53 protein-coding genes, 1 pseudogene and 1 other annotated feature (2 of these 55 cut by a window edge) are annotated in these 57,307 nt (G+C 51.2%); of the genes and pseudogenes, 12 read left to right on the forward strand and 42 right to left on the reverse strand.

Annotated elements, in window-relative coordinates:
- A protein-coding gene (locus SACSAC_RS16820; protein ID WP_037288477.1) for a TIGR04053 family radical SAM/SPASM domain-containing protein crosses the window boundary here: on the reverse strand, positions 1-309 show its 5' portion. It extends 876 nt beyond the left edge of the window; the window shows 309 of its 1,185 coding nt (coding positions 1-309); it begins with the start codon at positions 307-309; the stop codon falls past the left edge of the window.
- Positions 310-323: 14 nt separating this feature from the next.
- Positions 324-1,043 (reverse strand): YwiC-like family protein, encoded by a 720-nt coding sequence (locus SACSAC_RS16825; protein ID WP_037288479.1) that lies wholly within the window; start codon positions 1,041-1,043, stop codon positions 324-326.
- Positions 1,044-1,227: 184 nt separating this feature from the next.
- Between SACSAC_RS16825 and SACSAC_RS16830 the strand changes: the two genes are divergently transcribed.
- Together SACSAC_RS16830 and SACSAC_RS16835 are read left to right on the forward strand one after the other, a co-directional pair.
- The gene (locus SACSAC_RS16830; RefSeq protein ID WP_037288481.1) at positions 1,228-1,653 is read left to right on the forward strand and encodes a hemerythrin domain-containing protein; all 426 of its coding nucleotides are present in this window, start codon (positions 1,228-1,230) and stop codon (positions 1,651-1,653) included.
- Positions 1,650-3,554: a tetratricopeptide repeat protein gene (locus SACSAC_RS16835; protein ID WP_037288483.1), complete on the forward strand. Its 1,905-nt coding sequence runs from the start codon at positions 1,650-1,652 to the stop codon at positions 3,552-3,554. The genes SACSAC_RS16830 and SACSAC_RS16835 overlap by 4 nt, the downstream gene beginning before the upstream one ends.
- A gap of 326 nt (positions 3,555-3,880) precedes the next feature.
- Here SACSAC_RS16835 and SACSAC_RS16840 read toward each other — a convergent pair whose 3' ends face one another.
- A complete protein-coding gene (locus SACSAC_RS16840) occupies positions 3,881-4,336 on the reverse strand; it encodes a V4R domain-containing protein (RefSeq protein WP_037288486.1) in 456 nt (151 codons plus the stop codon).
- Between the two features lie 232 nt (positions 4,337-4,568).
- Here SACSAC_RS16840 and SACSAC_RS16845 point away from each other — a divergent pair, with 232 nt between their 5' ends.
- Entirely contained in the window at positions 4,569-5,621 is a 1,053-nt protein-coding gene (locus SACSAC_RS16845; RefSeq protein ID WP_037288489.1) for an NAD(P)/FAD-dependent oxidoreductase, read from the forward strand.
- A gap of 271 nt (positions 5,622-5,892) precedes the next feature.
- Positions 5,893-7,125 (forward strand): aminopeptidase, encoded by a 1,233-nt coding sequence (locus SACSAC_RS16850; protein ID WP_037288491.1) that lies wholly within the window; start codon positions 5,893-5,895, stop codon positions 7,123-7,125.
- Between the two features lie 94 nt (positions 7,126-7,219).
- On the opposite strand, the gene SACSAC_RS16855 is transcribed toward SACSAC_RS16850, so the two are convergent.
- Positions 7,220-8,362, reverse strand: coding sequence for a zinc-dependent alcohol dehydrogenase (locus tag SACSAC_RS16855; protein WP_037288494.1), 1,143 nt, complete (start codon positions 8,360-8,362; stop codon positions 7,220-7,222).
- A gap of 254 nt (positions 8,363-8,616) precedes the next feature.
- Between SACSAC_RS16855 and SACSAC_RS16860 the strand changes: the two genes are divergently transcribed.
- The 3 genes from SACSAC_RS16860 to SACSAC_RS16870 all read left to right on the forward strand — a co-directional run bounded on the left by SACSAC_RS16860 (position 8,617) and on the right by SACSAC_RS16870 (position 11,090).
- Positions 8,617-9,420, forward strand: coding sequence for a TraR/DksA C4-type zinc finger protein (locus SACSAC_RS16860; protein ID WP_037293057.1), 804 nt, complete (start codon positions 8,617-8,619; stop codon positions 9,418-9,420).
- 271 nt (positions 9,421-9,691) lie between these two features.
- Positions 9,692-10,279, forward strand: a complete 588-nt coding sequence (locus SACSAC_RS16865) for an RNA polymerase sigma factor (RefSeq protein ID WP_037288496.1) — start codon at positions 9,692-9,694, stop codon at positions 10,277-10,279.
- Positions 10,260-11,090, forward strand: coding sequence for a hypothetical protein (locus SACSAC_RS16870; RefSeq protein ID WP_037288499.1), 831 nt, complete (start codon positions 10,260-10,262; stop codon positions 11,088-11,090). Before SACSAC_RS16865 ends, SACSAC_RS16870 begins: the two co-directional genes overlap by 20 nt.
- 97 nt (positions 11,091-11,187) lie before the next feature.
- Here SACSAC_RS16870 and SACSAC_RS16875 read toward each other — a convergent pair whose 3' ends face one another.
- From SACSAC_RS16875 to SACSAC_RS16905, 7 genes are all read right to left on the reverse strand, one after another.
- A complete protein-coding gene (locus tag SACSAC_RS16875) occupies positions 11,188-11,832 on the reverse strand; it encodes a hypothetical protein (protein ID WP_169833785.1) in 645 nt (214 codons plus the stop codon).
- 35 nt (positions 11,833-11,867) lie between these two features.
- Entirely contained in the window at positions 11,868-13,595 is a 1,728-nt protein-coding gene (locus SACSAC_RS16880; protein ID WP_037288505.1) for a PH domain-containing protein, read from the reverse strand.
- The gene (locus SACSAC_RS16885; RefSeq protein ID WP_051507199.1) at positions 13,592-14,101 is read right to left on the reverse strand and encodes a PH domain-containing protein; all 510 of its coding nucleotides are present in this window, start codon (positions 14,099-14,101) and stop codon (positions 13,592-13,594) included. Before SACSAC_RS16885 ends, SACSAC_RS16880 begins: the two co-directional genes overlap by 4 nt.
- A 210-nt stretch (positions 14,102-14,311) precedes the next feature.
- Positions 14,312-15,700, reverse strand: a complete 1,389-nt coding sequence (locus SACSAC_RS16890; RefSeq protein ID WP_051507200.1) for a hemolysin family protein — start codon at positions 15,698-15,700, stop codon at positions 14,312-14,314.
- Positions 15,701-16,095: 395 nt separating this feature from the next.
- Positions 16,096-16,887 carry a class I SAM-dependent methyltransferase gene (locus SACSAC_RS16895; RefSeq protein ID WP_037288511.1) on the reverse strand — a complete coding sequence of 264 codons (792 nt, stop codon included), beginning with the start codon at positions 16,885-16,887 and terminating at the stop codon, positions 16,096-16,098.
- A 45-nt stretch (positions 16,888-16,932) separates the two neighbouring features.
- On the reverse strand, positions 16,933-18,402 hold the full coding sequence (locus tag SACSAC_RS27245; protein WP_051507201.1) for a DUF6892 domain-containing protein: 1,470 nt from the start codon (positions 18,400-18,402) through the stop codon (positions 16,933-16,935).
- A 359-nt stretch (positions 18,403-18,761) separates the two neighbouring features.
- Entirely contained in the window at positions 18,762-20,207 is a 1,446-nt protein-coding gene (locus tag SACSAC_RS16905) for an alpha-L-fucosidase (protein WP_037288513.1), read from the reverse strand.
- 135 nt (positions 20,208-20,342) lie between these two features.
- Here SACSAC_RS16905 and SACSAC_RS16910 point away from each other — a divergent pair, with 135 nt between their 5' ends.
- Positions 20,343-21,788, forward strand: a complete 1,446-nt coding sequence (locus SACSAC_RS16910; RefSeq protein ID WP_051507202.1) for a glycoside hydrolase — start codon at positions 20,343-20,345, stop codon at positions 21,786-21,788.
- A gap of 122 nt (positions 21,789-21,910) precedes the next feature.
- On the opposite strand, the gene SACSAC_RS28260 is transcribed toward SACSAC_RS16910, so the two are convergent.
- The 6 genes from SACSAC_RS28260 to SACSAC_RS16945 form a co-directional block, all read right to left on the reverse strand.
- Positions 21,911-22,315: a spore coat protein GerQ gene (locus SACSAC_RS28260; protein WP_051507203.1), complete on the reverse strand. Its 405-nt coding sequence runs from the start codon at positions 22,313-22,315 to the stop codon at positions 21,911-21,913.
- Positions 22,316-22,788: 473 nt separating this feature from the next.
- Entirely contained in the window at positions 22,789-23,535 is a 747-nt protein-coding gene (locus tag SACSAC_RS16925; protein WP_037288518.1) for an SDR family NAD(P)-dependent oxidoreductase, read from the reverse strand.
- 189 nt (positions 23,536-23,724) lie between these two features.
- Positions 23,725-23,907 carry a hypothetical protein gene (locus SACSAC_RS16930; protein WP_037288521.1) on the reverse strand — a complete coding sequence of 61 codons (183 nt, stop codon included), beginning with the start codon at positions 23,905-23,907 and terminating at the stop codon, positions 23,725-23,727.
- 746 nt (positions 23,908-24,653) lie between these two features.
- On the reverse strand, positions 24,654-25,943 hold the full coding sequence (locus tag SACSAC_RS16935; RefSeq protein WP_037288523.1) for a VPS10 domain-containing protein: 1,290 nt from the start codon (positions 25,941-25,943) through the stop codon (positions 24,654-24,656).
- Positions 25,944-26,041: 98 nt separating this feature from the next.
- Positions 26,042-26,728, reverse strand: a complete 687-nt coding sequence (locus tag SACSAC_RS16940) for an LrgB family protein (RefSeq protein WP_037288526.1) — start codon at positions 26,726-26,728, stop codon at positions 26,042-26,044.
- On the reverse strand, positions 26,709-27,077 hold the full coding sequence (locus tag SACSAC_RS16945; protein WP_037288529.1) for a CidA/LrgA family protein: 369 nt from the start codon (positions 27,075-27,077) through the stop codon (positions 26,709-26,711). Before SACSAC_RS16945 ends, SACSAC_RS16940 begins: the two co-directional genes overlap by 20 nt.
- 214 nt (positions 27,078-27,291) lie before the next feature.
- On the opposite strand from SACSAC_RS16945, the gene SACSAC_RS16950 reads away from it, so the two are divergent.
- Positions 27,292-28,221 carry an L-lactate dehydrogenase gene (locus SACSAC_RS16950; protein ID WP_037288531.1) on the forward strand — a complete coding sequence of 310 codons (930 nt, stop codon included), beginning with the start codon at positions 27,292-27,294 and terminating at the stop codon, positions 28,219-28,221.
- Positions 28,222-28,309: 88 nt separating this feature from the next.
- Here the strand turns inward: SACSAC_RS16950 and SACSAC_RS16955 are convergent, their stop codons facing one another.
- From SACSAC_RS16955 to SACSAC_RS16970, 4 genes are all read right to left on the reverse strand, one after another.
- Positions 28,310-29,401 carry a hypothetical protein gene (locus tag SACSAC_RS16955; RefSeq protein ID WP_037288533.1) on the reverse strand — a complete coding sequence of 364 codons (1,092 nt, stop codon included), beginning with the start codon at positions 29,399-29,401 and terminating at the stop codon, positions 28,310-28,312.
- Between the two features lie 21 nt (positions 29,402-29,422).
- Complete coding sequence (locus SACSAC_RS16960) at positions 29,423-30,517, reverse strand: DUF3900 domain-containing protein (protein WP_037288535.1); 1,095 nt, start codon at positions 30,515-30,517, stop codon at positions 29,423-29,425.
- Positions 30,518-30,739: 222 nt separating this feature from the next.
- On the reverse strand, positions 30,740-31,084 hold the full coding sequence (locus SACSAC_RS16965; RefSeq protein ID WP_037288537.1) for a hypothetical protein: 345 nt from the start codon (positions 31,082-31,084) through the stop codon (positions 30,740-30,742).
- Between the two features lie 27 nt (positions 31,085-31,111).
- Positions 31,112-32,062, reverse strand: coding sequence for a tyrosine-type recombinase/integrase (locus SACSAC_RS16970; protein ID WP_084778145.1), 951 nt, complete (start codon positions 32,060-32,062; stop codon positions 31,112-31,114).
- Between the two features lie 325 nt (positions 32,063-32,387).
- Between SACSAC_RS16970 and SACSAC_RS16975 the strand changes: the two genes are divergently transcribed.
- Together SACSAC_RS16975 and SACSAC_RS16980 are read left to right on the forward strand one after the other, a co-directional pair.
- Positions 32,388-33,707 carry an outer membrane protein assembly factor BamB family protein gene (locus tag SACSAC_RS16975; protein WP_037288541.1) on the forward strand — a complete coding sequence of 440 codons (1,320 nt, stop codon included), beginning with the start codon at positions 32,388-32,390 and terminating at the stop codon, positions 33,705-33,707.
- Between the two features lie 178 nt (positions 33,708-33,885).
- A complete protein-coding gene (locus SACSAC_RS16980; RefSeq protein WP_037288543.1) occupies positions 33,886-34,833 on the forward strand; it encodes an alpha/beta hydrolase in 948 nt (315 codons plus the stop codon).
- 571 nt (positions 34,834-35,404) lie between these two features.
- On the opposite strand, the gene trpS is transcribed toward SACSAC_RS16980, so the two are convergent.
- The 5 genes from trpS to SACSAC_RS17005 form a co-directional block, all read right to left on the reverse strand.
- A complete protein-coding gene (trpS, locus tag SACSAC_RS16985; protein WP_037288545.1) occupies positions 35,405-36,400 on the reverse strand; it encodes a tryptophan--tRNA ligase in 996 nt (331 codons plus the stop codon).
- Positions 36,401-36,471: 71 nt separating this feature from the next.
- Positions 36,472-36,736 (reverse strand) — a binding site (T-box leader).
- Between the two features lie 75 nt (positions 36,737-36,811).
- Complete coding sequence (locus SACSAC_RS16990; protein WP_037288548.1) at positions 36,812-37,336, reverse strand: hypothetical protein; 525 nt, start codon at positions 37,334-37,336, stop codon at positions 36,812-36,814.
- Positions 37,329-39,110 (reverse strand): sensor histidine kinase, encoded by a 1,782-nt coding sequence (locus SACSAC_RS16995; RefSeq protein WP_051507533.1) that lies wholly within the window; start codon positions 39,108-39,110, stop codon positions 37,329-37,331. Before SACSAC_RS16995 ends, SACSAC_RS16990 begins: the two co-directional genes overlap by 8 nt.
- A gap of 6 nt (positions 39,111-39,116) precedes the next feature.
- Complete coding sequence (locus SACSAC_RS17000; protein ID WP_037288554.1) at positions 39,117-39,803, reverse strand: response regulator transcription factor; 687 nt, start codon at positions 39,801-39,803, stop codon at positions 39,117-39,119.
- Between the two features lie 84 nt (positions 39,804-39,887).
- The gene (locus tag SACSAC_RS17005; protein ID WP_037288558.1) at positions 39,888-40,364 is read right to left on the reverse strand and encodes a hypothetical protein; all 477 of its coding nucleotides are present in this window, start codon (positions 40,362-40,364) and stop codon (positions 39,888-39,890) included.
- Positions 40,365-40,485: 121 nt separating this feature from the next.
- On the opposite strand from SACSAC_RS17005, the pseudogene SACSAC_RS17010 reads away from it, so the two are divergent.
- A pseudogene (locus tag SACSAC_RS17010) lies at positions 40,486-40,830 on the forward strand (dihydrofolate reductase family protein); the annotation flags it as partial.
- A gap of 214 nt (positions 40,831-41,044) precedes the next feature.
- Here the strand turns inward: SACSAC_RS17010 and SACSAC_RS17015 are convergent.
- From SACSAC_RS17015 to SACSAC_RS17090, 16 genes are all read right to left on the reverse strand, one after another.
- Positions 41,045-41,533, reverse strand: coding sequence for a hypothetical protein (locus tag SACSAC_RS17015; protein WP_037288560.1), 489 nt, complete (start codon positions 41,531-41,533; stop codon positions 41,045-41,047).
- A gap of 1 nt (position 41,534) precedes the next feature.
- The gene (locus SACSAC_RS17020; protein ID WP_037288562.1) at positions 41,535-41,855 is read right to left on the reverse strand and encodes a hypothetical protein; all 321 of its coding nucleotides are present in this window, start codon (positions 41,853-41,855) and stop codon (positions 41,535-41,537) included.
- A gap of 20 nt (positions 41,856-41,875) precedes the next feature.
- Positions 41,876-42,682 (reverse strand): uroporphyrinogen-III synthase, encoded by an 807-nt coding sequence (locus tag SACSAC_RS17025; protein WP_037288564.1) that lies wholly within the window; start codon positions 42,680-42,682, stop codon positions 41,876-41,878.
- Complete coding sequence (locus SACSAC_RS17030) at positions 42,675-43,040, reverse strand: nitrite reductase (NAD(P)H) small subunit (protein ID WP_037288566.1); 366 nt, start codon at positions 43,038-43,040, stop codon at positions 42,675-42,677. Before SACSAC_RS17030 ends, SACSAC_RS17025 begins: the two co-directional genes overlap by 8 nt.
- Before the next feature lie 11 nt (positions 43,041-43,051).
- On the reverse strand, positions 43,052-45,499 hold the full coding sequence (gene nirB / locus SACSAC_RS17035; protein ID WP_037288568.1) for a nitrite reductase large subunit NirB: 2,448 nt from the start codon (positions 45,497-45,499) through the stop codon (positions 43,052-43,054).
- A gap of 261 nt (positions 45,500-45,760) precedes the next feature.
- Positions 45,761-46,660, reverse strand: coding sequence for a 3-hydroxyacyl-CoA dehydrogenase (locus SACSAC_RS17040; protein ID WP_037288570.1), 900 nt, complete (start codon positions 46,658-46,660; stop codon positions 45,761-45,763).
- Positions 46,661-46,765: 105 nt separating this feature from the next.
- Entirely contained in the window at positions 46,766-48,262 is a 1,497-nt protein-coding gene (locus SACSAC_RS27255; protein WP_051507204.1) for a DUF1963 domain-containing protein, read from the reverse strand.
- A gap of 60 nt (positions 48,263-48,322) precedes the next feature.
- Positions 48,323-49,291, reverse strand: a complete 969-nt coding sequence (locus tag SACSAC_RS17050; protein ID WP_037288573.1) for a phosphotransferase family protein — start codon at positions 49,289-49,291, stop codon at positions 48,323-48,325.
- Complete coding sequence (locus tag SACSAC_RS17055) at positions 49,288-50,256, reverse strand: hypothetical protein (RefSeq protein WP_037288576.1); 969 nt, start codon at positions 50,254-50,256, stop codon at positions 49,288-49,290. Before SACSAC_RS17055 ends, SACSAC_RS17050 begins: the two co-directional genes overlap by 4 nt.
- Positions 50,257-50,457: 201 nt before the next feature.
- Complete coding sequence (locus SACSAC_RS17060; RefSeq protein WP_037288579.1) at positions 50,458-51,870, reverse strand: extracellular solute-binding protein; 1,413 nt, start codon at positions 51,868-51,870, stop codon at positions 50,458-50,460.
- Between the two features lie 59 nt (positions 51,871-51,929).
- Entirely contained in the window at positions 51,930-52,781 is an 852-nt protein-coding gene (locus tag SACSAC_RS17065) for a carbohydrate ABC transporter permease (RefSeq protein ID WP_037288582.1), read from the reverse strand.
- An 18-nt stretch (positions 52,782-52,799) separates the two neighbouring features.
- Entirely contained in the window at positions 52,800-53,708 is a 909-nt protein-coding gene (locus tag SACSAC_RS17070; protein ID WP_037288584.1) for a carbohydrate ABC transporter permease, read from the reverse strand.
- 73 nt (positions 53,709-53,781) lie between these two features.
- Positions 53,782-54,804 (reverse strand): LacI family DNA-binding transcriptional regulator, encoded by a 1,023-nt coding sequence (locus SACSAC_RS17075; RefSeq protein WP_037288587.1) that lies wholly within the window; start codon positions 54,802-54,804, stop codon positions 53,782-53,784.
- Positions 54,805-55,340: 536 nt separating this feature from the next.
- The gene (locus tag SACSAC_RS17080; protein WP_037288590.1) at positions 55,341-55,985 is read right to left on the reverse strand and encodes an HAD-IA family hydrolase; all 645 of its coding nucleotides are present in this window, start codon (positions 55,983-55,985) and stop codon (positions 55,341-55,343) included.
- Between the two features lie 296 nt (positions 55,986-56,281).
- Positions 56,282-56,953 carry a pyridoxine/pyridoxamine 5'-phosphate oxidase gene (locus tag SACSAC_RS17085; protein WP_037288592.1) on the reverse strand — a complete coding sequence of 224 codons (672 nt, stop codon included), beginning with the start codon at positions 56,951-56,953 and terminating at the stop codon, positions 56,282-56,284.
- Between the two features lie 4 nt (positions 56,954-56,957).
- Positions 56,958-57,307 carry the 3' portion of an aldo/keto reductase gene (locus SACSAC_RS17090; RefSeq protein ID WP_037288595.1) on the reverse strand. Its footprint extends 520 nt past the window's final position, so the window shows 350 of its 870 coding nt (coding positions 521-870); its start codon lies beyond the right edge, outside the window — the gene reads right to left on this strand; it ends in the stop codon at positions 56,958-56,960.

Genomic DNA, 57,307 nt, shown 5'->3' on the forward strand with positions numbered 1-57,307 from the left:
GGTCACGCGCGGCGTGGCGCTGGGAGTCATGGACACGGACAATCCCTTTTCTTCAATCGCGTAGCGGGCAAGCTCGAACAGATCGGGACGCATCAGCGGATCACCGCCCGTGAACACCAATAACGGGTTATTCATTAGCGCGATTCGATCAATCAGCGCGCGGCCTTCTTCATGCGAGAGTTGATTGGGATCGGCCCGGTATTGAGCTTCCGCCCGGCAGTGCAGACATTTAAGCGCGCAGGCGCGGGTCACTTCCCAGATGACGATAAAAGGATCGACGGCATAATCGCGCGGGGCCGGCATATTCATGGGGCAAGACTCCTTTACAGATAGACGATCAATACGGAAACGTACAACATCACGGCAAAAACAAGTTCGGCGATTCCCGTTTGTTTGACCTTCAGCTTCTGCTTGGGCAGCACGATCGCGCGCGCCAGCAGAATCGCAAACGGAATCGCAAGCGGAAGGCTTAACCAGGCTGCAAAAGGAATCAACAGCGAGTGGTAAGCGATCGACAGACGGTAATAACGAGGGTTCTTTTTCTCGCGAATAATCGTCTTGACATACAGCGCGGTACCGATGAAATACAGACCCAGCATCATGAACAGCAGCGTGGTCTTCGTCCAATCTGCTTCATGGCCCGCCGACACGTACACGACTGGGTAAATGAAGGAGCAAAACAACAGGATCGCCACGATATCATTGAGCAGCGCGCGTTCATTTTTGGATTTGGCATAATAGGCGGGGATCGCGAAGGTCACCAGCAACAGTACGCCATAGCCAATCAACTTGGGTTCGGATAGCACAACAATGATCGTAAGCGGAATCAAGATCAGACCGTACACTAGCGACGGCTTCAGGTAACGATCCTTTTTCCCTGTTTTGATCCATTGAAGCACGGGAAAGCTAAACAAATACATAGACAGCCAACACAGAAACAACGGAAGATGCAACAATGTGGCTCCGGCAACGGACATTCCAAGCAAAAACGGAAGCATCAGCATGGCCCATGCGCCGTGCTGATTCGGAATATAGCGGTTGATAACATTCCCCTCCTTACGGGTTTATTGTATAAAACGTTACCGAAGGCGACCAATCAGGGACTTCCCTTTTTCGCTCCGGGAAATGCCTAACCGAACCGCCGCACGCGTCCGTGCATGCTATACTGGACGCGTTGAAACAAGTGCGTTGACCACGCTAAAAGAATTCGGAAAGGTGGAGCTAAATATGGGAGGACCCTCACTACGCCAACACCATGCCCATCATGCGATTCATGAAGGAGCACTAAGCGGCGCGATTGATAAAACGGAAGAACTGGAAGAACTGATTCAGACAGAAGGTATAGAAAATGCGCGTCAAGCTGCGGATCAGCTGCTCGGTTATTGGGTGACGCGGGTGCTCAGCCATGCGGATGCGGAAGAAGAAGGGTTTTATGAAGAAATGGCCGGAGAAGATCCCGATCTGAAACTGGCTGTTGTAAAACTGACGCGCGATCACGATATTTTGCGCATGATCGTCGCGGATCTTGTGACCCAGCTGCCCAAGAGCGGCCCGACTCCAGAAATGATGCGTTTGTTCTACTCATTGATTACGGTAAATGCGATTCACAGTCGTGAAGAAGAACGGCTATTGTTCGAGGAGCGCTCGAAATGAATCTGCTCTCTCCTGTCGTTTCCGTAGGACGAAATGATCCCTGTCCGTGCGGCAGCGGATTCAAATATAAGAAATGCTGCGCGCAGCGCGACGAAGTTTCTCGCAGCCTGGCAACCCGGCAAGCGGCGCTGGAATCGGTACTCCGGCAATTCTTCACGGCTCATCCCCGCCCGTCCGAGCAGAAGGCATTATCGGCTTGGAAAAATGAATTGGCCCCTCGTCTTAAAGCCGCTTATGGTGCGGAAAAAACGGACGCGGTCGTCGGGGATACGTTTTTCTTCAGCGAAGCTGTAGACATCTGGAATGCGTTTGTACGCGAGCAATCGGCAGATCCCGCCCATGCGGCAATTGCCGATGCTTTAAAAAGCTGGGTCGATCCGCAATTCGCGGTGCTGCGTGTTCTGGGACAAGACTCGATGTCAGCAGGAACGACCACAAGTATGAGCGTTCGCGCCGTGGAAGTATTGAGCGGTGAAGCCCTTAAGTTGCGTACAGATGATTCCTTCCGTCCTGCCGCCGGTACAATCGTCCTCGGTTTTTGGCTTCCGGGGGCCGGTCTTGAAGCTCCGAAAGTTGCGTTGAACAGTCTTGTGTTGGTCGAAGAACCTGACGATGATGCGGTGCTGCGTTTGGAGCAACTAAGGCGCGACCCGAAGGCTCTTGATCTTAAGACCTTTTACCGTTCGAATATCGCTTCGGTGTACGAAGCCTTCGGCGAAGCGATAGCGTCAAACGATTCGTCTTCTTCCGAAGAAGAGCTGCACGAATCGATAACGGAAGCGATTCGCAGGCTGGACGCATTCCTGATCCGACACGACGTGAAGCATGATCGTCTGATGGATACCACCTTTCGATTCCTGAAACGCAAACGCCACAAACCGGATGCCGGTACAGCGGCGGCAGCGGCGATTCGTTTTGCCCTGGATCAAGACTGGCTGACGAATGACTGGGATGCAGAACGGCTGACGGAAAAATTCGGCGCAAACCCTGAAGAAACCGTACGTTTGGCACAAGAAATGGCGAATTTCGAGCAAAAAACTTCGGCTTACCGCGAAGAAGAAGAAATCATCGGTTTCCGGGTCGGAACCGATCCGATGCTCGACGAGTTCCGCCAATGGCGACTCTACATGCACATTAAGGATTTGGACATTCAAGGCGAAGCTGCGCTGCGCCGTCAGATGGACTACTTCTCGGGAATTCCCTACTCTCCTGCCACGGCCGGCGAGGAAGCGCAGCTGCGTGCCTATGAAGCTTATCTGGCAAAAGAAACTGAATTACGTTTTAAAAAAATGTCCGAGGCTCGTCAACTGGACCCCGATAATGCAGATGCGTTGCTGTTGGCTGCCGGATTCGAGACCGATGTTGTTGAACGCCAAGTTCTGCTGCAACACGCGGAGCAATCGGCTCTTCAATCGTTCGAGGCGGATATCCAACCGGTCTGGCTGCATATTCCCAACCGCCCTTATTTGCGCGCTTTGATGCAAGCAGCTCTGGAAGATTGGGAGCAAGCCCGATGGAATGAAGCGTTTGAACGGTTCTACCGGCTGCTTCGCTTGAACCCTGCCGATCATCAGGGAGCACGCTACCCTGCGTTATCCGCATTAATTGCCCGAGGCGATCTTCAAGCTGCCCAAGGATTGTTGGCCCATTATGCCGAGGGTGCCGGGGACAATGCGATCTATCGCTGGTTCGACTGGGCGATTCATTATCGACAGGATCGCTTGGAAAAAGCTGCCGAGGAACTTTATCAAACGGCAGTCGAAGCTAATCCTTATGTAGAAAAGCGGGTTCGCAATCGGCCTGAAGCCGAGCCTTATCCGCAATCCGCGGTGATGACGCCAAGATCGCCGGAGGAAGCTGAATTCATATGGACGATGATTCGTCCGGGGCTTTTTCATTAAGAATGTCTTGTTTGGCTGGGCGTGCTGAGGCGCTGCGGGAGAAATTCGGTCAAGACGCTGTCTCACTCGGAAACATGGATGAAGATTCGAGAAGTAGCTTTCCGCGTTCAAAGGCGTCTTGACCTGAATTTCTCCCTCCGCTTAGCATGCTCGCTCAAAAAAGATTCTTAAAGAAAAGAGCTTGGGGTTAGGTTTTAGGGTAAGGCAAAGATAGATCACATAGATAAAGAAAATGGTTTCTGACGGCGTGATGCCGTTGGGAACTTTTTTATTTAAGTACATCGTGCGTAGTAAAAGTTAATTAAAATGCTTGAGGGGCTGCTTTTTTACACGCCGTAGCGTACTTCGTACTCGCAGCGGTCGTCGCCGGAGACGTTGCATTTGACTTCGCGGACGCGGGCGGCGCGGCCGGTGACGCGGTGCAGGGCGCCTTCGAGGATTGCGCCTTCCAGGTCGCAGACCATTTTGCCTTCGAGCACGGGGAGTCCTTCGCAGAAGCAGTCGTCTACGGCGATGCGCATGCCCTTCTCGTCTTGATGCACGATGCTTGGGATTCCGATTTTCAGTTCTTCGAACATCCTCAGGATGTCTTCAACCGAGGATACGGGCAAAGATTCGCCGATCTTGCGGCCGATGGTTGCGGTTGTGCTTTTTCCGCCCATCGGGAGAGCTTGATACATGCCGATCAAGCGAATGGTGCGAAATAATTCCAACGGGACCTGATCCCCCAGTTTATCGCGTGCGATGGATTTCATATCTGCAAATTCGAATGTGTCTTTCATGGTCAGACCACCTTCTTTGGATTTGCGACGGGCCGGATTGCCTTGCGCTTGCCCTTCGTATCGAAAGTGTAGCCGACTTGCCGAGCGGGTCGAGTGATTGCGGTCACGTCTTTTTTTGAGGCCTTTTCGGAAATGGTGTTGTCTTTTTCTTGAAACTGTTGGTATACTTACTTTTGATATTGAGAATCATTATCTTTTGAGATATACATATATTAAGGGAGGCCATATCAGGATGGAAAACCATGAAGTCTATGACGTAACGATTATCGGCGGAGGGCCGGCCGGGCTCTTTTCCGCTTTCTATAGCGGTCTGCGCGAGATGAAGACGAAGATTATCGAGTATCAACCGTTCTTGGGCGGCAAGGTTCACGTATACCCCGAGAAAATGATCTGGGACGTCGGCGGCTTGACGCCGATGCCGGCCGCCAAGCTGATCGAACAAATGGTAGCGCAAGGCCAAACGTTCAAGCCGGACGTCGTGCTGAACGAGAAAGTGACGTCGATCGCGCGCTCGGAAGACGGCGAACATTTCGTGCTGCATACTTTGTCCGGCGATCAACATCATTCGAAAACGATCATTTTGGCCGTCGGCGGAGGCATTCTTAATCCGACCAAACTCGACATTGAGGGCGCGGAGCGCTTCGAAGTGACGAACCTTCACTACACCGTCAAATCGATCGCTCGTTTCAAAGACAAGACGGTTCTGATTTCCGGAGGAGGCCATTCGGCGGTGGACTGGGCCAACGAGCTTGCGCCTTTCGCGAAAAAAGTGTACCTGACCTACCGCAAGGAAGAACTTAAAGGGCACGAAGCCGATATTACCCGAATGAAAGCCAACGGCGTGGAGCTGCTGCTTAACGCTACCATCAAAACGCTTGTCGCCAACGAAGACCATTCAGCGATCGGCACCGTATTGATGGAGAAAAACGATTCGCAAGAAGATTTCGAACTCACCGTGGACGACGTGATTATCAGCCACGGATACGAGCGGGATACCGAACTGCTCAAAAAGAGCGAGATCAAAATCGAGATGAACGAATACCAAATCCTTGCTTCTTCTTCAAGCGAGACGTCCGTGCCGGGCATCTTCGCCGCCGGAGACGTCGTTCATTACGACGGAAAAGTGCATCTGATCGCAGGCGCGTTCCATGATGCGGCGAATGCCGTCAACAAAGCGAAACAGTTCGTCACGCCCGATGCGCGCGGTTACGGCATGGTCTCTTCCCACAATGATCTGTTCAAAGAGAAAAATCGCGAGATCATGAAAGAACTTTACAGCAACTAGCAGCTTGCCTTTAGCGTTGAAAAGGTAATAGTCTTTGCGAAATCGACGAATCCCCGGCTGCCAGCATGCGGCTTGGGGATTTTTGCGTTCAGCGATTCGAAAGCTGCATCCGCCCTCCCCTTTTCCCTCGAAATCAGCCGTTTCCCGCAACTTTTCCTGCATTCTCGCCGCCTAATTAACCAATGTTAGATTTCCTTTCTCCGCGCGATCTTGTACAATGAAAGACATAGCGTTTATTTTAATGAAGCAAGTATCGAAACGGAGGCCTATCATGTCGGATTTTCAAACAAACCTTAACAAATACGCCGAACTCGCGGTAAAAGTCGGTGTGAACGTACAGCCTGGACAAATTCTGATGATCGATGCAGGCGTGGAATCGCTCGAATACGTGCGTCTGGTCGTTAAACATGCCTACGCGGCCGGTGCTAAGCTGGTCAAAGTGAATCTCGCAGACGAAGCCATCACTCGCATGCGTTACGATCTTGCGCCGGACGATTCGTTCGAGATTGCACCGAAGTGGACGGCGGCGGAACGCGAAGAATTGGCGGAAAACGGCGGAGCGATGCTGGCTGTCATCTCCAACAATCCCGATCTGCTGAACGGAGTCGATCCGAACCGTATCTCTACTCTGCAAAAAGTATCCGGTGAAGCGCTCAGCAAATATCGCCAATACGTGCAGTCCGATAAGCTGGCTTGGTCGATCGTAGCCGTTCCTTCGGCAGCTTGGGCGGCTAAAGTCTTCCCTCACCTGCCTGAAAACGAGCAAATCCCGGCCATGTGGGAAGCCATCTTCAAGGCCGTTCGCGTGGATCAACCTGATCCGGTCGCGGCTTGGCAGCAGCATATCGCCACGCTGAACGACAAATCGACCTATCTGAACAGTAAAAAATACAAAGCTCTCCATTACACGGCGCCGGGAACGGATCTTACGATCGAGCTTCCACCGACGCATCTGTGGGTAGCTGCGGATAGCGAAAGCGAGCGCGGAACGGCATTCGTGGCCAACATGCCTACGGAAGAAGTATTCACCGCCGCACTCAAAACCGGCGTAAGCGGAACCGTATCGAGCACGAAGCCTTTGAGCTACGGCGGTAACATCATCGACAACTTCACGCTGACGTTCGAAAACGGACGCATCGTGGACGTGAAAGCCGAGCAAGGCGAAGAAACGTTGAAACGTCTCGTCGAGATGGACGAAGGCTCGCATTACATCGGCGAAGTGGCACTCGTGCCGCATAAATCCCCGATCTCCGAGTCCGGCATTCTTTACTACAATACGCTGTTCGACGAGAACGCTTCGAACCACCTGGCGATCGGCAGCGCGTATGCGTTCAACATTGAAGGCGGCAAAGCGATGTCTCGCGAAGAGCTCGCCGAAGCCGGAATCAACCAAAGTCTTGCGCATGTCGACTTCATGATCGGTTCTGCCGAAATGAACATTGACGGGATTACGCAAGACGGCACGGCCGAGCCTGTTTTCCGCGGCGGAAACTGGGCGTTTTAATCGATTGACGGCATAATGAAAGCCCTCCATTCCCTTTTCGGGAAGTCGGAGGGCTTTTTCTTTGCTTGAAAATGACGAAGGCGACTTTATTTCATTACGGTTTAAGCACGACCTTGATGCAATCTTCCTTCTTGCTATCGAAAATGTCGTAGGCATGCTCCGCTTCGTCCAGCGACAGGCGGTGCGTAATGATGTCGGTCGGATCGAGCTGTCCCGTTTTGATTTGGTTGAAAAGCTCCGGCATATAATGGATGACCGGCGCTTGTCCCGTCTTGATCGTCACGTTGCGCTCGAAGATATGACCGAACGGGAAATTGTTGTAGCGCAATCCGTAGACGCCCGTTACTTGAATCGTGCCGAATTTGCGAACGACGTTGGAAGCCATATGGAACGCGCCCAACCCTCCGCCTTGGAGCTTAAGCTTCGTTTCGACCTTTTCCATAAACGTTTTCTCGGAATCCAGGCCTACGCAGTCGATGACCACGTCCGCTCCGCCGCTCGTGATTTCAAGCAAATGCTTGTCCAGATCGTCGTTTTCCATGAAGTTGAACGTCTCGACGCGATTGGTACGGCGCGCGTGTTCCAAGCGATACTCCACGTGATCGACCGCGATCACGCGTTTTGCCCCTTTTTGCCACGCGAATTTTTGTACCATCAGCCCGATCGGCCCGCAGCCTAGCACGATGACCGTATCGCCTTTTTTGACGCCCGCGTTATCCACGCTCCAGTACGCGGTCGGGATCACGTCGGACAGCAGCAGCACCTGCTCGTCCGTTACTTCCGCGTCCGGCGGAATCACGAGCGGGCCGAAATTGCCGTAAGGCACTCTGAGCAGCTCGGCTTGGCCACCTGCGAAACCGCCGTACGTATGCGAATAGCCGAGCATCGCGCCCGTGTCTTTGGCCGGATTTTCGTTGGCGTTGTCGCACTGGCTTTCCATCTGATTTTGACAGAAGAAACATTGTCCGCAGGATACGTTAAAAGGAATGATGACGCGGTCGCCTTTTTTGACATGCGTCACGTCGCTTCCGATTTCTTCGACGATGCCCATCGGTTCGTGCCCGATGATGTAGTCGTCGGTCATGCCCGGGATTTCGCCGTTGAACAAATGCAGGTCAGAGCCGCAAATCGAAGTCGAAGTGACCCGAATCAGAATATCGTCGCGTTTTTCGAGCTTTGGCGTCGCTACGTCTTTCACTTTCACCTTGCGTTTGCCTTGATAAGTGAGTGCTTTCATATCGCCCATCGCTCCTTTTGACTGAACAGTATGTGTTTGAAAGGCTTTCCTCCCCTCATTAAACGAAATCGCCCATGAGTTAACATTATTTTTCCAGTCTCTTCATTCAGGCAGGTTTTCGATCCTTCCCGGTTCGTCAAAGATTGGTTCGCCTGCCGTACGGGTATAAAAGAGAAAGAAAGCGACGGTGCAAGCCCGCTCTTGCAGCTTGCAACCGGATCGCTAGGAACCGACTACGAATGGAGGCTTACATCATGAAACACTTAAACGACTCCCAGATCGACACGCTTAAAAATCTTTTGCTGGAACAAAAAAGCGAGCTGGAGCAGCATTTTGGCAATTCGGAGGATACGACTGAAGGCTTCGAGACGTCCCTGCGCGATTCCACGGGCGAATTATCTTCCGTCGATAACCATCCGGCCGATCTGGGCACCGAAGAATTTGAGCGCAGCCGGGACATGGCGATCGACAGCGACCTTTCCGATCGCCTCGACGAGGTCAATGCCGCGCTTCAACGTATTGAAGACGGCAGTTACGGCGTCGACGCGAAGACCGGCAAAGAGATTCCGTTCGAGCGTCTTGAAGCCGTTCCGTATACCGCCTATAACGTCGATACGACGCCGGAAAATAATCCGATCACGGATTACCGTCCGGTCGAAGAAGACGTCATGACGCCTCCTCCTTCGGGTGCCGGAGAAAACCGTCAGGCCCATGCAGGCAAATTCGACGACTCGGATGCTTGGCAGGCGGTCGAGAGCTACGGAAATGCCGACTCGCCCGCCATGTCCACCAAACGCGACGTTGAAAGCTACGATCAGCTGTCGAGCGACAACAACGAAGGCGAAGGCGCGGTTGAATCCTATGAGAACTTCACGGCGAACGATATGACCGGAGGGAATCGCAGCGTAGAAATGACCCGCGCCGAGCGCGAATATGTCGAAGCCGGCGAAGGCGAAGCAGTTGCCGAAATCGACGAATCAGTCGACACCGAAGCCGCGCTGGAACAGGCGATCGAACGCGACGGCGTGAAATCCGGAAAAAGAAGCAGCGACGAATAAAGAGTTTACGGAACAACGTAATCAAGCCGAGCCTCGGATATACATCCGGGGCTTTTTTATATGCTAATTTTTTGAATAGTTGTGCAAAAGGTAATTAAATATCCAAAAACGATTCATTATATAATAAGAAAAAGCCCACCTTCTTCCTTCTTTCATGTAGAATAGGAGAATATTAAATTAATTTCTTCCGTTTCGACGAGTAGGCTTACATAAACGAATAGAATCGTAAGCAGCCGGATTCGTTCGGAACGCAACCGGGAAAGGAGCAAATATGGCTCAGCATCTTCAGATGCTCCTCAGCCATGAATTCGACGAACTTGACGAAGGCATGCAGGAGCTGATATATAACGAATACTATGATCTGGCCTACGGGGCCGTATTTTACATTGTGCGGGATCATGCGGCGGCCGAAGACGTCATTCAAGAAGCTTTCTTGAAATTGATCAGACGAAGACCGGAATTCGAAAACGAATCCAAGTTTTTCGCTTGGCTCAAGGTCGTAACGCGGAATAGCGCAATCAATGATTTAAGAAAAAATAAAAGACACCGTAACCATGTGGAAGCGGACAGCGTTCTTAATCATATAGAGGCTAAGCAGGATGCCGGAGCTTCGACCGAGAAAACGGTCGAGGTACGAATGATGGAGGAAGCGATCCTGCGGCATCTCGAAGACATGAAGCCGGAATACCGCGCGATCATTCTATATCGCTGGAAATACGGCATGTCGTACAAGGAAATCGCCGATTCGCTTGGCACCAGCGAAGACATTATCAGGCAAAGGCTCTTTAGGGCGAGGGAAAATATGCGCAAGGTGCTGCGCAAAGAATGGGAGGGCAGCGATGAAAGACGAAAAATTTGACGAGCTGTTCGACGAAGCGTTTGAACGCGCCGCAAACTCCGCATCGCCGGTTGACCCGAAATCCCGCCGGGCATCCTGGCAGCGCGTGCAGCAGCACCGCATGCAGCATACCTCAAGAAGACGGCGCAAGCGCATGGTCAGGTTGACCGGAGCCGCAGCCGGACTGATCCTGCTCGGATCCGTCGTATTCTCGGAACCGGTACGGACGGGAGCACTGACGCCGATTTATCAGACGTTGTATACATGGAGTACAGGCGAAGTCGCGCTGACGACCGGAGAAAAAAAGCCGCTCCAAACCGAAGGCGCGCTGACCCCTCCTCCTCCGGAAGGCGTTCAAGCACCGATCTCGACTTCGGAAACCGGCGATTTCGAAGAACCCGTCATCACGGATTTCGTGACGACCGAGAGCCAACCGGCCACTTTGGAAGAAGTTCGCGAAAAACTGCCTTATACGATGCCCGAGTTTCCTCGGATTCCGGCTGATCTCAAGTTGGACAAGGTATACTTATCCGTTCCAGATGACGGTTCGACGCCGGAAGGGTATACTCTTTTGTATCGGGGAGAAGGAAATCGCGAAGCCATGCTCAGTGTCCAACTATTGGAAGAAGAAGAAAATGGCACGTACGGTTTCGGGCCTGGAGAGCTGAAGGAAGTTATATTGGATAACGGACTGGAAGCCCAATATGTCGGCAGGGAATACAATAGCTTGGTCCACACTATTCGTGGAAGGCTTGACATTATGGTCAGCGGATCATTGACGGAAGAAGAGTTTCTTCAAATTGCCGGACATATCGTGGACGGCGAACCTTAAGAACGTAAAGAATAATCGTACGAGGGATCGCATGATTTCAAATAAAAAGCTTCTTCCCGGGCGGGAAGAAGCTTTTTGCCGCGGATTGCCGAGATTATTAGTTAGGCACGAATACGGTGCTGCTATAAATCGTACGGCTTTCCTTATTGATTCCGCTGGATGCCCAATGATCGGATTTGATTCGGTAATAATAACCTTTCGTTACGCTCAATGCGTAATTCAGGTTGTTATACGCAATTCCCGAGCTTTTGGTCCGCGTGCTTCCGAATTCTGTCCAATCGCTGCCTGTCCAACGTTCGAGGCCGGCCGTGACACCGCTTTGAGAAGCGGAAGCCGAACTTCTTGTTTCGGCGGAAATTTGCAGCGAAGAATTGCCCGACGTCGAAAGATTACTGTATGCTGAAACCAGATATTGGCTGGCCATTAAACTTGATGCGAAACCTTCGTAATACAAAGTCGGCGGCGGCGGTGGCGTAAGCGCGCCCGGCTCCATCACAGATTCATTTAACGATCTTTCCGGCAGTGCCGTAAAAACATTGTCTGTCACAGGCGCTGATTCCGATGCTTGCCCGACCCCTGGAGCAGCGAACGATGCAGTAACCAAAGCAATAGCAGGGATAGCTAAAAGCTTGAAAAAATGAGTTTTTTTGTTTGTGTTCATTTTTATTCCCCTTTTCGTATGTAAATGTGTTACATACGTATATAACGAAACAGGAACCAATTTGGTTCCTGTTTTCTCCATTTTATATTAATTTATTTTTTGACTTCGCGAACTGCTCATATTTTGCGCTCACGACGGTACCATTCATAGATTTGCCGGGCATCCGAAGCTTTCAATCGGGAGACGCTGATCGAAGAGCCGCCCGAACCGCCGAGCAAATGGGCTTTGATATTAAGCATCTGCCCTCTTCTTTGCCAACGGCTGCCTCCGACCCGGAAAGCCACGATATGCCGTTTCAGCGTGCAGTGCGTCTGTTTGGCGATCGCCCGATTGACGATTGTCAGCCGATCTCCGTCTAAAGCAGCTCCGCTGGTGCGGAAACTCCAGTAATCCAGACCGAATACGATCGGAACCAGCAGTAACGACCATAGGCCCATATGCGGGAAAAAGTAGATCAAGACCGCGGCCAAGACGGCGGTTACGATCAAGCCGATTCTGACATAGCCGAGTATCGCGCGTTTCGGAGGCTTCAACTCCGCAGCGGCAAATGTAAACTGCGGGATGGTTTGCTCCAGTAGACTTGCGATCTGGGACCGCGGAATAAACGGATGCAAGGCGGGTGTCTCCTTCTCGCTTGAAGAAGATACGACATTGACCTCGACATGCGCGTACCCCAGCGCTTGCCGCAACCACCCTTCTCTGATCGTAACGGCCTGGACACGGGATGGATCGAACAAGAATTGCTTGCGTTCAAGCAATCCGTAGCGTACCGAAAGTCTCCCCCCGTCGCGGTATAAGGAAAATCCGGCAAATTTGACGATGAATAATACCAGTGACAGCAACCAGGCTGCAATCAAGGCTGCCGCAGCAATGATCAAGATGGCTTTAATGCCCGTAAAGTAGGCTTGGGCATTGCTGACCAGTTGGTTGACCCAGCGATCCGGCAGCAAATCGTCCGCGAAGGAAACGATACCGGCCACGAAGGCGACGGCCAAGCCGAGATTCATCTCGGTGAGGGCCGCTTGGAAAAGGCGGCCGGGGCCGAGCCGGTAGAGCAGCTCCGGCTCGCGGATCTTCGGTCGAGCGTCGGCCGCGACCGAAGGAGGTTGCGCCGCAGGCCCGCCTTCGGCGTGGCGTGCCTGCGGCGCGCGCGAATCCGGCGGGGCGAAGCCGTCCGCCGCGCCGGTTTCGCCCGGAACGGCCGAATCGCGCGGCGCTCGATTCGGAAGCTGCGCTCCTTCTTCATGAGGAGCGCCGGACGGAGCACCGTATGCTCCGTCCATTCTTTCCGGTCCCCCTGCTTGGACCGGAAACTCATTAGCGGCCGCCTGATCCTGGCCGCTTTCGCTTGCCGCGATCCCTGCGGCCGCATCATCGGCCTGATCGGGCAAGGCGATAGAGCGCTCGTTCAGAACGCGCTGAAGACGCTCCGCTTCCTCGCGCCTAAGCACGGGCAGCACGGCATCCCCTTCGCTGCCCCCTGGCGTCTCAATCTTCAATTGCACGACGCCCAGCAGACGCTGGATCAAAGGCTGTTCTTGGCTCACGGAGTGAATGCGCGAGTAATAAATAATTTTCTCGCTGCGTTGGATCAGACCTTTGCGAATCGTGATTCGGTCCGATTCTTCCTCATACGTGAACCTTTTCCAGCCGATGATTTCCATGGCGCCTGTCAACAGGATCAAGGCTAACGCCCCGCCCATCACCCAATATACGGTAGGCGGAAATTTTCCGTTAGCGACGAACTGAATGCCGAAGATAAACAGCAGCGGAACCAGACTGCGAATTAGCTTGAGCATGGAAAAGGCGATATACAGCGGAGACATCCGCTTCGGGCCGCTCATTCTTCCGTCCTCCGAGCCAACTCCCCGATCGTTCGTTTCAAGCTTTCGGCTTCCTCTGCCTTCAGTCCGGCAATCGAGTGCGTGGTCGCCGCAGTTACGACCTTCAGTTCGGCTAATCCATACTTGCGAAGGATCGGCCCGCTCTCCAGTTTGACGTGCTGTACCTTAGTCATAGGAATCAGGGTCTCTGTAATGAAGAACAGACCCTTGCGAATCTCGACCTCCTCCTCGAAGATCGCGAAGCCGAATCGGTTATAGCGAATAACAGGAACCCGGAACGTAGCGAACACGAATAAGAGGGCAAAAACTAACGTAACCAGCCCGCCGATCCATAACGGTAACCAGCTCCATTCGAAAACAACGCCCAACACTGCCAAAGTCGCCGCAATCAGCAGCGGAAATATGTAGAAGCAGGCGCTTCCAAGGCGCGAAGCTGCAATCCAGTCTGGATGCAGGCGCCGGAAACGTTCTTCGCCTCTTTGTTGCTTTTCTTCATTCGATTCCATGATTTTCCCCTCCATGCCTTAAAGCGTAGCGATATTTGGGATGCAAGTCAATCAAACGCCAGCGTTCGCTCATCCGCCTGATTGGGGATACGCAAGCAGGTACGCTCAAGTTGCAGACACGCAAAAAAAAGACCGCCGAATAATTTCGGCGGTCTCTCTGTTTTTTGTTCCTTATCCTAGAGCGTGTCTCGGCCCGACTCAAGCTTTCGATTACGCACCCGCTTCGGCCCGCTTCGCTGTCAAAGCTGTCGACATCGCCGCTTCAGCTTCTAGTTCTTCACCAATCAACTCTGAATCGGCTGCATCCGTTTCGCGTTCAGTCATACGATCTTCCTCAGGCAACGGCTTCAAAATCCGCACCCGCGAAATCCGCTTCTGCTCCGTCTCGTCCACGATAAACGTACACCCTTCGTGATCGACCGACTGTCCTTTTTGCGGAGGCAGCGCGTCGATCCGGGCATATAACCAACCGCCGATCGTGTCATAGTCGTCAAAGTCGAGTTCAAAGCCAAATTGATCGTTTACGTCTTCGATCAGCATCATGCCGTCGATCGAGTAGCTGAACTCTCCGGCTTGCTCCGTTTCAGGGCGCTCTTCTTCATCAAACTCGTCCTGAATCTCGCCCACGATCTCTTCCATGATGTCTTCCAGCGTAACCAGCCCGGCCGTACCGCCGTATTCATCGACCAGCATCGCGATTTGCGTACGGCTGCGCTGCATCAGCTTCATCAGTTCGCTGATCCGGATCGACTCCGGCACGGCGATGATTGGACGAATCAACTGGTCATAGTCGGCACCCGGCGAACGCATCAGATCCTTGATATGGATAAAACCGATGATATGGTCTTTGTCCTGTTCGCAGACTGGATAGCGGGTTCGCATACCGTCGTAGGCGATTTCAAGATTTTCCTCATGCGACAAATTGGTGTACAGACAGATCATTTCCGTCCGCGGAATCATCACTTCGCGCGCGGTTGTATCGGCAAATTCGAAGATATTGTCCACGAGCGCCATTTCCGTATTATCGATCAACCCGTTCTTGTTGCTTTCCTTCACCAGAATCCGAATTTCTTCTTCGGTGTGCGCAGAGTCCAGTTCGGAAGCCGGCTCGATCCGCAGAAGCTTAAGCAGACCGTTCGCCATTCCGTTCAAGACCCAGATAAACGGATACATCATTTTGTAGAAAAAGACCATCGGAGCCGCCGCCGCAAGCGCCACCGCTTCCGTTTTGCGAATGGCCATCGACTTGGGAGCCAGCTCCCCGATCACGATGTGCAGCATAGTGATGATGATGAACGCGATCGCGACCGAGGTTCCGTGAATCGCCACCTCATTGTTCCAGCCGAAACTATGGAACAGCGGGCGCAGGAACGACGCGACCGCCGGTTCCCCGATCCAACCCAGGCCAAGCGATGCCAGCGTAATCCCGAGCTGACACGCCGACAGATACGCATCCAGGTTTTGCACCATATTCCGGGCAAAACCCGCACGCTTACTTCCGCCGTCCGCCATCGTGGCAATTCGGCTTTCACGAAGCCGCACCATCGCGAATTCCGCCGCTACAAAAAATCCGTTCAACCCGACAAGCAGCACAACCATTAAAATACTTAACCAACCTGGCAAGGGGTCACTATTCAATATACATCCCGTTTCCGCGCCGCTTACCCAAGCGTTACGCTATCGGAAAACGGGTCCACCTCCTTCGTTTTCCTAAATAATGTTGAATCACCGTATCCGACGACTGTTCACTTTGAGGTCCCTTGACCCAAGCTAGCAACTCCCCAATTTTATTCACTCCGTTTCCAAGACGTATACGTCACATTTTAGCTATAACTTTAATTATAATCGTAAGTTACCTCCAGCAAAATAGGAATGAAAGGTCAAAAAAGCCAAAAAACCGCCCTAAGGACGGTTTTAAGTCGATCTTATCGATCCATTCTTGCTTCTCGCGTTCCCGCACGGTCTCGCTCACGCTTTTACGACGGTTCTTCCGATTATTTATGCGCGATTAAGGTAAAAGTCTTCGGAATGCCTTTGTCGAAGCTGTCGCCGGATAAGTTGGGTTCCTCATCAAGCCGAACGATCACAAGGCTGTTTTGAGCTACCGCGGTCACGATCTCCCCGAGATTCCATTTGCGTAGCAGAACCTTCGGCGGTTCGCCTTCTGCATACTTGGCAAAGGAAGCTTCTTGTTCTTCCAGCGACGTATCGAAGTAATCCCCGTCTACTTTATGCTTGCGAATCTTGGCCGTCGTTCCGCGCGAAGAAATGAGCTTCGTCGAAACCGGATGGAAATCGCGAAGCACAAATCGTCCGCCGGGCGCGAGCAGCGTCTGAACCACATTCATAAACGGATTCAAGTCCGTAAAGTAATGCAGGATGCCCATTTCCGCAAATACGATATCGAAGGTTCCGGCGAGATTCGTCACGTCCAGCTTGAGCACGTCCGAAACCATATAATCCAGCGGGACGCCCGCCGCTTCTGCCAACTCCAACGCATAACGCTGGTTGCCCGGCGAAAAGTCGACGACAGCAACCGAAGCACCGAGCAGTGCCAGCGCAACCGCTTTGCTTCCGTTGGAGCCCATCAGGTTCATAATTCGTTTGCCCGAAGGATCGCCGATCGCGTCTCCCAGAACGGACAACGACTTCAACGGCTGCTTGCCGATTCTCTCTGCCGCTTCATCGGGTCTTCCGAAGCGTTGCACCCAAGCCTCGTACGTTTCCTGATTCCAGGCCTCTTCGTTGAAAGGATGGGCAACATTCTGTTGTTCTTGATTGTTCATATTCGACTTCCTTTCGATACAGCGCTCAGGCAACTGAACGGCACGCTAATCCTGAACTAAAATAATTCCGCGTTCGACTGCCGGAGCCGAATCAGCTTTCAGCAATCGAATCGCTTGGAGTACGCGCAGATTCGGCAAATGCTGAAGATCTTCAAGCGTATGCACGTCGAACCAGCCGTCTTCTCCGTTCCAGAACGGAATAATCTGAAGCTGAACCTGCTGCCCGCTGCCGATGACGAGCTTCGTGACCTTCGACAAGTCCTCTTCCGTCAATACCAGACGCTCGAAATATTCTCGAACCTCGGGGATCGGTCGATCTCCTTCTTCGGCAATCGATATTTCGCGCAGTGCATACTCTTGGACGAATACGCCTACGTCGAAACGCGGAGTCAGCACGTTTTGTTTGTACATCAATTCCTCGATAACCGCAAGTTTAAAGTTAAAGTCCGCAAATGAGATCCCCTTGACCCCATTTTTGGTGCTTGGCATGCTGTCGGCTTCGATCTGCGCAATAACCGCATTCGCCTGTCGCAGCGTCTCCGCCGCTTTCGCGGCCAGAGCGGTCTTGCGATGCTGGGTAACGGTCAAATCCAGCACCAGTCGTCGATCAGTGGATCTGGCGATCTGAAGCAAAGGCTGACGCAGCAGAGGATAATAGATGAACGTATCGATAAATTCATCAAATTGTTCATCCGACCATGCAGGCATATACCGTGCAAGTGCATCAGACACGGGGCGAATGCCGCGTTCAAGTACGGCAGCCCCCTCGCCCATGAAGGACGAAGCCAGACTGAAGTAAGCTTTACCCTTATTTTCCCTGGATTGATCAAGATTCAGATAGAAGTGAATGAGCCGTGCAATCTCTTCGGCATAGCCGGGATGGTAACCCAGCATATAGATATGAACATGATTGCAAGCCGGATAAAACATTCGAATCAACTCTGGGAGCAAGATGGATGCTTCAGAGCGCAAATCGTCATCATCCATGTAATGCGGATGGTTGAAATAGATTTCGAACAGTGCTGCGGCGGCGCGTGAAAGCTCACGAAAAACCGGATCGCGCCGATCGGCACTTTTCCCCTTCTCAATCCATTCGCGCAGCAATTCAAGCACACGCGTATGACTGGATCGCAATTCGTCCCGAAGTGCGTAAGAGCTTTCGATCGACGCCTTGCGAAGCGCAAAAAGCTCGGTTAATTTGGCTGTTTTTCGCGCAGATGTTGCTTCTGTGAACGGTTCTTTTTCCAAAATATTCAGCATCGTGTCATAAAACCATGCGCGTTCCTCGACGGTTAGCAGGACGAACATCGACCACGCTTCGTTGATCCGTTCATCCACGCGCTTTTGGTTCTCTTCCTCAAGCTCGAAATCGTCCACCCACTCGAAAGAAGCCTCGATTATTGCCCGACCTTCCGGTTCAGGCGTGAATCCTTGCAACCGATTCAGCAATTGGTGCGAGAGTTCCGAGGGCTCCTCGTCGGGATTTGCCCGAAGCAGGGCTTGGAGCTTGGTCATCGTAGTTCCTCCCAGTACATATGTCCATTACGTAACAATTTTCGTTCCTATAATAGTAACATTTAGTTCACTCCCTGCACCAGCCCGGCTTTTTAGAATCTTTTCAAATTCTAATGAAATTCCGGGCGATTTTTGCCGTTTTTTACATCCCGTCAACGACACCCCCTTATTAATCAGGCAAAAGGCCTGTTTTATTGAAATTAGCGCTCATTAAAATGGTTGTTTCGTTATGTATGACAGCAATATGTAAGACCTTGAGCCTACCTCCATCATAAGGCTTTCTGCGTTCTTTTCAAAGCCGAAGAGCCGGAATATGCGCATCCTTCTTGATAGACGCACCAATTCCGGCTTTGGTTGGATTACGGGCGAAGGAAGTTTACGAACAATCGAGACAACGTCGGAAATGCCCGATATTGCTTCATGCCGACCCGAATTTGCGAAGTCTGTATAGGATTAAAGCGTAATACTCTAAGATGTCCTACAGTGCCACCTTCCGCAACAGATTGCCATTCGCCGTCAGTTTCCGCGTCGCTTCCTACTATTTTTGCAAACACTTCAAAAGCTTCAATCCGTTGTCCCGACGCCAGATGTTCTCCCAATCCCAACGTATCGATCCACTGCGGCTGTTCCAACGTTAATTCAATCCAGGGCTCAATGTCACTCTTTTCCGGTTGCCAGAATGAAGAGGCTTCGCCGGAGTGACTCGATAAGACGGCTTCCACGGAAACCTGGCCGCTAGACGTTCGTAAGGTCGCCCCCTGCATCAACGAAGTATCTTGAAGCTGTGAGATTCTCCGCCCCAGGTCCTCCAGCGCCAAACGATCCGGCCTAGCGATACGTCCCTGCGCATCGGGCGGTATATTGAGCAGGAACGTCGCATTGCCTCCAACCGCATTCAAATAAATCCCGAACAACTCTTCGCCGCTTCGAACCTGGTCGTCTTCTTCCTGATGGTAGAACCAACCCGGACGAATCGAAGTGTTCACCTCGGCTGGGTACCAGACCCATTCGCCGTCATACGCCGCAATGGCCTTCCTGCTGCCCAAGTCTTCTTCCATCGAATTGAAAGAACGCGAGAACTCCCCATCGTCGGCCTGCTGCGACTTCTCGGCCGTCTTTTCGGCATCGCGCAGCGGCGCGGGCACGACGCTCCATTCCTGCTTCCTCGTCTGCCCCGCCTCGTTGCCGACCCAGCGAATATCCGGCCCGCATACGCTGATCACGCAACCCGGCTGCAAACGGCGAATCACTTCATAGTAACGCTCCCAGTCATAAAATTGCTTTTTTCCGTTGGGACCTTCTCCGTTCGCTCCATCTAGCCAGACGCAGCCGATCTCGCCGTAATTCGTTAGCAGCTCCGTCAGCTGATCGATATAAAAGTCGTCGTAAGCTTCGCCTTCTCCATAGCTGCTCTCCGTCCGATCCCAAGGAGAAAGGTAGACCCCAAACTTCAATCCGTATTTCTGACAGGCCCCCGATACTTCCCGCACCAGATCGCCTTTGCCGTCGCGCCAAGGAGTGTAGGCAACGGTATGTTTCGAGTATTCGCTCGGCCACAGACAGAATCCGTCATGATGCTTACAAGTCAAGATCACCGCCCGCATACCGGAACGTGCAAGAATCGCTATCCATTCCTCCGCATCGAGCGACTGCGGGTCGAAGATCGATAGGTCCTCATGGCCTTCGCCCCATTCGCGCCCGGTCATCGTATTCATTCCGAAATGAATAAATCCATAGAACTCCAACCGCTGCCAAGCGAGTTGTCTTGCCGATGGAGCCACTTTCGCGATGTCATGCAAGTCCATTACGGCACTTCCCTTCCTTTAAAAAGATTCACTCCAAAAGCATAACCGATCTGCCCGAAAGATGCGCGTTTTCAGAGCGAGACGAACGATTCCCGGTTATACTATAGAAGAATTCGAATCTGAAGGAGGCGAATCATGGGTAACGAACAAGCCGAAAATGCTGCCGTATCCTCGATCGAGGTCGATCTGTCCGTCAAGCATCAGACTTTTGAAGGTTGGGGAACGTCTCTTGCCTGGTGGGCCAACGTTCTGGGCGGTTGGAGCAAGGCGCGCAGACGCGAGATTGTGGAAAAGCTGTATGCTGCGGAATCCGGAATCGGGATGAACATCGCTCGTTACAATATCGGAGGAACCAAAGATGCGGACGATCCTTTTTTGGACTACGGCAAAGCGATTTTATCTTTTCAAAACGAAGACGGAAGCTGGGACTGGTCGCGAGACGCGAACCAGCGGGAGATCATGCGGTTGATTCGCGATATGACCGATGAACCGATCTTTGAAGCCTTTTCCAACTGTCCGCCCTGGTGGATGACTCTTGCGTACGATCCGCAGCATCCGAACGGCGCGCAAGGCGCGACGACGGGAGGCATCGACGGCGGAGATAACTTAAAACCCGGCTCGGAACGCGAATTTGCTCGTTATTTAGTCGAGGTTGTCCGGCATTTTCGAGATGAGCATGGGCTTACGTTCCGTACGCTGGCTCCGTTCAACGAACCCGTCGCAGGCTGGTGGAAGCATCGGATTACGAAGCAAGAAGGCGCGCAAATTCTGCCCGGGCAGCAGCAAATCGTGATCCGTGAGGCTGTTGAAGCTTTGCGGGAAGCCGGGCTTTCGGATACATCGGTCAGCGCATCGGACGAATCCTTTGTCGAGATGGCGCTGAATACATGGAATGCTTTCTCGCCTGAGATAAAAGCGCTGATTCCGCAAGTGAACACCCACACGTACAATGATTCAGGCTATGACCCAGAAAATTTCATGAAGACGGTTACATCTGATGGGAAAAAGCTTTGGATGTCTGAAGTTGGCTTTGAAAATGGAGCTCACCCGACAGATGATCCTCATTCGATGATCGGCGCAATACGGTTGGTTCAAGGCATCACCAAGGATTTGAAAATCATGCGTTCTGAAGCCTGGGTATACTGGCAAGCGGTTGAAAGCAATGTCAGCACGTGGGGATTGATCTTTGCTCCGTTTGAGCATAATGAATCAGAGTCTTACTTCATGTACAAGCAATATTATGCACTCGGTAATTACAGTACATTCATTCGTCCGGGAAGCATTATTGTTCATAACGACGGCGAAAAATCGCTTGCGGCGTTTGACCCTGCTGCAAATCGTCTGACGATCGTAACGTACAACGACGGGGATGCGGAAACGGTAAGCTACTCTTATCAATTGCAAGGACTTGCTTCGTTCGGCAATGGCGCACCGCTTCAAGCACGCATATACCGGACGAGCGCAGAAGAAAATCTGGCGGAGCTGGAGTCCATAACGCTGGAAAAGGGAAGCTTCACGGCTGAGGCTATTCCGGGATCTGTGACCACGTATGTAATCGATCAGGTGGCGGCAACAACATAACCAAAAAGACCTTATCCGCACCCTACGTGTCGGAAAAGGTCTTTATTTATTGCGATTCACGGGTCATCAAACCTCGCTTTGTTCCTTGGGGATTTGATTTGCTTACGAGTCGAACCGTTAACTTATTGTCCGGCGAAAAAGGCTTCGTTACCCGAATAGAAGTATCCGGTCGTATCGCTGAATACCACATAGTCGATGCAATTCAGGGGTACGACGGTACGTTGTCCATATTCGACGCTCAATACGATATGGTCGCTACCCGCCGCTTCAAGTCGTCCTTCAACCGAAGTTGACGTAAATCCGATATTCATTCCGGGTACGATGTAAAAAGTGCCTGTGCGTCCCAGATTATTTTGCAACGTAGAGATTACGTTGGGTTGTTCATAATTGGTTTGCGGAATGGACGCTTCGATCATCGGCGATCCGGATCTGGCCAACGGATTACGGAACCCTGCGCCGCCTCTTCCTGCCATGCCGTTCATGCCGCTGCTAATCCGATAGGTCACGGGTGAATAGGAATATTCCATATGAATCCCTCCTCGTTTTTGCGCGGATGTCCGCGAGTGGATAAAAATATGTTCACGTCCGCCCGGCTGTATCGTCCATTTAGAGAAGGTGAAATTGCGATTAGAGTACAATTCATGCTTTATATCCTTACTATTACCCGAGAGACGCAAAGGGCAAACCTTATTTTTACATCGAATATGGCAAAAAAGTGAAGAAGGAGCTAGAAATGGCGCTGCGGGAGAAATTACAAGCATAGGCTTCCGAAGTGCATTTCTTCGAAATGCTTCACAATCCGCTGTCTCGCCTGAGAATTTTAGAGTTGACCATAGGTGCAACTCTAAAATTCTCAGGCTTAAAGGCGTCTTTCACTGAATTACTCCCTCCGCTAGTTGTAGCGGCAGGAGGAATAAAAGAACAAAAGAATAAAACATAAAACGATTAAAGGCCTGCGCAAGATGCGCAGGCCGCTTCGGTACGAAATGTTCATTCTTTATTACTCGGCGTAAATCATTTTCCGCGTCATTCCGCCGTCCAGGACCAATTCGGCTCCGGTCAGGAAGGTGTTGTCGGGGTGCGTGATGTACAGGCAGGCTCGGGCGACGTCTTCCGGGGTGCCTACTCTGCCTATCGGATGTTGCTCGTGATCCTCTTGGCGCAGCTTATCGTATTCCTTGGTTTCGATCCAGCCCGGGCTGATGCAGTTGACTTGAATGCCGTCTCCTCCCAGCGAAACGGCTAGCGAATGGGTCAAAGCAAGGATCGCTCCTTTGGATGCCGCATAGGCTTCGAAATTGGGTTCGGACATGTGGGCGCGCGTCGAACATAAATTTACGACGGAGCCTTTTCCGTGCTTGCGCATATGCAAAGCGGCTTCCCGGGTTGCGAGGAACGTGCCGCGGACATTCGTATTCATGACATCGTCCCATTCTTTGACGGTTAACTCATATGGAGACTTCCAAATCCCGAAGCCCGCATTGTTAATCAGGATATCAATTTGTCCGAAGGCTTCGATCGTTTCTCGCATGAGCTGCGTAATATCCGATTCGTTGGAGACATCGCACGGAATGAAGATCGCTTCCCCGCCCGAATTGCGGATTTCCGCAGCTGCTGCGGCTCCTTCGGGTTCTTGCGTATCGGCGAGCACGACACGTGCTCCTTTTTCAGCATAACTTTTAGCGACAGCTTTTCCGATTCCTTGAGCGGCGCCGGTTACGATCACCGTCATCGATTCAAAACTCATCTTCTTGTCAGCTCCCTTCCCATTCTCACTGCTTTATTATTACCCAAACGCCTTGCTGAAGGAAACCAAAGCAAAAAGTCCTTCGCGGGGTGAGGCGAAAGACTTAATGTCCGGCAAGCGGATTTATTATGTGATTAAATTCACTTAATAGGGTGCAAAATATGTCTTCTGCACATCCGGGTGTCGGCGTTACGCGTAGTACATGTTCAGCAGTTGATTCGTTTCTGCATTTTCGTTCTCTTCGTTATTCAGCAGTCCTTGTTCAGCCCAGCAAGCCAAGCATTGTTCTTCGGTCTCGCAGAGATGTGCGTCTTCGCAGTTATAGCAAAGGTTCAGGTAGTTACGAGTCAGTTGAGCAGTTGCGGTGGTCATGTGGATCACTCCTCGATTTAATTTAAGTTTAGGGTTGTTTGAGTTGTCGTTTTGTTTTGTTGCATTCTTTATATTTAAAAAATAACAGATTTTTCGATTAGATAATGTGATTTTTTTCACATTATCTGAAATAAATTAAACTTTTCTGTTCGTTGTGTGGCTGACGTGCGACGCTGCGGGAGAAATTACAAGCATAGGCTTCCGAAGTGCATTTCTTCGAAATGCTTCACAAGACGCTGTCTCACCCGGAAAGTTGAATTGGATTTGAATAAGGAATCTTTCCGGGTTCAAAGGCGTCAACATAAAACTTAATGTTACCTCAGGTTTTCTTCGAAATCCTGTATTTCACTGAATTTCTCCCTCCGCTTCTCCTTCGCTTTTTTATAAAAAGATAAAGGCGAAAAGCACAATAAATGCACTCATGCGATTTTACTGCATAAGTACACTTATTGTTCGAATTATTTTTTAAATAACATCGAAGTATTAGACAAAATAAAAAGGTTGTCCTTATTTAGGACAACCCCACCCCCTAGAAAATCCCTTCCCGAAATGAAGCGTACAGCGGAGGGGAAAATTCAGTTCAATACGCCTTTGAACTCGGAAAACCTTCAACTTAAATTTCAATCTAGTTTTCCGAGTGAGACAGCGGATTGTGAAGCATTTCGAAGAAATGCACTTCGGAAGCCTATGCTTGTAATTTTCCCCGCAGCGCCCAAGCATCTTTCAACGGACAGGGTTTTCTCGAATCAAATCACATGCCATGTGACGCCGCCGTCCAACGTTTGCAGAAGCAGAGAACGTCTCAATTCGGTTTTGCCGATCAGCAGCCAGCCGACTTGATCGTCGACGAATTGGACTTGGAAGATCTCGGGGTACTTCTCCATGTTTTCGACGAGTTTGTCGTTTTTGGGAAGTGCTTTCCAGTTTTGTCCGCCGTCGGTCGTGCGATAGAACTGCGAGCCGATCGGAATCCATCCTTTTAGACGATCGGTAAATACCGGAGCAATTTGCAGATTGAGCGATTCCTGGACAGGAAGCTTGAAAGCCACGTGTGTCCAAGCTACTCCGTTATTTTGCGTGAAATAACCATGATATTGGACGTTGTCGCGCTGCTTGCAGCCTACGGCTACCCAGGAACCTGCCGAGGTCTCGTACGCTTGCGGTTTCCCGCTTACGTAAGCATCGCAACTGCCGATCGGATTTTCTTCTCCCGCGAAAAACGACGAGGATTTAAACCAGTTGCGTCCGGCGTCTTTGGTTCGATAAAGCGCAGGGCGTCCCAGTTCCAGCATCGTGGCATAGCCGCTGCCGTTGGACTCGAAATGAATGCCCGATACGTAGCCGATATCCGGTAACGGATTTCCCGAACCACTCGGTTGGAAATCGCTTGCGGTACGCATGACCGTATTCCAACTTTCTCCCCCGTCCAACGTCCGATAGAGCGTCTTATCCTCGCGGCCCGCAGTGGAAGACGTTTTGGTTGTCAGCAGCCAGCCGCGGTCGTTATCGCTGAAAGATAACGCAACAGGCAATTCGTCGGTACGTCCCAATGTCGCAAGCGCCCAGTTCTCTCCGCCGTCGGAGGTGCGCAGAACGAGCGTTTCTTCGGCGATTCCCGCACTGCGGACAATCCAGCCGTGCTTCGTATCCGTGAAAAAGATTTCTTTTCCGTACTCGGGCACATTGGAGAACGTCACTTGTTCGGAAGGCGACAAAGGCGTCCAGTTCTTGCCGTTATTTTCGGTTAAGTACATCCGAAGCGCGCTTCGGGTAAGCCCCCAAGCCATTCCGGTCTTCCCGTCAAATAGATGCATCTCCGTTAACCGGGTCTGCACCACGTATTCTTCATATTGATTGGCGCTGCCGCCCTCTTCGGGTTCGACAAGCGTAATTTCCTGGCCTCCATCATCATCGGCCGTATTCGTCTGCACTATCGGTTCGGATGCCGCGTCTTCGGTCGAAGAGTCGCTTGTGCATCCGGCCAGCACAATCAGCATAGCAAGCAGAGGCAGCAACACCTTTTGCCTGATCCGCATTGCAGCCGCCCCCTTTGAGTTTCGAATAATGTCGCACGGAGCGCAATTCCTTCGTCATTATAGCATAAAAGGCCATAGCCTTCGCAACTGCGTTCGCCTCACCCTATCCAGAGGTAAATCGGGACGAACAATAATGAGGTGACGATTCCCGAAAGCCCCATGCCGAGCGCGCTGAAGCTGCCTGCCGTTTCCGATTCCTGCAAGCTGCGCGCCGTACCGAAACCATGCGCGGCGCTTCCCATCGCCAAGCCGAACGAGACGGGATCCCGAAGACCGAGTCGATATAAAAAAGCCGGACCCAACACGCCTCCGAGAACGCCCGTTACGACGCTGAACATTACGGAGAGCTCCGGCGTTCCGCCCAGCGATCTGGAGATTTCGATTCCGATCGGCGAACTGACCGATTTCGGCAAAATGCTGAGCAGCACCTCATGCGAGCCGCGGGTGACGTATACGAGCAGTCCCGCGCTGACGATGCCCGTAATCGATCCCGCCAGCACGGAAACCGAGATTGTTTTGAGCCGCTCGCGAATCAGTTTGCGATGCTTGTAAATCGGCACCCCGAGCGCCACGGTCGCCGGGCCGAGCAGGCTCGTCAACAGCCCGACCTCGCCTTGAAAATCGGCGATCGGAAAGCGTACCAAAGCCAGAACAATCAGAATGATCGCGCTGCTGCTCAGGATCGGATGCAGCCAAGGCAATCTCGTCTGGATCCCTCTGGCAAGAGCATAAGCGCCTATTGTTAAAGTAAGACCAAAAAGCGGATCATGCAGAAAGTTTTCCATCCTGGGCAACCTCCTTCTGCTTCGGCTGCGTTTTCTTGGCAACCGTTCCGGTCACCCATAGCACGGCAAATGTACTTCCCACTATGCCAACCGCGATCGACACAGCATTGTTGCCAAGAAACGGAATCAGTGCCGCCGCTCCGATCACGTAGGGGATAAAAAATAGCAAAAGATGCCCCGTCAATAAGTTCGCGGCTTGTTCGACCCATTCCAACTTCACGACTTTTCCGAATAATGCAGCCAAAAACAACAACAAACCGATAACATTGCCCGGTAACGGAAGATGCAACGCATCGTGCAGCAGCACGCCGGCCAGGCTGAATCCGAGCAGAATCGCAAACCCGCGCATAATCGTTCAACCTCTTTTCCGCCGGTTCACCGCAGTAATCCCGGATACTTGTTCAAACATTTTATCATTATAACAAAACTCGACAGGATTCGCGCAAAGACATTTGCCACAATTCCGTGACATGTTGCTTGTTAGCGTGTAAACTGGTTACAAAGTTGAGAGGGTCTTTTTATTCCTCCCATCCCATATCCTGAAGAAATGGAGTGATTTGGACATGACTACCCCATCCTCGCGTTCCCGCCGTGTCGTCGTGATTGGCACGGGCGACGTAGGAGCAACTACCGCTTATACCCTGCTGCTGAGGCAGCGCATGACCGAACTCGTTTTGATTGACGTGAACAAGGAATTGGCACTGGGCCAGGCACTGGACATGAATCACGGTCTGCCGTTCGTCGGCGGCGTGAAAGTATGGGCCGGCGATTATTCCGACTGCAAAGACGCGGCCGTGATTATCATCGCGGCAGGCGCAGCCCAGCGTCCGGGCGAGACGCGTATCGATCTGCTCAACCGCAACGCAGGCATCTTCGACCAAATCATCGGCAATATCGTGAAGTACAACGACAACGGGATCATTCTCGTCGCGACAAACCCGGTGGATATTCTCTCGTACGTTTCGTACAAGAAGAGCGGTTGGCCGGCTCATCGCGTGATCGGTTCGGGTACGCTGCTCGATAGCGCCCGCTTCCGTTATCTGATCGGTCAGCAAAAACACCTCGATCCGCGAAGCATCCACGCGCATATCATCGGCGAGCACGGCGATTCCGAGCTTCCGGTATGGAGCATGGCGAACGTTGCCGGCGCGGATCTGGCCTTGTCGGAAAGCACGCAGGACGAGATCTTTGAAAACACCAAAAACGCGGCGTACGCGATCATCAATGCCAAAGGCTCGACGTACTATGCAATCGCCCTTGCGCTGGACCGGATCGTAACCGCGATTTTGCAGAACGAAAGCTCGGTTCTCAACGTCTCGACCTTGTTGGATAACTATCACGGCATTTCCGACGTTTATCTCGGCCTGCCTTGCGTCGTTGACAGCACCGGCGTGCGCGAGCACCTGGAGATTCCGATGAACGACAAAGAGCTTGAGCTGCTAAACGCTTCGGCTAACAAGCTCAAATCGGAAATCGCGAAAGTCAATCTGTAAAATCAGCTTTCCCGCGTGTAAAAAGCCCCCAGCTCTCCATGGAGAGTTTGGGGGCTTCGCTTTTTTCGCAAGACGGCAGGTTCGACTATCATACGCGGACAATCTCCGCACGCAGCAAGCGCCCGGAAGACGCATCGCAGACGAATTCGCTCTCTTCAATCCATACCAGGGAAGCTTGCTCCACTCCGTTCGAATCCCTGCCTTGGCACACGTAATACGGCAGAACCCGAATATGCTCTTTGAGCTTCTCCCAGGCTTCATTCTCCGACAACCTAGGTTTATACAAGGCTTCGGCGAAACGTTCGGGACGCAAGCGGCGAAAATGCAGTTCGTCCGACGCGGCCGCGAGCTTTCCGCTGCGACGCTCGACATACAAATCCAGGCAAGCCCCAAGCACGGGAAGCCCGTTCACCAAACGATAAACGCGTACATGGGCAAATCCGCCACTTGCCGCCCGGAACGAGGAGAGCTGCCTGCCTGCGAGAAAAGCCCAGCGATAAGCCCGCGGTTTTGTCGAGCGCAGCAGATAATCCAGCACGGCGCTGCGAGCACGTCTCAGCTCATCCCGATCCAGCGGCTCGGGTCTTCTGGAATCGGAGACGGGAATACGCCCCTGGAGAGGCCGCATGGGCGCTGAAACACTTCGTTTCGCTGAAGAACTCCCTCCGCGCAGGTCAATCCATTCCCAGGGACCCAGCTTTTCTCCTTGCAGCACGCGCTTGCCATTTTGATCATAGAGTCTTGGGGGGAACAGGTAAAAAGGAATCACGGCAGATACATCCAACGCATAGGCGCTTCGAATACACGAATGGTCCTCCGGTACCTGGATCGACGTTGGCGGACGATCCATCGGCTCCGATTCGAACTGACAAGGTGCCCAGTCTGTTTTCAAATCGCTGAGTTCGCCGGAAGCCTTCATGCGGATAAACAATTGGGGACCGCGGTAAAAGGGAATTTCACAGTGATGCCGAGCATACTCCAACCGCATTTCGTCATTATCCAACTCAACAGCGCGAATCGGTAACAAGTCTTTCGGATTGATATCGGGCCTCACGCGTGAAAGATGTTCTTCCGCCAGAGCCGCATAATGCGAACTCTCTTCATCCGACAAAAAGCGTATGCCGCCGAAGCCTTCTTTTCGAACTCTGGATCGCGAGTCTTTGTTGTTAGGTCTGGTCAAAGGCTTCTCCCCCTCTACCTATTAATAAGGCAGACCGTCATCTCCGGGTTCTTCCCGTCGTTCAAGCAGGCGCTTCGCCACGGTCTCGAAGTCTTCCGGCTGAAGCAGCTCGATCGGGGAATGCCCCTTGTCGAACACAAACGATTCGCCTTCCAAAATAACGGCATAGCGTCCATTCAGCCGCGTGATATGCACCCCGTAACCGAAGTCGGCCAGCAGACCTTTGATTTGCGAATTGCCCAGTTTAAAACGAACCTCGATATCCGGCTGGAATTCCGTGATCCGCTCGGCTGCTTCCATCACCTGTTCCGGTTCCCATTTTTGCTGGATATCGCGCTTGTCGCTGGCTGTCCAGAGTTCCAGATCGTGTTCTTCGCGCTGGCGTTCTTCGCTCGTTTCGTCCGGCCACTTTTCTTCGACGTAAGTCTGCACGAATTCCATGACTCGATCGTTCACGATCTCGGGCATGGACTGCTCGTAGACGACGAATTTCAAAAAGTCCTCGAAATAACGCGCGTGCGAAGGTTGGTGGATCTTGAGTTCCCAGTCCTCCGTCATCCCGGCTTCCGGCATATGCGGGTACATGATCGATTTGATGCTTTTCGTGCTGATCGCCATTTCGACTTCGTCAATCAGATTCTGCTCGTCCGAAATGCGCGCGATCTTATTCTCGAAGTCGCATTTCATCACGAAAATAAACGGATCGTCGGAATGGGTCGGCATTTTGGCACGGGTCAGTACCAATGCGCCTCCTCGAACCGATCCGGTGTCCAGGTAGTTTCGCACCAGATCGTCGCAGGCATTTTTGAAATCTTCTTTGCCGTCGGCGGTCCGCATCCGGTTGAACATATTGAAGTTGGGATTGCTGTCCAGCTCGTAGCCAGGTTCGACGATAAACGTGCCGATCTTGGTCGGAGCTTGCTCGGTCAACGGATTCTTTTCCACTTTGCGTTTCGCGATCCGAGAGAACTCGCTGTCGAGAAATTTTTTCACGGGACTATCTTCGTAATCGTAATCGTCCATGGTCTGGTAATGCTTGTAGCCTCTCGCGCCCTGGCCTTCCCGGCCCTCCACCTGAATGACGAAAAACGATAAAAATTCAATATCAAAACGCATAATTCTTTAAACCCCTTCTGCCTCCGATTTACGCCGGGCGCATTCGGAAGGCGGTAATGGCTGCCTTGTCATGCCCATCGCTTTCCGGCAGCAAATTGCTTGTCTGCCTACGATAGCACGACCGTCAAAAATGAACAATCTCAGAAAGAAAATTCGTTGAAAGATAAAAAAAACGCGACCTGCCGTTATCGACGTAGGCCGCGCTGATTGATCTCGGATGTTTTATTTTCCCTGGCGCTGCTGCATGAATTCCAATCCTTTTTGCAGCAGTTCCTTCATGGAACCGAACTGCGTGTTGGCATTGACCTTCTCGTCCAATTCCTGCGGATGAACGTTCTGAAGCGCGTTCGGGTCGCTGCCGCCGATGCCGAATTTCTGGAGCATTTCCGCAGCGGACTTGAACGGCGTGTACTTTTGCAAAAACTCCGAATTCAGCAATTGGTCCAGCGGAAGCTTTTGCAGAATTTCGTTAAGCGGAAGTTTATTGGCCATTTCGCTTAAGCCGCTCAGGTCCCCCTGCTTCAGTTTGTTAAACGCGTCTCCCAAACCTCCAAGATTAAATCCCATACGTACCGCCTCCTTATCGAATATACTCTACCCGTTTTTACCCGAATTGCCCGGTAGCTTAACATCCAATCGGCTCATCGCCTCTTCCTTTTCCCGATTCGAGACGTGGGTATATACCGTCGTCGTCTGAATCGAGGAGTGGCCGAGCATCTCCTGCACCGTCCGCAGATCCGCCCCTCGACGCAGCAGCATCGTGGCGAACGAGTGGCGCAGCTTATGGCTGGAATACGGAATTCGCTGATGCGGCTCCAAGTCCTGCTGAAAACGATCGAACGTATCGGCCGCCAACTGCTGGATCGCTCGAATCGACATCCGGCGTCCCTTCTGCGAAACGAACAGCGCTTCCTCTCGATCCGTCCACGGCGACAGCCGCTGCGAGATCGCTTCTTCCAGCACGCCCATTACCGCTTCCGGTACAGGCAGCGTACGCCATTTGCGCCCTTTGCCGAACACTTGCAGCGTCCGCCGCTCCGCATTGTAATGGGAAACGTTGAGCGCGTGCACCTCGCCGACCCGAAGCCCCATATAAGCCATCAGCAAAAAAATTGCCAAGTTGCGTTCCCGATACTTGCCGTCGACCGCTTCGAGAAATTCGCCGATCTGTCGTTCATCCATATACACGGGTGCGCGGTTCTTTTCCGTCTTAGCCTTTTTGATTCCGATCGCCGGATTGTGTTCGATCATTTCCAATTCCATTAATGCTTTATAAAAGCAGTGAATCGCGGCATGTTTGCGGTTCCGCGTGGCGTCTCCCGATCCGTTCCTTCTGGCATTGGACAGGAAGGACATCACATGAATCTTTTTCACCGCGTCCAGCTCTTTTCCGCTTAATCCCAATAAAAACTGCCGCACGTCGCTCAAGTAATTTTTTTGCGTATAGTCCGTATATCCCGCGTCCTGCATCCAAATCAGGAACGCTTCCAGATACTCGGCATAATCCTCAAGCACCTCATCGTCGGGAATCCGAATGGTTGCCATTTCCTGCATCGCTCCGCTTCTGCTTGTTCAAAAAGTGACTTCTATAATATTGTGAATCAATCGGGCCGCGTTATGCAAGCTTTAAATCGATTTCACAAGATTGAGAAGTAACAAAAGAAGAAGATCAAGCGTCAATAATAAGGAAGGTAAAAAATGGAACGCAGGAGGTGAACATTGGATGCAAGCGGACAAAAGCATTTGGTCGACACTTGTTCTTTTCCTGATTTCATTTTTAAATCTTTTTTTTAAATAATAAAGCGGTTATTATAACATAATTAATATTATGTAAACATATTTTCAAACTATAAAAAAAGGAGAACTCCTTATGATCCCTTTCAAACGTTCCAGCGCTATTTTAATTTCGGCAGGCCTGCTTTTTTCGCTCGCTCCTATTTCCGCAGCGGCTCCCGCTACATCTTACGTCAATCCGATCATTCACTCTTCTGAATCCGAAACCATTTCCGAGCTTAAGCCTGTCTGGAGCGTCAATACGTTTACGTCGAATCCCGGAATTTCAGCGGTCATTTCGGGAAACCTGGTCGTTTATCCCGCTAAAAACAACTTGGAAGCAGCGAATGCCGCAACCGGAAAAAAGGTCTGGACGGCTGCTTTTATTCCCGCTTCCGAACTGATTACGGGCAACGGAACTCTGTATTTCGTTGACTCCAAAGGAATGTTGGTCGGATTAAACGCCAAGACCGGTAAGGCGTTATGGAAAACGAAAACCGGCTTCGCCGCTCAAACTGACGGATTTACGGCAAAGCTCGTTAACGGAACCTTATATATCGGCGGGCCGCGCGAGCTTCAAGCCTATAATCCCGCAACCGGCAAACGATTATGGAAACAGTCGACCGAAAGCGAATACGGCGGGCCGTCCGTTCAAGGCGTTTACGACGGCGTGCTGGTGACATCTGCCGTAGTAAGCGGAGCGCTGACCGTCGATTTTTACAACGGCTACGATCCGAAAACGGGCAAAGAACTTTGGGTGCTCGGCGGCAGCCACGGACCAGTGCTTCATTATCAAAAAGGTCATATTTATATGCGGGAGCAGTCGTTGACCGGCAATATGGATCATGCGGCGATACTCGATAAAGTAAATGTCAAAACAGGCAAAACGACCGCTACGTACAAGTATGTCGAAGTGGAAGACGGATTGTATCAAAGCGCGCAACAAATCGTAATCGATCAGGAAAATGTCTATATCGCGATGCCCCGGTATGAAAAAGGCAGACTCGAAGGCTTTTCTTCGGCCTTATATCGTTTCAAGTTGGATCAACAACCCGACAATACGCAACCTGCGCTTTACGAAGACCGGGGCGATTTTTTGGCGGGCCCTTATCTCAATCGGTTTTTCGTGCAAAAAGGACTGGAGCTGCAATCCGTTCCGATTAACGGGAAGATGTCCCAAAGTTACGCGATGTCCGATAATCCGGTTTCCCGTCTGGACCTGAAAGGAAACGGCGCTTATGTAGGACTCAGCGACGGACAATTGTACCTGATCGATATCGCGTCCGGAAAAACGTTGGGCGTCGTTCGTGCCGGAGGGCGCACATACGGAGAAACGCTGCTTGCAGGCAATATGGCGATCGTTCAGGCGGAAAACAAACTGATCGTGATCAAACGTCCGGCGGCTTTGACAAAATAAATAGATAAAATCGAACTTCAAAAACCATAATTTGGAATTTAATTCTGTTTCAAAAAATTAAATTTTGCGTTATATCATTACGAAGAGTTTCGTTTCCTCAGAACTTCCGTACTTTCAGCTTGTTGATCCGAATCCCAATTTGCCGAGGTGCAACGCGCACCCGAAAGGAGCTTTATCCATGACAGACGCCAAGAAACCCGTACTTGAACCCGCAGCCCAGAAATTCGCAGACGACAATTCGAAGCCTCCCTTCTTGCCCGATCTCGGTCCGGAAAAAGGTCGCGAAACGGTAGACGAAGTTCAGTCCGGCGAAGTGTTCAAGCCCGATGTCGATATCGAAGACAAAACGATTGCCGGAGGACCGAAAGGCGAAGTTTCGATTCGAATCGTGCGTCCGAAAGGTACGACCGGCACGCTGCCCGTTCTGCTGTATATCCACGGCGCCGGTTGGGTATTCGGCGACGCGCATACGCATGATCGCTTGATTCGCGAATTGGCGGTAGGTTCGGATGTCGCGGTCGTCTTCCCGAATTACAGCCGTTCCCCGGAAAACAAATATCCGGTCGCGATCAAAGAAATTTACGCGACGCTGGAATGGATTTCTTCGCAGAGCGAAGCCGAAGGCTTCGATACTTCCAAGCTCTTCGTCGGCGGCGATAGCGTCGGCGGCAACATGACGGCAGCGATCACGTTGATGGCGAAAGAACGCAGCGGTCCGAAAATCGCGAAGCAGCTGCTGTTCTATCCGGTCACGGACGCTTCCTTCGAAACGGAATCGTATAACCAGTTCGCGGAAGGCTACTTCTTGATGAAAGAAGGCATGAAGTGGTTCTGGGATCAATACACGACCGATCCGGCTGAACGCGACCAAATCACGGCTTCCCCGCTGCGCGCGACAACCGAACAGCTGCAAGGTCTGCCGGAAGCGCTGGTCATTACGGGCGAAGCCGACGTACTGCGCGACGAAGGCGAAGCCTATGCGAACAAACTCCGCGAAGCCGGCGTTCCGGTAACGGCGGTTCGTTTCCAAGGGATTATTCACGACTTCGTGATGCTGAACGTCATGGCCGAAACGAATGCGAAAAAGGGCGCTCTGCTGTTGGCGAACGCTTGGTTGAAGGCCTAATCGTACAAAAAGCCGCTCCTCGGAGCGGCTTTTTGTTTTGCTTAGCCTTTTAACCGATACGGCTCCCCAAGCGGGGCTGCCGGAAGTCATAACCCGAAATACGGTTACTGGTCGGGTAATACGGAAGAACAGTAGTCGTTTCAAGCACAGCGGATAATATTCGTACCCATTTTTTTGGTATAGATCCGGCTACTGGCAAAATCGTCAAAACCGAAAACTACGGCTTATCTCCAGACGCCCGTTCGTCCGCCGATCTTCCTGCACATGTTGCGGTAACCGGAGTTCGCGTTGCGGGAGATTTTGTCTTTGATAAGAAAAGCGGCCGTGCATGGGGCATGCTTCCGACGAGATCTCATTTGTTCGGCTTGCCTTTCGTCAAAGACGGAAAGTTTTTCATTCAGACCTTATCGGATTTGATTGTACTGGATTTTCCCGGCAGTTAACGATAATATAATTATGTAAACTATATGGAGTTGAATATTCTTTTCCGCAAACGAAAACCCCGCCCTTTTTCATGTTTCAAGGATTTAAGGACGGGATTTTCGTGCACTTTTTTAAAATTGACAAGCTTCTAATCGAACGTGACGAAGCCCATCGCTTTCTTCGCCGCTAACAGCGTTTTCCCCGCTTCTTCGTTCGCTTTTCGCGCGCCGCGCTTCAAAATCTCGTCCAGCTCTGGCGAGTTCACGATTTCATGGAAACGCTGCTGGATCGGTTGCAGTTTGGCGATCACGACTTCGGCCAGTTCTTTTTTGAAAGCTCCGTAACCTTGTCCGTCGAAGCGGCGTTCTACGTCTTCGGTAGAGACTTCGGCGAACAGGGAGTACAGTTCGATCAGATTGCTGACGGCGGGTTTGGACTCCCAGTCGTAGCGTACCTGTCCGTCTGAATCGGTCACCGCGCGAGAGAACTTTTTACGGATCGCGGCAGGTTCGTCCAACATCAGGATATAACTGGCTTGATTCGGGTTGCTTTTGCTCATCTTTTTGTGTGGATCATCCAGCCCCATGACTCGGCAGCCGATGTCTTGGACGATGGCTTCTGGTACGATGAACGTTTGGCCGAAGCGGCTGTTGAATCGGTTGGCCAAGTCGCGCGTCAATTCCAAATGCTGCGTCTGATCTTCGCCTACAGGGACATGGGTCGCTTGGTACAGCAGAATGTCCGAAGCCATCAGAGCGGGATACGTGAACAACGATGCGCTGACGCCTTCTTTTCCGTCCGACTTCTCTTTGAACTGCGTCATCCGGTTCAGCTCGCCGAAATGCGCCTGCGTCTCCATGATCCATCCAAGCTCGGCGTGTGCGGGAACTTGCGATTGAAGGAAGATCGTAGATTTTTCCGGGTCAATGCCTGCCGCCACGTAATACGCCGCAATCTCACGCGAACGCTGATGCAGCTCTTTCGGATCTTGAGCAACGGTCACGGCGTGAAGATCCGGCACGAAAAAGAAACTCTCAAATTCATGCTGAAACTTTACGAACTGACTAAGCGCGCCTGCGTAGCCTCCAATGTTCAGATCACCGCTTGGTTTGATGCCGGATAAAATGCGTTTGCTTGTACTCATTCTTATTCTCTCCTTGAATTCAATTGAACAATTACCCGATAAAAAACGCAAAAAAGACACTCCATCCCCGTTAAAGGGACGAAGTGTCTAGATACGCTCCGCGGTACCACCCGAATTTCAGCCGAAATCGACTGCTCTTGGACCCGTCAAGACGACTAACGGGGTTCCCCGAGATAACGGAGGGAAGCCGTCGGCGCCTACTGCCCGCAGAGTGCGGGGTTCAGACCGAAGCGAATGGACCCATTCACCGAACGTCGTCATGCCGGACCTTGCACCGATCGCCGGCTCGCTGAGATGACTCTTGTTTGGGCTACTCTTTCCATTCTTAGCTTTTGTTATGGGTAGTTGTTGTAGGCAAGTGTACGCGATCCATCGGGAAAAAGCAACTTTCCATCGTTTAAGAGGGTTTGTTTATTGAAGCGTGATCTCTTTTGACCAGGTTGCTTCTTGTCCGGCATCATTGGAGAACACGAATGAAATCTCACCTTGTTCTCCTTTTTGCTCATTGGGATACAGGAAGCCGGAAAATTGTCCGTCGCCGCTGATGTAAAAGCCGTCTCCGCCGCTTGCTCCGTTTTCCCGTGCTTGCTCGTATGTCGTGATTACAGGGTCTCCCTCACCGTGCCATTGCATTTCGCGCAGCGCATAACCTTGCGGTATCTTTTTAAACGAGAAGGTCAAGCCTCCGCTCTCGATCGGCATCTCCGTCTGATCGAGCACGACCAGAATTTGCGAATCCTCATCCTCTGCTCCTTGATCGGCAGCCGCATCGGCTTCGTCAGCAGGTTCCGTATTCTGAGACGCCTCGTTCGATGGATTCGTAACGGCAGTTCCTTCCGAAACGTTCTCTGCCGGAGCCGCATTTTGCCCGCAGGCGCTTAACATAAGCATTCCGGCAACCAAGGCGATGCTCGCTAACCGGGGGTGTCTATTCATGCTCTTCCCTCTCCTCTTCTACGGCTGAAGCTTCGCGCAATGTAAAACGAAAAGCAACGCCTTTCTCTGTATTCGCCGCATCATAATCGCTTCCATGCAGCTCCAAAATATGCTTGACGATGGCGAGTCCCAACCCTGTCCCGCCGGAACGACGATCCCGGGAACGTTCCGCCCGATAAAATTGTTCCCAAATCCGCTCCAGGTCTTCCTTCGGAATCGGTTCTCCGTCATTTTCGATCATGATCTCTGCAACTTCAGAATCCAAGCGCCGCAACGAAATTCGGATCTCCCCCGCTTCGCGCGCATGCCGAACCGCATTGCTGAGCAGGTTGATCAGCACCTGATCGATTCGGCGCGGGTCGGCAATGACCTGAAGCTGAGCTTCGCCGATTAGATGCACCTTCAGACGTCGGCTCTCGATCTGTTCGGTCAACGAATCAAGCAGCGAACGCACATGAACGGCCATATCCATTTTCTCCGGCTTGAGCTTAATTGCTTTAGCTTCGAAACGGGAAAGCTGGAGCATGTCCATGATCAGGGCGTTCATGCGATCCGTCTCTCCGACGATCAGTTGCAGATAACGTTCGCGTTTGTCCGCGGCCACGTCGTCTTGCAACCCTTCCGCAAAGCCTTTCACGATCCCCAGCGGCGTCTTCAACTCATGCGAGATATTGGCGATCAATTCTTTGCGCAGTTCCTCGGCACGCACTTTTTCCTCGACTTCATGTTCCAGCGCGGTATTGGTTTCGGACAGCTTGCGCAGTGCCGCGTCGAGATTATGTCCCAATGTATCCAGATTGCGAGATAATTCGCCGAACTCGTCATGCGAACGAATCGCCCTGCCTTCATCCGGCGTAAAATCAAGCGCGGCCATACGCGACGAGGTCAGGCTGAGACGAATCAATGGACGAGACACCATCCGAGAGTAGACAAACGATAACAACAGCAAAACGACCACGATCATAGGCGCCAGATACACGAAGTAGCGTTGGAGCATTCCAACGGCCTCGCCCAAAGGTTGAAGAGATGCCAAAGCAAACGCGTAACCCTCCGGCTTCCCTTGCTCATCTAAAATCGGAACTAAAATACGTAAATAAGGAATCCCGCTCCAATCATCGTTCCATTCGCTGGTCAGCGTTTCGCCGGAACTTACGCGCTTTTCCACATCTGAAGAGTCGGCATTGCGCCAATCCGTCAACGCTTCGTCGATTCTCGTATTCGCGTAAAAAGGATTAAACTCTTGGTTCTCCGGCAGCACCAATTCGGTAATAGTCCCTTTTGCACGAGCAAATCCGCTTTCAGGCCGAGGCTCCTCGCTTTGCAGCGTAACGGGTTGCATCAACGTATCCCGCTCATCCATGTAGATTCCGTCCGCCACCAGCTCCTCGCCTACCCGAAGGCCGGAAGGGACGTCCGAAGCGGTCATCCCTTCCGAGGATAATAGAAGCGTGATCGGTTTGTTATCAGAGGTTTGCAAAGAAATGAAATAAGGATCAAGACTTCGGCGTTCGAAACCGGTATTCAAGATTGCGAGCGAAGCTTTGTTTTCATTCGTGAATTGCCCAAGAATGCGCGCCGTCGCAACAGGGTCATTACCCGCTTCCGCATACTGTACGCTAAAATCGCGCATACTTTTTTCCAAATCGTCCGTCTTCACTGTCTGATAAAAGCGTTCGAAAAACAAGCTTTGCGCAATCAGAATCAAAGCGAAGATACTCAGCGTAACCAGCGACGTCACTCCGAACAGTTTCAAAACAATACTAATCTTCTTCATCTTCATTCAACTCTCGTTTCCGAACTCGAACTTGTATCCCGTCCCGATCACCGTGCGGATCAACCGCCCTTCGTCACCCAACTTGGCTCGAAGCTTTTTGATATGCGTATCCACTGCCCGGGTATCGCCGTAATAATCCATTCCCCAGACCGCATTCAGAATTTCGTCGCGTTCAAGCACTTTTCCCATATTTCGCGTAAGGAGAATCAGTAGATCATACTCCTTCGGAGACAGCGTGATCCCTTCTCCTGCGACTTCCACGGCATGCGCTTGGCGGTCAATCGTCAGTGTTCCATAAACCAACCGATCATCCTCGCGCCCAAGAGTGCCTTCTGCCCGCTTGAGTAACGCAGTCGCGCGAGCCACAAGCACTTTCGGGCTAAAAGGCTTGGTTACGTACTCGTCGGCCCCCAGCTCAAAGCCCATGATCTGATCATCATCGTCGGCCCGCGCCGTAATGATAATGATCGGAACGCCGGACTTTTTGCGCACGCGCCGGCAGACCGACCAACCGTCGATCTCCGGCATCATAATATCGAGCACGATCAGATCCACTTCGTGCTCTTCGAATAACTCCAGGGCTTCACGGCCGTTATCCGCTTCGAGCACATGCCAATTTTCTTTTTTAAAATAATCGGTCATAAACTCGCGCATCAGCACGTCGTCTTCCACCAACATAATCGTTCTCTTCATTAGATATGCACTCCGATTCTCCGGGTTTTCCGCCTCTTTCATGCTACCCGGAGACGGACAGACTGTCAAAATGCTCAGAGGCGGTTACTTATTCACGGCATAAACGGCAATCTTGCCATCGAACTGACTGATCCACAATTGTCCGTTGCCTACCATAACCCCTTGCCAATTGGCGAACAAGTCTTCTTCGATCGCATATCCCAATGTTCGTTTTACTTCAGGGGTCATAATCGAATCATACTTGGCAATAAAACGAGCCGGGGTCCGGAACTTATACGTCTTGCCATTCGTGTTCACGTTCAACGGATAACTGATCATCGAAGCCACAGCCTTTTTATCGTTTTTGGCCACCGCCTGCTGAAGCTTGACGAAGAAGGTATGGAACGCCGCAGGATCATCAATACCGGCTACTTCGTAAGGATTGCTTTTTTGCGTCGATTGAGCGGCAGTCTTGGCACTTGTTTCCGCTGCTGAAGCCGTATCGGCTGGCGTCCAGGAAGTACCGATAATCGCTGTGCCTGCAAGTGTCGCGCTCAAAAGAAGTTTGGTTGTTTTATTCATAGTAGAATGCCTCCTGTTTGTTTGGGATGCTTTAAGTATAAAAAAGCCATGTGTAGTCCGCGTGTACATGGTGTGGAATTTCGAGTACATTGAGGATGATTAACATGTAGTTCGATGTGGCGCGGAATGGATCGAGAACGTCGAAAAAATCGTATGTTCTACAACATTGGAAAGTGTCGAATGGAACAACTCCAGATTGGTCAAAGAAAACATCAAAGAAGAAATCGAAACCCTCAAGCAACAATCCGGCGGAGACCTGGTGATTCTGGGCAGCCCGAGACTCGCTCAGCATCTGATGCAACTTGGGTTAGTAGATGTATACAAAATTACAGTCTCTCCCGTGTTGGTCGGAAATGGGCTGCGTTTGTTCGAAGGACTTGACAAGATGGTGAATCTTAAACTCGTCGAAAACAAAACGTTCGATTCCGGAGCGATTGGTTTGGTGTATTATACTATAGTTTCATAATTATTGTTATGTAAACATATACGGTGACGGTTTTTTTCTCTATTGTCGAGAGTAGATTTTTCATAAAAACATGAAGGGAATAATTAGAAAAACAATCGTTTTAACCCTTCGATTAAGGTTACCAAGGAGCTTTCTTTAGTAGAATTAATCGATTTAAAAGGAAACAGCGTATAATTTATATTATACGCTGTTTTTTTGGGCTTGTTAAACGCATTTATAAGACAGACTTCAGTAATTGTATCCCGTTTCGAAATACGACCTGCAGCACTTTTAGATCGACGTCTGTCCAAGTGGGTGTAAAGTATTCTCCGTCTTTCCTCAAAGCCGAAGGGTTTGTCCCATAGAAAATCCTCTCATAAATCGGAGTCATTTCTTTCCGATCTCCATAAAACGGAAGTTCTAATGAATATGCCGCATCGCCAATCATGTTCCAAAAGGTTAAAAAGCGATAGCAATCCAATGTTCGGGTGTCTTCGATTTGATCCAATTCGCGGCGGAGTAGGTCAATATCCAAAAAGATAGCCTCTAAATCTGCCGGCTGCTTGTTCTTTTCTTCGCAACAAGCAACGGCTTCTTGTTCGGAACGGAAAGTTCGAAGTTTAGAACTTTGGGTCAAAAATCCGTCTTTTTCATCCGTATACCAGATACATCTATATTCCAGACCGTTAAACTGAAATACGATAGGATAGTGTTCGCGCGACATATCATTCCGCCTTTTCAAAGGTCGGATTTCTCCAGCAAACTCCGACAAAAAATACGGCCAGCCCTATGAGCAATAGATATAAATCCAAAGCAGGCATAAGAAAACTAAAACCGCTCTTATAACTCACAGCTATGCTGAAAGCAATCAGAATGGCGCCCAGAGACATGATCCTGCCGCTGTTCAGATTTTTGCGATATACGGTAAAAGCAGCAATCAGCCCGATCAAGATGATAGACAGCATAAGAATTACGATGATTTTAAAGCCCGGTTCCTGCGTGATATGAAATAACGAATAGAACGAATCTCTATCTTCCTGCCCCATCTTCCCGCCTCCTCTTATTTTTATTCGAAGAAGCGTCCGATCTCCACGATCATGCTGCCCATTCGTTCGACTTGAGGAACCAGCATACGTTCAATTCCTCTGCTGCGCAGCGCATCCGCCGTAACTTTGCCGACGGCAGCGGCCAAAACATGATTTTCGAATACTTCTTTCAACTCGGCTTCGCACCCGGTTTCCTGCGCATAATCGAACAAATAGTTCACTTGAACTTGAGTCGTGAAACAAACGGCATCCACCTGCTTCTGCAGCAGTTCTTCGGTCAACGTCTGCAACGTTTCCTGTTCCGGCGCATGATACCGGTAAGGCAGCACCGCTTGCGTTTTCATGCCCGGTTGACTTTCGATGAATTCATGAATTTGCGCCGTCAATTCGCCATGCAGCTGCATCCAGACGCGGCAACCGTCAAAATCGAACAATCGCAGTTTGTCGATCATGTTGGCAATGGTACCGTCATCGGCGCTTACCGCGGGGTGAACCCCCGATTTTTTCAACAGGGCATTGGTTCGATAACCGCGGCAGGCTACTTTGGCATTTTTGAGTTTCTCCACAAACTGTTCCGTGATCCCCAACCGTTCCGCCGCCGTATAAATCGCCTCGTAACCGATACCCGTCGTAAAGATTACCCAATCGATATCCTTCTCCATAAATTGCCGCACATCCTGTTCGATCTCCGACGGATTCGCGGGAATCAAGCCTTGCAAGGGGCGTACCAACGCGGTACCGCCCCGGCGTTCGATGACTTCCGCCATATCTTCCGGGATTTTGGATCCGGCAATTACGATTTTTTTCCCTTCCAATCCTTTAGCCATTGCGTTTTTCCCCTCCGTCCTTCGGAATTCCGATATGCACGTCATTCCCTTCGAGTTGTACCGGATAGGTTCGAACTTGTCCCGTATCCGGTTCCATAACCTGCCCGTCCGTCAGTCGGATGCGCCAATCGCAGATCGGATCGTAGAGAATCGTTCCGGAAACGATGCCCTCAACCAACGTGCCTCCTTTAGGACCGGGGCTTTTGTTTTCAAGAGCAAACCATTCGCTGTCCGATGTTTTGAATACTGCAACATCCCGCTGCTCGATCGCGACTTTTCTGCCGATCCGCTCGATAAAATCGTCGACTGTACCGATCCGGTAATACGCATAATCCTTATCCGGCGAATTTGATGACATAAAGCACCCTCCTATTCTTTGTTTTTGACGGCCGAAACGCGAAGGTCGTCAAACATCTTCTCGCGCAAATTCGAGTTCTCCAGAATCTCGTTCCACGGTTCCTGCACACGGCTGAGCGCCTGCTCGATTCGTTCGACCAACGCCCGACGGTTATCTATATCGTTGATTATCCGATCGGCAATCGATTGCAGGCCGACCCGCTCCACCCAATCCGACGTCCGTTCGAGGTATTTGCCGGTTTCCCGGTAATGTTGGATGAATGCCGCAACGATCTCCACTAATTCTTCATCCGTTCTTACCTTGACTAACAGTTCGGCCAGTCTGGCTTTGATTCCGCCGTTGCCGCCCACGTAGATTTCCCAGGCCCCTTCGTTGCCGACGATCCCGATATCTTTGGTAGCCGACTCGGCGCAGTTGCGCGGACAACCGTTGACCGCCATTTTGAATTTCGCGGGCATATCCAGCCGTTCGAACTTTTTCTCGAGCAGAATGCCCATGCCCATCGAATCTTTGGTGCCGAACCGGCAGAACTGGGAGCCTACGCAGGTTTTTACCGTTCGCAGCGCTTTCGCATAGGCATAACCGGACGGCATGTCGAGGTCTTTCCAGATATTCGGCAAATCTTCTTTTTTGATCCCGAGCAGATCGAGACGCTGGCCGCCTGTCACTTTGACCATTTTGACATTGTATTTAACCGCGACATCCGCGATCAGGCGCAGGTCTTCAGGCGTGGTTACGCCGCCGTACATCCGCGGCACGACGCCGAAAGTACCGTCTTTCTGAATATTGGCATGCATTCGTTCGTTCACGAGACGCGAATCCCGCTCGTCCACATGTTCCTCCGGCCAGATCATCCCCAGATAATAGTTCAGGGCCGGACGACATTTGGAACAGCCTTCTTTATTACTCCACTCCAAGGCATAGCGCACTTCTTTCGAAGTGATCAGCCCCTTTTGCTTGATCTCGCTCACTACTTCGTCCCGACTGAGCGTCGTACAGGCGCAGATCGCTTCTTTTTTGGCAGCCGCCGAGTCATATTGATCGCCGAGCACATGTTGAAGAATCTGTTCGACAACGGGACGGCAGCCGCCGCAGGAACGGCAAGCGCTGGTTGTCGCTTTGATTTCCTCTACCGTGGTAAGTCCGTTTTCGGAGATGGCATCCACGATTTTTTTTTTGCTTACGCCGTTGCAGCCGCATACGATCTCTTCGTCGGCCAATTCGGCCACCGTATTTGCGGTCTCCGGTGCTCCCTGTCCGACAATCGCCGTATGGATCGCTTCGGTCATTACCGTGCCTGTCCGAATCCATTGCTGCAGACGGGACATTTCGCGGCCGTCTCCGATCAGGATCCCGCCTACGATGCGACCGTTTCGCATCAGCACTTTTTTGTAAATACGCCGCCAATCGTCATGCATCCGCACGATCGACAAGTCTTCGGCATCCATGAACTCGCCGGCCGAAAAGACGTCGACCCCGGAAATTTTGAGCTGAGTGGACACGGTCGAGCCTTCGTACGGGTCGGTTTCAACGCCGCAAAGATGTTTGGCCAATACGGCCCCTTGTTCGAACAACGGCGCAACCAGACCGTACGATACGCCGCGGTGTTCGTTACACTCCCCGATCGCGTATACGTCCGGCACCGAAGTCCGCATATAATCATCGACGAGGATCCCCCGGTTGACTTCGATGCCGCTCGCTTTGGCAAGCTCGATATTCGGCTTGATTCCTGCGGCCATTACTACAAACTCCGCCTCGAGCTCCGTTCCGTCCGTGAATCGGATCCCGCTTACTCGGTCTTCGCCAATGAACTCGGCTGTTTGTTTGCCCGTAGCGAATTTCAGACCCTGGCTTTCGAGTTCGGTCTGCAGCATACGTGCCGCCGTAGCGTCGAGCTGACGTTCCATCAGTTCTTTGAACAAGTGAACCACTGTTACGTCCATGCCTAGTTTCGACAATCCTTTGGCTGCTTCAAGCCCCAGCAGCCCTCCTCCGATCACTGCCGCTTTTTTGTACGCATCCGCAGTGTGCAGCATTTCTTCGCAATCCGAGATATCGCGGAATCCGATAATCCCCTCTTTGTCCGCTCCCGGGACAGGCAGCATAAAAGGTCTGGAACCTGTAGCGATAATAAGTCTGTCGTAAAAAACCTTTGCTCCGTTATCCGCTTCCACCGTTTTTTCGCGGGTATCGATTGCCGTGACATGGGTTCCCGTGTGCAGGTCGATGCCGTGCTCCCGGTACCACGCGTAATCGTTCAGAATAATTTCTTCGATCGATTTGCTCTTTTCCAGCACATACGATAACTGAATACGATTATAATTCGGATAAGGCTCTCCGCCGAAAATGGTAATATGGTAACTGTTCGGCGCAAGCTTTAAGATATGTTCCACGGTGTTGATGCCGGCCATACCGTTTCCTACAATAACCAATCGCTTACGTTCCTGAATATTTTCCATAGTGGCCCTCCTTTTTGGACAACAGATTGTTAATCCGTTAGCCTTCCATTATTCACTAACCAACATGTAGAACAAAAAAACTAATTTTACAATAAAAGATGATTTGGTTTTTAAAAGTTATATTAAGTTAACATAATAAAAAATATGTAAACATAAAGCTTGCTATCCTTTTCTTGCGCATGCGCTTACACGCGTAAGCACGATGCCCGGCAATCATACAAAAAAAGCGAAGAGCCGCTGCTCTTCGCTTTTTTTGTATGATTAACCTTTCAAAAACCCTGGCTCCCGATAACTCGGATTCGGATACGTATAGAACCCTTCTCCCGTCGCTTTACCGAGCTTTCCTTTGTCGATATACTCCGTTTTCAACAGCTCGGCTACCGCTTGATAATCGGCATCTCCGGTTTGATCCGCTCTTGTTTTGGCTACGTGATAAGCGGTATTGATGCCGACGATATCCAGCATGCCGAACGGCCCGACCGGAGCGCCGGTGCCGACCATCCAAGTTTTGTCGATCGTTTCAATATCGGCGACGCCTGTCACGAGCAGCTTCTGCGCCGAACTAAGCAGCGGAACAAGCAGCGAATTGACGATATAGCCGGGCTGTTCTTTTTGTATCGGCAGAGCGACCATCCCTATTTCTTTGGCGAAATTCACGACGTCGTTGAAGACCTGCTCGTCCGTGCCCGAATGTCTCATGACTTCGCCCGTGTTGTTTTTCCAAATCTCGTTCGCGAAGTGCAAGGCCAAAAATTTGTCCGGCCGTCCGGTCGCGTCCACGAATTGGCTCGGCAGTAGCGTGGACGAATTGGTTGCGAAAATCGTATGCGCCGGAGCGACTTTCGCCAACTTTTCGTAAAACTCGATCTTGATCGGCACGGATTCCGGTACCGATTCGATCACCAGGTCGGCGTTGGCCGCAGCTGCAGCAAGATCGCTTTGGAACGTCAAACGTCCCCAAGCCGCTTCCAACTCTTCATTCGAAGTACCTAGATCCGCCGCGTATCGCGGTTTAAGCTTTTCGATTCTGTCTTTAGCCTTTTCCAACGCTTCGTCATTGATGTCATATACCGTTACCTCGAATCTGTGAAGGGCGGTTTGAAAAGCGATCTGACTGCCCAATACGCCGCTGCCTGCGATCAAAATATTCGTGTAGCTCATTTTCAAACATTCCTTTCGATTTTGATCTCATATATAAATATATTCATATCCCTTGTCTTTATCTTAATCCTTATTTAAATTTTAAGCAACTTAATTTCTAGCTATTTATGCACTTTGCATGATGCAGATGACGTGATCGAAGTTCGATTGGCGAAGATCGGCATCTCTGATCCAAAAGTAAATCCGTCCCGTATCGCCCCAATCGGAGTCAGGCGCATCGTCGGAATCGATCTGAAGCAGCAGTCTCCATTCCAAAGCCTCGCGCGCAAATTTCGCCTTCTCGTCGTCGCTGAGACCGGTATCAAAGGTGCTCCATTTCAACATTCTCGCACAATGATTTTGCATATCGCCTTGAATTTGGTCGGGATGCCCCATCAACCTATGCAAAGGCGAATGATACATTTGCGGTTCGCTTAAGTTTCCGCAGAAGGTATTCCAATAACGCTCATACTTGACGCGATCGAAGTCCCATCCGAGGCCCAATTCTTCGAGATAAGCCGATTCCGATTCGGGTACGCATAGATCCGGAACGAACGCGATTGACGCCGGAGACAAAACGACTTTGGGGTCTGCTTGCATCAGCGATTCCGGTATATCGAGACGCTTCAATTCATCGAATGCATAGGAAGGCGTATAGATCACTTTGCAAGTCGTCGGATCGCCGTCAAATGCATAATCGTCATACATGGCCGCAGAAGCGTAGAAAAAAGAAAGCAGGCCGTTCGCGGGCAGCGAAAGCGCATGGTCTTGCGGCAGTTCGGTCAGATTGATTTGCGCTATAAAAGTATAAGGGCAATCGTCCCACTCCGGCCACGATATCCCTTCAGGAAGATCGGCTCCTCCGCCTACCCGACTCGTCCCTGTAACAATATCCGCATCCTTGATCGCTTGAAGTTCCATCTTCAATGAAGGAAACAGCAGCTTGCCGATCTCCGTTCGATATTCTTCTAATCCTGCGTCTGCCAGCTTTTGCAGGATGAACTCGGGATTCAGACGCTGTTCGGGAGTCGGTTGTTCATAAACGTAAAAGCCGTCGTCCTCGATTTTGAGCAGCGATTCCGGGCGTTCTGAAGCAAATTCCAGCAGCTTGATTGCAGGTTCGCGTTCTTCGTAACGATTGCTGTGCGGCAGCACGATCGCTTTAACCAATCCAAGTCCGGAGAGATCTTGCTCGGGCGTGCTTTCCGTGCCTGCGCCTAAAAATCGGGCATGTTCGATCGTGGTTCCGAGTACGGCTGCTCCGGCGCTATGCCCGATCAGAAGATGTCCCTGATGATGCAGCTGCCGCAGTATGCGATCCGCTCCCGACTCCTTCAACTCCGCGAGGATCGCAAAAGGATCGCCGCCGTTCAGGTAAATGATCGGATAGTCTTTCAACCGCTCTGCCGGCACATGCGCCAGATCGAAAAAGTCGACTTCGAACTCCAACCCTTCCAATAATTCTCGCGTTCGAAAAGCATGATGGTTGCCGGCCGCATGTTCCGGAGCCGTTTTTGCCATAATCGCCGCTTTGCGTTCCAGATTCGTTTGCTCGACGATTTCGATCAACCGCTTTTGAGCTTCCGGAAGGTATAGGCCGCTGGAATTGAGCAAGATTTGCATAATAAACTCCTCTAGTTTTACATAATTATAATTACGTATCATTTTAATGCATTTGTATCTTTACTTTACCTGAGCAAAAGCACGTCCGGCGATATCGGCAAACTGCGCCACATCGCCGGGACTGCAATCGATCGCCCAGCGCAGCTTGTCGAACGAACGCAAAACGAACAGCTTTTTCGTCTCCTCGAGGACGGAAACCGGAAGTCCGTAACCTTTCAAAAAAGCCGAAATTTCGTCGTCGCCGGGTCTTCCTTCGATCATTTGAATCAGCATAAGCTGCATCAGGTCCACATGAGGAACCGGGCCGACTTCCGCGCTGCCCCAATCGATCAGTACGATATGCGGAGACGTGGTACCCGGCACGTCGCTTACTAAGATATTTTTCAACGACAAGTCGCCGTGGTTCAATCCGAAATGCCATTCTTGGCCCGCCAAACTTTCGAAAAGCTCGCGTGCCTGCCGGGATTGAGCCGATGTAATCACGCCTAACTCCAACAGCCGGTCTTCATCGTTCAAGCTTTCGATATTGTAGCGCAGATAACCGTTCCAGCTCCCGTCCGAGCCCGGATGCGGCGGGGAAAAGAACGTTCCGCGTTGCGGATCCGACAGGTTCTCGCCGTATCCTCTCACCGGAATGCGATGAAGACGCGCCGCGTATTGGCCGATAACGGACCATAACAAAGCAGGATCAGCCGAGTGATCGAGCCCGTTTACGCCGTTTTCAAAACTCTGAATCATATAAGGAATTTCGTCGCATCGTCCCAGTTCCAGCACTTCCGGTCCCGGAATTCCGGCAAGCCGAGCTTGTTCCATGCACCACGTTTCCTTCAAGTAAATATCGCTCGCGCGCGAATCTTCGGTGTTCATGCGGATCACGATCCGACGTCCTGACGTTTCCGCGATCCAGACTTCGTTAACGAAGCCTTTGCCGAGGATCGGAGAAACTGAGACGTCAGGAGCGGTAGCGCTTTCTTTTTTGAAAAAAGCTTCCGCGATCCGGATCGCAAGCTGTTTCGTTTGTCCGCTCATGGGCTGCTGTCTCCTTCTTTTCCGGTTTCCTTCAATTCCATGTTCAAGACGTCCAGCAGCGAGTAAAAAAAGATCATGGAACGCAGCGGAGTCGCGGAATCCTTATGCCTGTCCAGGAATTCGTCTTTGAACAGAAACGCTTTTCTATGCCAGTTCCGATCGTACATTCCGCCGAACAGGCCGAAAAAGGCATTGGACAGCATAGATGCGAAAATAACGAGGCGCAAGTCTCGGCTTTGCCGGCTTCGCGCTCCTTTAACCACCGCATATTCGCTTGCCCATAGTTCTGCCAAGGACATCATCGTCATCTCCGGCGCGCCAGGCCTTACTTCAAAATACTGCCCCCTCTTGCTTTCGGCGATCTCTTTCAACTCCGCAATCGTCAAAAGATGTCGATTGCCTTGGCTTAAATCTCTGCGCATTTTATCTCGAATGGCCGGTAACGAAAAATGGGGAGGATCATACCAATCTTCGGTCATCCCCCAAAATTCCGTATCGATCTCTTGCCGAGCCGAGCGGGGATCGACTTCGACTTCGCTTCCTTCGTTCGTCTCCGCTTCCCGTCGCTGCTGTTCCGTCAACTCGATCTCTTTGTACACGAAAGTTTTTTTCTTGGACGGATTCATCCGCTCGACGTAATCATCCCACATTTCCGCTTCGTCTAACACGGTCAAGCGCTTGAAATGCGGCTTGACCGCATACAGCAGCTCGACGATCCGTCCGTGAATCTCATCCGGCGCGAAAGCGGTCTTGGTAAAACCGTCCATGCGCAGTTTGCCGTCAAATACAAAACCCAGGCTTTCCGATTCCGGATGCGGATCTGCCCAAACCCCAATTTTGCGAGCCTCATCTATCTCTTCGTAAGGCCAGCCCTGCTCCGCGCAAAAGACTTTCACCTTCTCGATCAGCGCTTCACGGTCTTCGATCGACTTTAAAGTTCCTTTATAAAAAATCGTCACGCCCATCCGTTCGATCCTCCTCTGAATCCTGTATCAGTATTCGGCTGCCGCTTTGCCAATTGTCCGATCCCTCTTCCAATAATACCCGATTCTCAGCCGTCTTTTCTTACAAACGCATTCTACACTCTGTTTATCACGCGAAAAAAAGCGAAGAGCCGCAGCTCTCCGCTTTGCTTGACTAATCGGCTTATCCTATAAATCGTTCCGCTACTTTTGGCTGCCGATCCATTCCGTCGCTTCTTTTTGTGCCTGATCCAGAGCCTCTTGCGAAGAAGCCGAATCCAGCAGCACTTTCTCTACGTTTTCGGACAAAATATAGCGGGGCTGCCCGGAACGATACGGATAGCGAGGTGCCCACAACCGGCCCATCGCTTCAAGAACAACGCTCATTTGCGGGATTTCTTTGACGCTGGCCCATTCCGTGGAAGATTTCACGACCGGCGTGCTTTCGATTCTGTAGTTGTCCCACATAAACTGCTGATAGAAGTCGCTTGAACTGAATTTCAACCATTCCCAAGCCAGATCTTTCTGCGTGCTGGACTTGCCGATCGCAAACGGACTGCCTGCAAACATTCCGCCCATCTTCTTTTCCGGATTGATGAACAGCAGCGCCGCATCAAAACGATCCTGCGTGCCGTTGGTCCGAATGTCCGTTACGAACCCCGGAGCCGAACGCAGATTGATCGCCACATCGTTGTCCGCCGTCAAGAACTTTTCCGCCCCTTGTCCAGCCATAACGCCTTCGGGTGCATATTCTTTTGCCTTTTTCAACAGATCCAGCGACTCGGCCATGGTTGGCGTATTAAATTCCAGCTCCATGTCTTTCCAAAGGAACCCCGTGCCCCATTTGCCGCCTTTGGATTCGTTAATGTTCATGACGGTATCTGCGGCATCCGATTTGTTAAAGGTCAGACCGTAGTTCTGTTCCCCGGTTTTCGGGTTGGTTCCTGTCATCTGCTCGGCTTTTTCCAAAATTTCTTCGATGGTCGGCTCTTTGGACAGATAAGACACGCCCCAATCGTCAAAGAGCTGCTTATCGTAAGTAATGACGCGGGTATCCCCGATGAACGGCAATCCGTAGATTTGAAGATCCGCATCCTCGGGCCCCATCGCTTTCCAGCCGTCGACTTGACCGTCAAAATACTGATTCAGGTCGAAGCTGTCCCGGTCAATGTAAGACTGGAGCGGCTCCAACAAGCCTTGTTCCGCAAAAGTCGCGATTCCCGGAAGCTGGTACACGTCCGCCGCGTTGGACTGCAGCATCGTTTGCGTCTTTTCATTGTAGCTGTCCCAGCCCATCAGAACAAAATTAACTTCCGTGCCCGGATACATCTTTTCGAATTCTTCTTTTAACACATACACGCCTTTGGTTTTTGCGCCCGTCTTCGGATCGGTCTTGTCTTGTTCCACGAAACCGCCGATCAATTGAACGTTCAGTTTACCGGATAGACCTGTCGTCTCGGCCGGTGCGGCGGATGCCGTAGCTTCTCCCGACGCATTTGCAGGTTGGCTTGCGCTTGTTGCGCTCGATGATGAATTGCCGCCGCTGCAAGCACTCAACAGCGTACTGATCAGCAGCAGACTTGTTAATCCCCAGGCACTCTTTTTCGGTTGCATCATTAGAACCTCCTATGTATGGTTGATGACGGATCACGGGATCAAGACGATACTTCGGCCGGTCACTCTCCTTTCAGCCCGCTCAGCGCGATGCTTTGGATGATATATTTTTGCATAATCAGGAAAACGACCATAACCGGAATAATGCTGACCGCAGCCGTGGCCATCGTTACGCCCATCAACGGAGTGCCGCTTTCCTGGGAAAACTGGGACAAGAACAGAGGAACGGTTTTCAAATCCTGACTGTTAATAACGACGAGCGGCCAGACGAACGAATTCCAGCTGCCTTGAAAAGAAAGAATAGCCAGCGTCGCGGTGATCGGTCCTGCCAGGGGGAAGAAAATGTGGAAGAAAATCTTGAACTCGCCTGCTCCATCGATCTTCGCCGACTCCCGTAACCCCTCCGGCAGCTGGTCGAAAAACTGCTTGCATAGCAAGATGCCCATGGCATTAATGAGGCTTGGCAGAATAATCGGATACCGGGTATCGATCAAATGCAAATCGTTGAACATGATAAACATCGGGATCAGCGTCGTCTCAAAAGGAATCATCATCGTGGCAAGTACCAGAACAAAGAGTATCTTTTTCCCTTTAAAACGCCCCCGCGAGAAAGCATAACCGCCCAAGAGGGCCGACGAGACACTAAGCAGCACGCTAAAGAAGGCGTTTACGGCGGAGTTCCAATATGCTTTGAGCATCAGGCCGTTTTCAAACACAAGCGAGTAATTAAACCAGCTAAAATCATACGGAATCAGTCTCGGCGGAAAAGGCGCATTCACGTTGGCCGTTCGTTCAAAGCCCACGCTGATCATCCAGAGAAAAGGCGTGATCATGATCATGCCAAGCGCCAAAAGCAAAAGACCGACGACAGCGTCCTCCCATTTTCTTCGCATGCTTGAGCCCATGCTTCTCATCTGCAATCTCCTCCTGCTCTATATCTTCATTCTGAAAAATTTGATATTGATAAAAGTGAAAATCAGAATCAGAACAAGCAGCAGATAAGAGGCCGCGGAAGCGACGCCGTACTCCAATCCGCCGAAGCCGCGCTCGTAAATAAACCCGACCAACGTATACAAGGAACGCACCGGACTCCCCGTATGCCCGCCTAGCATAAAAGCTTCCGTAAAACGCTGAAGCCCGTCGATCCAACCCAGAATGACCAAGATCGTAATACTGCCGAGCATATTAGGGATGGTGATGTAGAGCCATTGCTTGAAGCGCGAGGCCCCGTCGATCGAGGCTGCTTCATAATAGTCCGGCGAGATCGCTTGCAGGTTGGCCAGGTTGATGATGATGCCGAAGCCCAGCGCATGCCAGCTCGCCAGCAGGATCACGCTCCACCTCGCAGAGGTTGGATTCGCCAGCCAGATCGTTTCCGGAATACCGAAAAGGCTTAGTGCATAGTTCAACAGGCCTTGAGGATGAAGCACCACCAGAAACACGGTAGCCGCGGCGACCATGGAGGTAATATTCGGTATGTAAAAAAGGATTTTGAAAAAGTTTTTGCCCCTGCGAAGCGATTGGATCAGGCAGGCAATGATGAATCCCGACGGAATAACGATAAGCAGTTGAAAAAAGGCGATGTAGAAGGTGTTGAATATCGCTTGGCGGAACGAACCCGAAGTCAGTACGTACTGATAATTTTCAAATCCGACATATCGCTCTTCAGCGCCTCGGGTAAAACTCAATCGAAAAGATTCCAACATCGGGTATAGCGTAAACAAGCCGATCCCAAGCAGTGTCGGCAATAAGAAAATGAACCAGACCCAGCCTTGCGAAGTCATTTTACCTAGTCGTTTCTTTTTTCCGCGTATGCTTTCTTTGATTACGATTTCGCTCATATGGATCGGACAGTTTCGTCCCTCGACCTCCTCGTTTCGAATGGATATCAATGCGCGATGCAATCTTTTGGGATTACACGTCTTTACAGCTTTCTTTTTCGATCAGATCATGCGGGATTCGGTTCACCCATCCGGATGGCGGCGACTCCGAACGGTATTTCTCCGGCTCGATTCGTTCAAATAATAAATCGAGTACCGTCTGTGTCATCTGATCAATAGGTTGGCGAATCGCGGTCAACCGGGGGCGCACAATGTTTGACATCGGGCCTCCGTCAATACTGATTACCGAGATGTCGTCCGGAACGCGAAGGCCGCGATCATGGATCCTGTTCATGGCACCGACCGCCATATCGTCGCTGACCGCAAATACGGCCGTAAACGAATGGTTCTCCCTGTTCTGAAACAGCTCTTCCATCAGCCGATATCCCGTATCCAGCTTGTAATCGCCGTAACGAATCAGTGAATGTTCAATCGCGATTCCATAGTGCTCGCATGCCGCTGCATAGCCTTGGTAGCGGTGCTGGCCTTCGCTGATATCCTGCATGTCTCCTGCCAGCATGGCGATTCGCCTGTGACCTTTGCGGATGAGATACTCCGTGGCGTCATACGCAGCTCGAACGTTATCGATCGTCACTACAGGAAGTTCAAAGCCCGTATCAGCCTGCGCAATGATCGGAATGTTGGTCCGTTTGATAAAACTTTGGATCTCTTCGTTCATTTTCCCGTGCATCAGCAGAATTCCGTCGACCCGCATTTCTTGAAACACTTGCAGGTAATCCATCACTTTTTTCGTATTTTCTTTGATGTTGGAGACCAGCAAATGGTAGCCTCTCCTCGCGCATTCTTCTTCAATCCCGCTGAGTACCGAGGCCTGATAGCTGGAAGTGATGTCTGCGATAATGACGCCGATCAGGTTTGTTTTATTGCGTTTGAGGCTTTTGGCGATCATGCTCGGCGTGTAATTCAGCTGCTCGATCGCTTGCCGTACTTTCTTTTCCAGCTTCTCGCTGACATGCGGGCTGTTGTTGAGCACGCGAGATACGCTGGTAGCCGATACGCCGGCAGCGCGAGCTACATCTTTAATTTGGGTGTCCATGGCTCGTCATCCTTTGCATTAGAGAAGCTGCTCTTCATTTGGTATCGATACCAATTTGGATCGAGTTTAGAATAACAGCGGAATATTAATTCAAGTGATTGAATTTGTGAGCGGAAAATCAAGTTTTTGCCGAAACGTAAAAAGACGAAGAGCCGCAGCTCTTCGTCTCGATTGTTCATTTAATCAGTAATTCCACAATTCTGAGCTTCGTGATGTTCATACCGTTCAGACTAGTCATCGGTTGCCTCCGTTTCTTCTGACGCTCTCTTATGTATCAGTTAAATCTATGAATGTTAGGAGTGTTCATAGATAAAATCAATTTTATGTTCAGATGAAATAAATATCACGAATTATATAAACATAATAAATATTATGTAAACTTAGTATTTGGAATATATAATATAGATTCATGGTCCGATCTGCTTCGTTTCCATCCTCACGGATCTTGCCGTCGATTAATGTAAGACAAATAAAGCCGCAGGCATTGTGCCTGCGGCTTTATATTAATTAAGATAACGCTTACATCCTATTTTTCTTTAAATCGCTCCCGTATTGAAACCCTCAATCGCCGCCGACACTTCGCCGGGACACAAAGCCGTAAAATCGGGAGAAAAACGCTTCATCAGCTCGAACGAATCGTAACCCCATCCTGCCGCGATGATCTTGATTCCCGAACGCTGTCCGGCCTGAATATCGCGTAGCTCGTCGCCGATATACAAGGCTTCATGCGGATTGAGTTTATTGTCGCGCAGGAACGAATGGATCGCGCGATGCTTGCCGAACAAGCTGAAGCACGAGCGAACCTGCACGAATTGGCTGATCTCGTTATGACGCAGGAAGGAACGGATATTGCTTTCCAGGTTGGACGAGATGATGCTCAGTTGATACCCTTGAGCGTTCAAGTCCCGAATCAGATCGCCGACGCCGTCTTTGATTTCCAGCGTTTTGATCTGACGGCGGTATTCGGAAAACAATTGGAATCCGAGGAACGGCAGACGGTACAGCGGAATGCCGAGCGCCTTGGAGCGTTCGCGTATGGACCGTCCGGCGAAAGGCTCCGATTCGTCGTCGCTGATCGCGCGATATCCGTGTTTGGCCGCCAAGCTGTTATACAGTTCAACGATAAGCGGGCGGGAGTTGACAATCGTTCCGTCGAAATCGAAAATTACGTGCCGTATCATGGTCCATACCTCCTCTTGTAATAAAAGCTTGTATCTTTTATATAACCGCTTTCAGCTTAACCTTGACCTTTAATTTCCTGAATAATGGAAAATGAATTCGCGTATATATTCTATTATAACGGATTTTCGGATCAAAAAATAAAGATTTATTTTAATTTCGTGCAATTCAAGCGAAAAAAATAAAAAAGCGAAAAATAAATCCGCCCGCAGGCCGTTTGAAGGCTACGGGCGGATCGTATAACAAAGAGGGGGCTTCGCCGGATTATAACCTTAAACGTCTGCCAGCGGTTGGAAAACTACGGCCATAATAAGCCGCTTTCCCAATCGCCTTGCTCGTTCAAGCGGTATTGAACGCGCGTATGCTTTCTTCCCGGATCGGCCTGCCAAAACTCGGCCTCGTCGATCTCAAGCGCATATAATCGCCAAAGCGGCGCGGCGGCTTCAGGATGATTTTCCAAAAATCCCCGCTGCTCGGTCAACTTTGCTTCCAACTCTTCTCGGCTATCCAGCGGACGGCTTTGCCGCCCGATCATGGCGACCGCCCGGGCTTCGTCCGGACGCCGGCGGAAATCGTCGGCGCCTTCTTCTTCGCCCGTTTCGGCCGCCGTTCCCCGCAGACGGATCTGGCGTCCGACCGCGGGCCAGTAGAAAGTTAGTGCGGCATACGGCTTTTCCTGAAGCTGCATGCCTTTGCGGCTCTCTATGCTCGACGCGAAATAAAACGTCTCGCCGTGCACGTCTTTGAGAATCAACGTACGGGCATCCGGACGGCCTTGGCCGTCCACCGTAGACAGCGTGACCGCATGCGGCTCCGTCACCTGCCGCCGCAGCGCGTCTTCGAACCATTGAAGAAACAATTCTCCCGGTTTTTCCGGAAGATGTTCCGTACGGAACGTATCGAACGATCCGGTCAGCGACTTCAACCCGCGGAATAACGGATTTCGGTTGTCTTTCTTCGTATCGCTCATACGATCAGGCCAACTTGTTCAGCGTTTCGAAGTCTTCGTCGCTCAACTGCAGTCCCGCCGCCGCAATGTTCTCTTCCAAATGGGACAAGGTCGACGTGCCCGGGATCGGCAAAATCACCGGCGAACGGCGCAGCAGCCAGGCCAGCGCCACTTGAGCCGGCTTCGCGTTCAATTTTTGGGCGATCTCGTCCAGCGGCCCGCCGTCTTTCGCCAATTCTCCGGTCGCGAGCGGGAACCACGGGATAAAAGCGATTCCGCCCGCTTCCGCTTCTTCCAGCACGTCTTCGGCTTTGCGGTTGGAAAGATTGTACAGGTTCTGCACCGACACGATTTCCGTAATCTCTCTGGCTTCGC

The sequence above is a fragment of the Saccharibacillus sacchari DSM 19268 genome, assembly GCF_000585395.1.
Classification (GTDB): Bacteria; Bacillota; Bacilli; order Paenibacillales; family Paenibacillaceae; genus Saccharibacillus; species Saccharibacillus sacchari.

What these genes read in the sequence shown, in the direction of transcription:
- SACSAC_RS16830 (WP_037288481.1), top strand. Translation starts at nt 1,228, where the DNA reads ATGGGAGGACCCTCACTACGCCAACACCATGCCCATCATGCGATTCAT.
- SACSAC_RS16835 (WP_037288483.1), top strand. Translation starts at nt 1,650, where the DNA reads ATGAATCTGCTCTCTCCTGTCGTTTCCGTAGGACGAAATGATCCCTGT.
- SACSAC_RS16840 (WP_037288486.1), bottom strand. Translation starts at nt 4,336, where the DNA reads ATGAAAGACACATTCGAATTTGCAGATATGAAATCCATCGCACGCGAT.
- SACSAC_RS16845 (WP_037288489.1), top strand. Translation starts at nt 4,569, where the DNA reads ATGGAAAACCATGAAGTCTATGACGTAACGATTATCGGCGGAGGGCCG.
- SACSAC_RS16850 (WP_037288491.1), top strand. Translation starts at nt 5,893, where the DNA reads ATGTCGGATTTTCAAACAAACCTTAACAAATACGCCGAACTCGCGGTA.
- SACSAC_RS16855 (WP_037288494.1), bottom strand. Translation starts at nt 8,362, where the DNA reads ATGAAAGCACTCACTTATCAAGGCAAACGCAAGGTGAAAGTGAAAGAC.
- SACSAC_RS16860 (WP_037293057.1), top strand. Translation starts at nt 8,617, where the DNA reads ATGAAACACTTAAACGACTCCCAGATCGACACGCTTAAAAATCTTTTG.
- SACSAC_RS16865 (WP_037288496.1), top strand. Translation starts at nt 9,692, where the DNA reads ATGGCTCAGCATCTTCAGATGCTCCTCAGCCATGAATTCGACGAACTT.
- SACSAC_RS16870 (WP_037288499.1), top strand. Translation starts at nt 10,260, where the DNA reads ATGAAAGACGAAAAATTTGACGAGCTGTTCGACGAAGCGTTTGAACGC.
- SACSAC_RS16875 (WP_169833785.1), bottom strand. Translation starts at nt 11,832, where the DNA reads ATGGAGAAAACAGGAACCAAATTGGTTCCTGTTTCGTTATATACGTAT.
- SACSAC_RS16880 (WP_037288505.1), bottom strand. Translation starts at nt 13,595, where the DNA reads ATGAGCGGCCCGAAGCGGATGTCTCCGCTGTATATCGCCTTTTCCATG.
- SACSAC_RS16885 (WP_051507199.1), bottom strand. Translation starts at nt 14,101, where the DNA reads ATGGAATCGAATGAAGAAAAGCAACAAAGAGGCGAAGAACGTTTCCGG.
- SACSAC_RS16890 (WP_051507200.1), bottom strand. Translation starts at nt 15,700, where the DNA reads ATGGTTGTGCTGCTTGTCGGGTTGAACGGATTTTTTGTAGCGGCGGAA.
- SACSAC_RS16895 (WP_037288511.1), bottom strand. Translation starts at nt 16,887, where the DNA reads ATGAACAATCAAGAACAACAGAATGTTGCCCATCCTTTCAACGAAGAG.
- SACSAC_RS27245 (WP_051507201.1), bottom strand. Translation starts at nt 18,402, where the DNA reads ATGACCAAGCTCCAAGCCCTGCTTCGGGCAAATCCCGACGAGGAGCCC.
- SACSAC_RS16905 (WP_037288513.1), bottom strand. Translation starts at nt 20,207, where the DNA reads ATGGACTTGCATGACATCGCGAAAGTGGCTCCATCGGCAAGACAACTC.
- SACSAC_RS16910 (WP_051507202.1), top strand. Translation starts at nt 20,343, where the DNA reads ATGGGTAACGAACAAGCCGAAAATGCTGCCGTATCCTCGATCGAGGTC.
- SACSAC_RS28260 (WP_051507203.1), bottom strand. Translation starts at nt 22,315, where the DNA reads ATGGAATATTCCTATTCACCCGTGACCTATCGGATTAGCAGCGGCATG.
- SACSAC_RS16925 (WP_037288518.1), bottom strand. Translation starts at nt 23,535, where the DNA reads ATGAGTTTTGAATCGATGACGGTGATCGTAACCGGCGCCGCTCAAGGA.
- SACSAC_RS16930 (WP_037288521.1), bottom strand. Translation starts at nt 23,907, where the DNA reads ATGACCACCGCAACTGCTCAACTGACTCGTAACTACCTGAACCTTTGC.
- SACSAC_RS16935 (WP_037288523.1), bottom strand. Translation starts at nt 25,943, where the DNA reads ATGCGGATCAGGCAAAAGGTGTTGCTGCCTCTGCTTGCTATGCTGATT.
- SACSAC_RS16940 (WP_037288526.1), bottom strand. Translation starts at nt 26,728, where the DNA reads ATGGAAAACTTTCTGCATGATCCGCTTTTTGGTCTTACTTTAACAATA.
- SACSAC_RS16945 (WP_037288529.1), bottom strand. Translation starts at nt 27,077, where the DNA reads ATGCGCGGGTTTGCGATTCTGCTCGGATTCAGCCTGGCCGGCGTGCTG.
- SACSAC_RS16950 (WP_037288531.1), top strand. Translation starts at nt 27,292, where the DNA reads ATGACTACCCCATCCTCGCGTTCCCGCCGTGTCGTCGTGATTGGCACG.
- SACSAC_RS16960 (WP_037288535.1), bottom strand. Translation starts at nt 30,517, where the DNA reads ATGCGTTTTGATATTGAATTTTTATCGTTTTTCGTCATTCAGGTGGAG.
- SACSAC_RS16965 (WP_037288537.1), bottom strand. Translation starts at nt 31,084, where the DNA reads ATGGGATTTAATCTTGGAGGTTTGGGAGACGCGTTTAACAAACTGAAG.
- SACSAC_RS16970 (WP_084778145.1), bottom strand. Translation starts at nt 32,062, where the DNA reads ATGGCAACCATTCGGATTCCCGACGATGAGGTGCTTGAGGATTATGCC.
- SACSAC_RS16975 (WP_037288541.1), top strand. Translation starts at nt 32,388, where the DNA reads ATGATCCCTTTCAAACGTTCCAGCGCTATTTTAATTTCGGCAGGCCTG.
- SACSAC_RS16980 (WP_037288543.1), top strand. Translation starts at nt 33,886, where the DNA reads ATGACAGACGCCAAGAAACCCGTACTTGAACCCGCAGCCCAGAAATTC.
- trpS (WP_037288545.1), bottom strand. Translation starts at nt 36,400, where the DNA reads ATGAGTACAAGCAAACGCATTTTATCCGGCATCAAACCAAGCGGTGAT.
- SACSAC_RS16990 (WP_037288548.1), bottom strand. Translation starts at nt 37,336, where the DNA reads ATGAATAGACACCCCCGGTTAGCGAGCATCGCCTTGGTTGCCGGAATG.
- SACSAC_RS16995 (WP_051507533.1), bottom strand. Translation starts at nt 39,110, where the DNA reads ATGAAGAAGATTAGTATTGTTTTGAAACTGTTCGGAGTGACGTCGCTG.
- SACSAC_RS17000 (WP_037288554.1), bottom strand. Translation starts at nt 39,803, where the DNA reads ATGAAGAGAACGATTATGTTGGTGGAAGACGACGTGCTGATGCGCGAG.
- SACSAC_RS17005 (WP_037288558.1), bottom strand. Translation starts at nt 40,364, where the DNA reads ATGAATAAAACAACCAAACTTCTTTTGAGCGCGACACTTGCAGGCACA.
- SACSAC_RS17015 (WP_037288560.1), bottom strand. Translation starts at nt 41,533, where the DNA reads ATGTCGCGCGAACACTATCCTATCGTATTTCAGTTTAACGGTCTGGAA.
- SACSAC_RS17020 (WP_037288562.1), bottom strand. Translation starts at nt 41,855, where the DNA reads ATGGGGCAGGAAGATAGAGATTCGTTCTATTCGTTATTTCATATCACG.
- SACSAC_RS17025 (WP_037288564.1), bottom strand. Translation starts at nt 42,682, where the DNA reads ATGGCTAAAGGATTGGAAGGGAAAAAAATCGTAATTGCCGGATCCAAA.
- SACSAC_RS17030 (WP_037288566.1), bottom strand. Translation starts at nt 43,040, where the DNA reads ATGTCATCAAATTCGCCGGATAAGGATTATGCGTATTACCGGATCGGT.
- nirB (WP_037288568.1), bottom strand. Translation starts at nt 45,499, where the DNA reads ATGGAAAATATTCAGGAACGTAAGCGATTGGTTATTGTAGGAAACGGT.
- SACSAC_RS17040 (WP_037288570.1), bottom strand. Translation starts at nt 46,660, where the DNA reads ATGAGCTACACGAATATTTTGATCGCAGGCAGCGGCGTATTGGGCAGT.
- SACSAC_RS27255 (WP_051507204.1), bottom strand. Translation starts at nt 48,262, where the DNA reads ATGCAAATCTTGCTCAATTCCAGCGGCCTATACCTTCCGGAAGCTCAA.
- SACSAC_RS17050 (WP_037288573.1), bottom strand. Translation starts at nt 49,291, where the DNA reads ATGAGCGGACAAACGAAACAGCTTGCGATCCGGATCGCGGAAGCTTTT.
- SACSAC_RS17055 (WP_037288576.1), bottom strand. Translation starts at nt 50,256, where the DNA reads ATGGGCGTGACGATTTTTTATAAAGGAACTTTAAAGTCGATCGAAGAC.
- SACSAC_RS17060 (WP_037288579.1), bottom strand. Translation starts at nt 51,870, where the DNA reads ATGATGCAACCGAAAAAGAGTGCCTGGGGATTAACAAGTCTGCTGCTG.
- SACSAC_RS17065 (WP_037288582.1), bottom strand. Translation starts at nt 52,781, where the DNA reads ATGAGAAGCATGGGCTCAAGCATGCGAAGAAAATGGGAGGACGCTGTC.
- SACSAC_RS17070 (WP_037288584.1), bottom strand. Translation starts at nt 53,708, where the DNA reads ATGAGCGAAATCGTAATCAAAGAAAGCATACGCGGAAAAAAGAAACGA.
- SACSAC_RS17075 (WP_037288587.1), bottom strand. Translation starts at nt 54,804, where the DNA reads ATGGACACCCAAATTAAAGATGTAGCTCGCGCTGCCGGCGTATCGGCT.
- SACSAC_RS17080 (WP_037288590.1), bottom strand. Translation starts at nt 55,985, where the DNA reads ATGATACGGCACGTAATTTTCGATTTCGACGGAACGATTGTCAACTCC.
- SACSAC_RS17085 (WP_037288592.1), bottom strand. Translation starts at nt 56,953, where the DNA reads ATGAGCGATACGAAGAAAGACAACCGAAATCCGTTATTCCGCGGGTTG.